General features: G+C 56.7%; 61 protein-coding genes, 2 tRNA genes and 1 pseudogene (2 of these 64 running past the window's edge). 37 read left to right on the forward strand and 27 right to left on the reverse strand.

What is annotated here, in order from left to right; genetic code table 11:
* Positions 1–713, forward strand: partial view of a monofunctional biosynthetic peptidoglycan transglycosylase gene (gene mtgA / locus K5R89_RS00260; protein ID WP_023291131.1) — the 3' portion only. It extends 13 nt beyond the left edge of the window; 713 of the gene's 726 nt are visible here — the last part of the coding sequence; the start codon falls outside the window, past its left edge; it ends in the stop codon at positions 711–713.
* A gap of 63 nt (positions 714–776) precedes the next feature.
* Here mtgA and npr read toward each other — a convergent pair whose 3' ends face one another.
* The 11 genes from npr to K5R89_RS00315 form a co-directional block, all read right to left on the reverse strand.
* Positions 777–1,049 (reverse strand): PTS phosphocarrier protein NPr, encoded by a 273-nt coding sequence (gene npr / locus K5R89_RS00265; protein ID WP_002918431.1) that lies wholly within the window; start codon positions 1,047–1,049, stop codon positions 777–779.
* Positions 1,046–1,900, reverse strand: coding sequence for an RNase adapter RapZ (gene rapZ / locus K5R89_RS00270; RefSeq protein ID WP_004206208.1), 855 nt, complete (start codon positions 1,898–1,900; stop codon positions 1,046–1,048). Before rapZ ends, npr begins: the two co-directional genes overlap by 4 nt.
* A gap of 45 nt (positions 1,901–1,945) precedes the next feature.
* Positions 1,946–2,434, reverse strand: coding sequence for a PTS IIA-like nitrogen regulatory protein PtsN (ptsN, locus tag K5R89_RS00275; RefSeq protein ID WP_004144926.1), 489 nt, complete (start codon positions 2,432–2,434; stop codon positions 1,946–1,948).
* Positions 2,435–2,505: 71 nt separating this feature from the next.
* On the reverse strand, positions 2,506–2,793 hold the full coding sequence (gene hpf / locus K5R89_RS00280; RefSeq protein WP_004206206.1) for a ribosome hibernation promoting factor: 288 nt from the start codon (positions 2,791–2,793) through the stop codon (positions 2,506–2,508).
* Between the two features lie 22 nt (positions 2,794–2,815).
* On the reverse strand, positions 2,816–4,249 hold the full coding sequence (gene rpoN / locus K5R89_RS00285; RefSeq protein WP_087826734.1) for an RNA polymerase factor sigma-54: 1,434 nt from the start codon (positions 4,247–4,249) through the stop codon (positions 2,816–2,818).
* Between the two features lie 47 nt (positions 4,250–4,296).
* Entirely contained in the window at positions 4,297–5,022 is a 726-nt protein-coding gene (gene lptB, locus K5R89_RS00290) for an LPS export ABC transporter ATP-binding protein (RefSeq protein WP_004206203.1), read from the reverse strand.
* Between the two features lie 6 nt (positions 5,023–5,028).
* Positions 5,029–5,574 (reverse strand): lipopolysaccharide ABC transporter substrate-binding protein LptA, encoded by a 546-nt coding sequence (gene lptA / locus K5R89_RS00295; RefSeq protein ID WP_002918415.1) that lies wholly within the window; start codon positions 5,572–5,574, stop codon positions 5,029–5,031.
* A complete protein-coding gene (gene lptC, locus K5R89_RS00300) occupies positions 5,543–6,118 on the reverse strand; it encodes an LPS export ABC transporter periplasmic protein LptC (protein ID WP_002918413.1) in 576 nt (191 codons plus the stop codon). Before lptC ends, lptA begins: the two co-directional genes overlap by 32 nt.
* Positions 6,115–6,681 carry a 3-deoxy-manno-octulosonate-8-phosphatase KdsC gene (gene kdsC / locus K5R89_RS00305; protein ID WP_023319211.1) on the reverse strand — a complete coding sequence of 189 codons (567 nt, stop codon included), beginning with the start codon at positions 6,679–6,681 and terminating at the stop codon, positions 6,115–6,117. Before kdsC ends, lptC begins: the two co-directional genes overlap by 4 nt.
* A gap of 14 nt (positions 6,682–6,695) precedes the next feature.
* Entirely contained in the window at positions 6,696–7,682 is a 987-nt protein-coding gene (gene kdsD / locus K5R89_RS00310; RefSeq protein ID WP_023291128.1) for an arabinose-5-phosphate isomerase KdsD, read from the reverse strand.
* Positions 7,683–7,696: 14 nt separating this feature from the next.
* Positions 7,697–8,674: a calcium/sodium antiporter gene (locus tag K5R89_RS00315; protein WP_023291127.1), complete on the reverse strand. Its 978-nt coding sequence runs from the start codon at positions 8,672–8,674 to the stop codon at positions 7,697–7,699.
* Between the two features lie 209 nt (positions 8,675–8,883).
* On the opposite strand from K5R89_RS00315, the gene mlaF reads away from it, so the two are divergent.
* The 7 genes from mlaF (at position 8,884) to murA (ending at position 13,690) form a co-directional block, all read left to right on the forward strand.
* A complete protein-coding gene (gene mlaF / locus K5R89_RS00320) occupies positions 8,884–9,696 on the forward strand; it encodes a phospholipid ABC transporter ATP-binding protein MlaF (RefSeq protein WP_004206196.1) in 813 nt (270 codons plus the stop codon).
* A 7-nt stretch (positions 9,697–9,703) separates the two neighbouring features.
* Positions 9,704–10,486 (forward strand): lipid asymmetry maintenance ABC transporter permease subunit MlaE, encoded by a 783-nt coding sequence (gene mlaE, locus K5R89_RS00325; RefSeq protein ID WP_004150949.1) that lies wholly within the window; start codon positions 9,704–9,706, stop codon positions 10,484–10,486.
* 4 nt (positions 10,487–10,490) lie between these two features.
* Positions 10,491–11,042: an outer membrane lipid asymmetry maintenance protein MlaD gene (gene mlaD / locus K5R89_RS00330; RefSeq protein WP_004206195.1), complete on the forward strand. Its 552-nt coding sequence runs from the start codon at positions 10,491–10,493 to the stop codon at positions 11,040–11,042.
* Between the two features lie 18 nt (positions 11,043–11,060).
* Positions 11,061–11,696 (forward strand): phospholipid-binding protein MlaC, encoded by a 636-nt coding sequence (mlaC, locus tag K5R89_RS00335; protein WP_023291126.1) that lies wholly within the window; start codon positions 11,061–11,063, stop codon positions 11,694–11,696.
* Complete coding sequence (mlaB, locus tag K5R89_RS00340) at positions 11,696–11,986, forward strand: lipid asymmetry maintenance protein MlaB (RefSeq protein ID WP_023291125.1); 291 nt, start codon at positions 11,696–11,698, stop codon at positions 11,984–11,986. The genes mlaC and mlaB overlap by 1 nt, the downstream gene beginning before the upstream one ends.
* Positions 11,987–12,122: 136 nt before the next feature.
* A complete protein-coding gene (gene ibaG, locus K5R89_RS00345) occupies positions 12,123–12,377 on the forward strand; it encodes a BolA family iron metabolism protein IbaG (RefSeq protein WP_004144910.1) in 255 nt (84 codons plus the stop codon).
* Between the two features lie 53 nt (positions 12,378–12,430).
* Positions 12,431–13,690: a UDP-N-acetylglucosamine 1-carboxyvinyltransferase gene (gene murA / locus K5R89_RS00350; protein ID WP_023291124.1), complete on the forward strand. Its 1,260-nt coding sequence runs from the start codon at positions 12,431–12,433 to the stop codon at positions 13,688–13,690.
* Positions 13,691–13,744: 54 nt separating this feature from the next.
* On the opposite strand, the gene sfsB is transcribed toward murA, so the two are convergent.
* A complete protein-coding gene (gene sfsB / locus K5R89_RS00355; protein WP_004206189.1) occupies positions 13,745–14,017 on the reverse strand; it encodes a DNA-binding transcriptional regulator SfsB in 273 nt (90 codons plus the stop codon).
* A 197-nt stretch (positions 14,018–14,214) separates the two neighbouring features.
* Complete coding sequence (gene ispB, locus K5R89_RS00360) at positions 14,215–15,186, reverse strand: octaprenyl diphosphate synthase (protein WP_023291123.1); 972 nt, start codon at positions 15,184–15,186, stop codon at positions 14,215–14,217.
* Positions 15,187–15,446: 260 nt separating this feature from the next.
* On the opposite strand from ispB, the gene rplU reads away from it, so the two are divergent.
* The 4 genes from rplU (at position 15,447) to cgtA (ending at position 18,289) form a co-directional block, all read left to right on the forward strand.
* A complete protein-coding gene (gene rplU, locus K5R89_RS00365) occupies positions 15,447–15,758 on the forward strand; it encodes a 50S ribosomal protein L21 (protein ID WP_002918379.1) in 312 nt (103 codons plus the stop codon).
* Positions 15,759–15,778: 20 nt separating this feature from the next.
* Positions 15,779–16,036: a 50S ribosomal protein L27 gene (rpmA, locus tag K5R89_RS00370; RefSeq protein WP_002434222.1), complete on the forward strand. Its 258-nt coding sequence runs from the start codon at positions 15,779–15,781 to the stop codon at positions 16,034–16,036.
* A 93-nt stretch (positions 16,037–16,129) separates the two neighbouring features.
* Positions 16,130–17,095, forward strand: coding sequence for a DMT family transporter (locus tag K5R89_RS00375; protein WP_004206187.1), 966 nt, complete (start codon positions 16,130–16,132; stop codon positions 17,093–17,095).
* Between the two features lie 15 nt (positions 17,096–17,110).
* Positions 17,111–18,289, forward strand: a complete 1,179-nt coding sequence (gene cgtA / locus K5R89_RS00380; protein ID WP_004206186.1) for an Obg family GTPase CgtA — start codon at positions 17,111–17,113, stop codon at positions 18,287–18,289.
* A 52-nt stretch (positions 18,290–18,341) separates the two neighbouring features.
* Here cgtA and dacB read toward each other — a convergent pair whose 3' ends face one another.
* Positions 18,342–19,775 carry a serine-type D-Ala-D-Ala carboxypeptidase gene (dacB, locus tag K5R89_RS00385; RefSeq protein WP_023291122.1) on the reverse strand — a complete coding sequence of 478 codons (1,434 nt, stop codon included), beginning with the start codon at positions 19,773–19,775 and terminating at the stop codon, positions 18,342–18,344.
* Positions 19,776–20,010: 235 nt separating this feature from the next.
* On the opposite strand from dacB, the gene greA reads away from it, so the two are divergent.
* Positions 20,011–20,487: a transcription elongation factor GreA gene (gene greA, locus K5R89_RS00390; protein ID WP_002918375.1), complete on the forward strand. Its 477-nt coding sequence runs from the start codon at positions 20,011–20,013 to the stop codon at positions 20,485–20,487.
* A 152-nt stretch (positions 20,488–20,639) separates the two neighbouring features.
* Here greA and yhbY read toward each other — a convergent pair whose 3' ends face one another.
* Positions 20,640–20,933, reverse strand: a complete 294-nt coding sequence (gene yhbY, locus K5R89_RS00395; protein WP_002918374.1) for a ribosome assembly RNA-binding protein YhbY — start codon at positions 20,931–20,933, stop codon at positions 20,640–20,642.
* A 123-nt stretch (positions 20,934–21,056) separates the two neighbouring features.
* Here yhbY and rlmE point away from each other — a divergent pair, with 123 nt between their 5' ends.
* The 7 genes from rlmE (at position 21,057) to K5R89_RS00430 (ending at position 27,196) form a co-directional block, all read left to right on the forward strand.
* Positions 21,057–21,686 (forward strand): 23S rRNA (uridine(2552)-2'-O)-methyltransferase RlmE, encoded by a 630-nt coding sequence (gene rlmE, locus K5R89_RS00400; protein WP_008806638.1) that lies wholly within the window; start codon positions 21,057–21,059, stop codon positions 21,684–21,686.
* Between the two features lie 99 nt (positions 21,687–21,785).
* The gene (ftsH, locus tag K5R89_RS00405; RefSeq protein ID WP_004206183.1) at positions 21,786–23,720 is read left to right on the forward strand and encodes an ATP-dependent zinc metalloprotease FtsH; all 1,935 of its coding nucleotides are present in this window, start codon (positions 21,786–21,788) and stop codon (positions 23,718–23,720) included.
* 96 nt (positions 23,721–23,816) lie between these two features.
* Positions 23,817–24,665 (forward strand): dihydropteroate synthase, encoded by an 849-nt coding sequence (gene folP, locus K5R89_RS00410; RefSeq protein WP_050533700.1) that lies wholly within the window; start codon positions 23,817–23,819, stop codon positions 24,663–24,665.
* Positions 24,658–25,995: a phosphoglucosamine mutase gene (glmM, locus tag K5R89_RS00415; protein WP_004206179.1), complete on the forward strand. Its 1,338-nt coding sequence runs from the start codon at positions 24,658–24,660 to the stop codon at positions 25,993–25,995. The genes folP and glmM overlap by 8 nt, the downstream gene beginning before the upstream one ends.
* 229 nt (positions 25,996–26,224) lie before the next feature.
* Positions 26,225–26,554, forward strand: a complete 330-nt coding sequence (gene secG, locus K5R89_RS00420; RefSeq protein WP_002918369.1) for a preprotein translocase subunit SecG — start codon at positions 26,225–26,227, stop codon at positions 26,552–26,554.
* 9 nt (positions 26,555–26,563) lie between these two features.
* Positions 26,564–26,650, forward strand: a tRNA-Leu gene (locus K5R89_RS00425).
* A 297-nt stretch (positions 26,651–26,947) separates the two neighbouring features.
* Complete coding sequence (locus tag K5R89_RS00430; protein ID WP_072420646.1) at positions 26,948–27,196, forward strand: hypothetical protein; 249 nt, start codon at positions 26,948–26,950, stop codon at positions 27,194–27,196.
* A gap of 42 nt (positions 27,197–27,238) precedes the next feature.
* On the opposite strand, the gene K5R89_RS00435 is transcribed toward K5R89_RS00430, so the two are convergent.
* From K5R89_RS00435 to argG, 3 genes are all read right to left on the reverse strand, one after another.
* Complete coding sequence (locus K5R89_RS00435; RefSeq protein WP_032454172.1) at positions 27,239–27,790, reverse strand: YfaZ family outer membrane protein; 552 nt, start codon at positions 27,788–27,790, stop codon at positions 27,239–27,241.
* Between the two features lie 348 nt (positions 27,791–28,138).
* The gene (locus K5R89_RS00440) at positions 28,139–28,768 is read right to left on the reverse strand and encodes a winged helix-turn-helix transcriptional regulator (protein WP_023291118.1); all 630 of its coding nucleotides are present in this window, start codon (positions 28,766–28,768) and stop codon (positions 28,139–28,141) included.
* A gap of 172 nt (positions 28,769–28,940) precedes the next feature.
* Entirely contained in the window at positions 28,941–30,284 is a 1,344-nt protein-coding gene (gene argG, locus K5R89_RS00445) for an argininosuccinate synthase (protein ID WP_004144895.1), read from the reverse strand.
* Between the two features lie 307 nt (positions 30,285–30,591).
* On the opposite strand from argG, the gene K5R89_RS00450 reads away from it, so the two are divergent.
* The 12 genes and pseudogenes from K5R89_RS00450 to mtr all read left to right on the forward strand — a co-directional run bounded on the left by K5R89_RS00450 (position 30,592) and on the right by mtr (position 44,292).
* Positions 30,592–30,668: transfer RNA gene (locus K5R89_RS00450), tRNA-Met, on the forward strand.
* A 208-nt stretch (positions 30,669–30,876) separates the two neighbouring features.
* On the forward strand, positions 30,877–31,329 hold the full coding sequence (gene rimP, locus K5R89_RS00455; protein ID WP_002918364.1) for a ribosome maturation factor RimP: 453 nt from the start codon (positions 30,877–30,879) through the stop codon (positions 31,327–31,329).
* Between the two features lie 27 nt (positions 31,330–31,356).
* Positions 31,357–32,844: a transcription termination factor NusA gene (gene nusA / locus K5R89_RS00460; RefSeq protein WP_002918252.1), complete on the forward strand. Its 1,488-nt coding sequence runs from the start codon at positions 31,357–31,359 to the stop codon at positions 32,842–32,844.
* Positions 32,845–32,868: 24 nt separating this feature from the next.
* Positions 32,869–35,559: a translation initiation factor IF-2 gene (infB, locus tag K5R89_RS00465; protein ID WP_004206173.1), complete on the forward strand. Its 2,691-nt coding sequence runs from the start codon at positions 32,869–32,871 to the stop codon at positions 35,557–35,559.
* A 102-nt stretch (positions 35,560–35,661) separates the two neighbouring features.
* Positions 35,662–36,063 (forward strand): 30S ribosome-binding factor RbfA, encoded by a 402-nt coding sequence (gene rbfA, locus K5R89_RS00470; RefSeq protein ID WP_002918248.1) that lies wholly within the window; start codon positions 35,662–35,664, stop codon positions 36,061–36,063.
* Positions 36,063–37,007 (forward strand): tRNA pseudouridine(55) synthase TruB, encoded by a 945-nt coding sequence (gene truB / locus K5R89_RS00475; RefSeq protein ID WP_023291116.1) that lies wholly within the window; start codon positions 36,063–36,065, stop codon positions 37,005–37,007. The genes rbfA and truB overlap by 1 nt, the downstream gene beginning before the upstream one ends.
* 147 nt (positions 37,008–37,154) lie before the next feature.
* Positions 37,155–37,424 (forward strand): 30S ribosomal protein S15, encoded by a 270-nt coding sequence (gene rpsO, locus K5R89_RS00480; RefSeq protein ID WP_002918244.1) that lies wholly within the window; start codon positions 37,155–37,157, stop codon positions 37,422–37,424.
* A 242-nt stretch (positions 37,425–37,666) separates the two neighbouring features.
* Positions 37,667–39,914, forward strand: a pseudogene (gene pnp / locus K5R89_RS00485) (polyribonucleotide nucleotidyltransferase).
* Entirely contained in the window at positions 39,911–40,795 is an 885-nt protein-coding gene (nlpI, locus tag K5R89_RS00490; protein ID WP_004206169.1) for a lipoprotein NlpI, read from the forward strand. Before pnp ends, nlpI begins: the two are co-directional and overlap by 4 nt.
* A gap of 104 nt (positions 40,796–40,899) precedes the next feature.
* Positions 40,900–40,980, forward strand: coding sequence for a protein YrbN (gene yrbN / locus K5R89_RS00495; RefSeq protein ID WP_085903200.1), 81 nt, complete (start codon positions 40,900–40,902; stop codon positions 40,978–40,980).
* Positions 40,973–42,904 carry an ATP-dependent RNA helicase DeaD gene (gene deaD, locus K5R89_RS00500; RefSeq protein ID WP_023291114.1) on the forward strand — a complete coding sequence of 644 codons (1,932 nt, stop codon included), beginning with the start codon at positions 40,973–40,975 and terminating at the stop codon, positions 42,902–42,904. Before yrbN ends, deaD begins: the two co-directional genes overlap by 8 nt.
* A 143-nt stretch (positions 42,905–43,047) precedes the next feature.
* The gene (gene mtr / locus K5R89_RS00505; protein ID WP_032454170.1) at positions 43,048–44,292 is read left to right on the forward strand and encodes a tryptophan permease; all 1,245 of its coding nucleotides are present in this window, start codon (positions 43,048–43,050) and stop codon (positions 44,290–44,292) included.
* A gap of 44 nt (positions 44,293–44,336) precedes the next feature.
* Here mtr and K5R89_RS00510 read toward each other — a convergent pair whose 3' ends face one another.
* The 3 genes from K5R89_RS00510 to K5R89_RS00520 form a co-directional block, all read right to left on the reverse strand.
* Positions 44,337–45,344, reverse strand: coding sequence for an LLM class flavin-dependent oxidoreductase (locus tag K5R89_RS00510; protein WP_017899898.1), 1,008 nt, complete (start codon positions 45,342–45,344; stop codon positions 44,337–44,339).
* A gap of 143 nt (positions 45,345–45,487) precedes the next feature.
* Positions 45,488–46,366 carry a U32 family peptidase gene (locus K5R89_RS00515; protein WP_023291112.1) on the reverse strand — a complete coding sequence of 293 codons (879 nt, stop codon included), beginning with the start codon at positions 46,364–46,366 and terminating at the stop codon, positions 45,488–45,490.
* A gap of 5 nt (positions 46,367–46,371) precedes the next feature.
* Positions 46,372–47,367, reverse strand: a complete 996-nt coding sequence (locus tag K5R89_RS00520; RefSeq protein ID WP_004206164.1) for a peptidase U32 family protein — start codon at positions 47,365–47,367, stop codon at positions 46,372–46,374.
* A 221-nt stretch (positions 47,368–47,588) separates the two neighbouring features.
* Between K5R89_RS00520 and K5R89_RS00525 the strand changes: the two genes are divergently transcribed.
* Positions 47,589–48,113 (forward strand): SCP2 domain-containing protein, encoded by a 525-nt coding sequence (locus K5R89_RS00525; RefSeq protein ID WP_002918231.1) that lies wholly within the window; start codon positions 47,589–47,591, stop codon positions 48,111–48,113.
* Positions 48,107–48,610 carry a GNAT family N-acetyltransferase gene (locus tag K5R89_RS00530; protein WP_023291110.1) on the forward strand — a complete coding sequence of 168 codons (504 nt, stop codon included), beginning with the start codon at positions 48,107–48,109 and terminating at the stop codon, positions 48,608–48,610. The genes K5R89_RS00525 and K5R89_RS00530 overlap by 7 nt, the downstream gene beginning before the upstream one ends.
* On the opposite strand, the gene K5R89_RS00535 is transcribed toward K5R89_RS00530, so the two are convergent.
* Positions 48,597–48,887: a GIY-YIG nuclease family protein gene (locus K5R89_RS00535; RefSeq protein WP_032429219.1), complete on the reverse strand. Its 291-nt coding sequence runs from the start codon at positions 48,885–48,887 to the stop codon at positions 48,597–48,599. The genes K5R89_RS00530 and K5R89_RS00535 overlap by 14 nt on opposite strands.
* Positions 48,888–48,936: 49 nt before the next feature.
* Here K5R89_RS00535 and K5R89_RS00540 point away from each other — a divergent pair, with 49 nt between their 5' ends.
* Positions 48,937–49,380, forward strand: coding sequence for a YhbP family protein (locus K5R89_RS00540; RefSeq protein ID WP_087826729.1), 444 nt, complete (start codon positions 48,937–48,939; stop codon positions 49,378–49,380).
* On the opposite strand, the gene K5R89_RS00545 is transcribed toward K5R89_RS00540, so the two are convergent.
* Complete coding sequence (locus tag K5R89_RS00545; protein WP_004206160.1) at positions 49,342–49,878, reverse strand: type 1 glutamine amidotransferase domain-containing protein; 537 nt, start codon at positions 49,876–49,878, stop codon at positions 49,342–49,344. The two genes, K5R89_RS00540 and K5R89_RS00545, sit on opposite strands and share 39 nt — an antisense overlap.
* A gap of 128 nt (positions 49,879–50,006) precedes the next feature.
* Here K5R89_RS00545 and K5R89_RS00550 point away from each other — a divergent pair, with 128 nt between their 5' ends.
* On the forward strand, positions 50,007–50,654 hold the full coding sequence (locus K5R89_RS00550) for an NAD(P)H-binding protein (protein WP_023291107.1): 648 nt from the start codon (positions 50,007–50,009) through the stop codon (positions 50,652–50,654).
* Between the two features lie 75 nt (positions 50,655–50,729).
* The gene (locus K5R89_RS00555; protein WP_023291106.1) at positions 50,730–51,770 is read left to right on the forward strand and encodes a permease; all 1,041 of its coding nucleotides are present in this window, start codon (positions 50,730–50,732) and stop codon (positions 51,768–51,770) included.
* Positions 51,771–51,891: 121 nt separating this feature from the next.
* On the opposite strand, the gene dolP is transcribed toward K5R89_RS00555, so the two are convergent.
* The 4 genes in view from dolP to K5R89_RS00575 are tightly spaced (at most 25 nt apart) and all read right to left on the reverse strand, a layout consistent with a single transcriptional unit that may run on beyond the window.
* Positions 51,892–52,467: a division/outer membrane stress-associated lipid-binding lipoprotein gene (gene dolP, locus K5R89_RS00560; RefSeq protein ID WP_023291105.1), complete on the reverse strand. Its 576-nt coding sequence runs from the start codon at positions 52,465–52,467 to the stop codon at positions 51,892–51,894.
* 9 nt (positions 52,468–52,476) lie between these two features.
* Positions 52,477–53,067, reverse strand: a complete 591-nt coding sequence (diaA, locus tag K5R89_RS00565; protein ID WP_002918211.1) for a DnaA initiator-associating protein DiaA — start codon at positions 53,065–53,067, stop codon at positions 52,477–52,479.
* Positions 53,068–53,092: 25 nt separating this feature from the next.
* The gene (locus tag K5R89_RS00570) at positions 53,093–53,479 is read right to left on the reverse strand and encodes a YraN family protein (RefSeq protein ID WP_044524830.1); all 387 of its coding nucleotides are present in this window, start codon (positions 53,477–53,479) and stop codon (positions 53,093–53,095) included.
* Positions 53,437–54,798: the 3' portion of a penicillin-binding protein activator gene (locus K5R89_RS00575; RefSeq protein ID WP_049014791.1), read on the reverse strand. The gene runs 747 nt beyond the window's last position; the window shows 1,362 of its 2,109 coding nt (coding positions 748–2,109); the start codon falls outside the window, past its right edge — the gene reads right to left on this strand; it ends in the stop codon at positions 53,437–53,439. Before K5R89_RS00575 ends, K5R89_RS00570 begins: the two co-directional genes overlap by 43 nt.

The following is a 54,798-nucleotide window of genomic DNA, read 5'->3' on the forward strand; positions in this document are numbered from 1 at the left end:
TTGCGCCCTTCGCGCTGCTTAAACGACTGGCGCTGCGTCTGCTGCTGATCGCCGCCGTCTTCTGGGGCGGGGGGATCGCGCTGTTTAGCGTGCTGCCGGTGCCCTTTTCGGCGGTCATGCTTGAGCGGCAGGTTAGCGCCTGGCTGTCCGGAGATGTCCACTATCTGGCGCACTCCGACTGGGTCGCCATGGATAACATCTCCCCGTGGATGGGGCTGGCGGTGATTGCCGCCGAAGATCAGAAGTTCCCGGAACACTGGGGGTTTGACGTCCCGGCGATAGAAAAGGCGCTGGCGCACAATGAGCGTCACGATACCCGCATTCGCGGCGCATCAACGCTGTCGCAGCAGACGGCGAAAAACCTGTTTCTGTGGGATGGACGTAGCTGGCTGCGCAAGGGGCTGGAAGCCGGGTTGACCGTCGGCATGGAAACCGTGTGGAGTAAAAAGCGGATCCTGACCGTCTACCTGAATATTGCCGAGTTTGGCGATGGGATTTTTGGCGTGGAAGCGGCCGCCCAGCGCTATTTTCATAAGCCCGCCAGCCAGTTGACGCCGGGGGAAGCGGCTCTGCTGGCCGCGGTGCTGCCAAACCCGATCCGCTATCGCGCCGACGCGCCTTCGGGCTATGTGCGCAACCGCCAGGCCTGGATCTTACGTCAGATGCGACAGCTGGGTGGGGAAGGGTTCATGCGTGAGCATAAGCTCTATTAGCGGGTTAATCCGGCGCCGGGGCTGGTACAGTCGCCAGTCGTCCGTCGCCGGGAAGCGTCACGTTTAATCTTCGTCAAATCCGGCATTAAACAGGGCAATCACCGCGGCGAGGGCTTCCACTTCCTGCGGACCGCTGGCCTCCACCTCTATCTGCCGTCCTTTCGCCGAGTCCAGCATCAGCAGGGCAATGACGCTGTTGGCTTCCGCCTCCGTGCCTTCATCATTGCGTAGCAACACCTCGGCATCGAAATTCTGCATTAGTTCGAACAGCTTCATCGCCGGGCGGGCGTGCATGCCCAGCTTATTGGTGATTTCAACGGTCTGCTTTACGGTCATGATTTACGTTTTTCCAGCGTCCGATGACGAGACTGTACGTTTTTGCCGCGCGAGCGGAAGTAGTCAGCCAGTTGTTCAGCAATATAAACCGAACGATGTTTACCGCCGGTACAGCCAATGGCCACCGTCAGATAGCTGCGATTGTTGGTCTCCAGCATCGGTAACCATAGCTCAAGATAGCTCCGGGTCTGGTAAATAAAGTTGTGCACTTCGGTGTGCCGATCGAGGAAGGCGGCCACCGGTTTATCCAGACCGGTCATAGGACGCAGCTTCGGATCCCAGTGCGGGTTTGGCAGAAAGCGCACGTCAAAGACGTAATCGGCATCGATCGGGATACCGTGCTTAAAGCCGAAGGATTCGAAGACCATGGTCAGTTCGCGTTCACGTTTACCCAGCAGCCGGGTGCGCAACATTTCCGCCAGCTCGTGAACCGACATCTCCGAGGTATCGACAATCAGGTCGGCACGCGAGCGCAGGGGCTCCAGCAGATCGCTCTCTTCGTCGATGGCGCTTTCCAGCGACAAATTCTTGCTCGACAGCGGATGCAGGCGACGGGTGTCGCTGTATCGACGGATCAGCGTGTTGCGATCGGCATCGAGAAACAGCAGCTGCGGCGAAAAGCACTCCGGCAGGTTTTTCATGGCCTGCTCGAAGATCTCCGGTGATTCCGGCATGTTCCGCACGTCGATGCTGACGGCCGCCGAAATATTGCGGTCAGCCAGCGACCGTGCCAGATCGGGCAGCAGCACGACCGGCAGGTTATCCACGCAGTAAAAGCCCATATCTTCCAGCGCTCGCAGAGCGACGGATTTACCCGAGCCCGAGCGGCCGCTGACGATCATCAGTACCATGTACCGTTTCTCCTCAGTACGATAAAGGATAAGGTGCGACTGCCGTTATGCGTCATCGCTGCTTCCTGCTTCGGTGATGATCTCATACAACTCTTCATCGCTCTGCGCCGCGCGCAGGCGACGACAAATCGCTTTGTCGGCCAGTCGTTTGGCCACCAGGGAGAGCGTATGCAGGTGGGTTTTTGTCTGATCGGCCGGCACCAGCAGCGCGAACAGCAGGTCGACAGGCTGATTGTCGATCGCGTCGAAGGCGATGGGGGTTTCCAGCTGGACAAAAACGCCGACAGCACGCAGCGTATCCTCTTCCAGTTTTCCGTGGGGAATGGCGATACCATTGCCAATCCCGGTACTGCCCATTTTTTCGCGGGTGAGGATCGCTTCGAACACCACCTGCGGCGGCAAACTTAACTGTTTGGCGGCCAGTTCGCTAATGATTTCCAGAGCACGCTTCTTGCTCTGGCAGTGAACCTGGCTACGGGTACATTCCTGGTTCAGGACGTTGCTCAGTTGTAGAGCCGAATCGTTGTTCATCATAATTTCACCTGAGCGCCCCCCGCGCCCGTCGCCGATGTTAACTGACGGCGGACGCAGGGGGGCCCGGACAATTAGTGTTGTTTTAGTTTATCTTTATGCTTCGTTAACTGCCTTGCCAGCTTGTCGATAAGACCATCGACAGCCGCATACATATCCTGCCCTTCCGCACTGGCATGGATTTCGCCACCGTTGACATGCAGATTCGCGTCCGCAATTTGCGTCACTTTCTCTACTTTTAACACAATATAGACCTGATTGATCCGGTCGAAAAATTGTTCCAGCTTGCTGAACTTCGCCGTGACGAAGTCGCGCATCGCGGGAGTGATCTCGACGTTGTGTCCTGTAATGTTGAGCTGCATAGTGTCTTCCTTATCGGTTGTGTCAGACCAGTTGTTTACGCTGGTTTGACGGCGGGATGGATAAAGACTCTCTGTACTTCGCGACAGTGCGGCGCGCGACCATGATACCCTGCTCGGACAACATGGAGGTGAGCTTACTGTCGCTCAACGGCTTCGCGGGGTTTTCCGCGGCGATGAGTTTCTTCACCAGCGCGCGAATCGCCGTCGACGAGGCTTCGCCGCCGCCTTGGGTATTAACATGGCTGGAGAAGAAATACTTCAGTTCAAAAATACCGCGTGGACTGTGCAGATATTTTTGCGTGGTGACACGGGAAATCGTCGATTCATGCATCTCGACGGCCTGGGCGATATCGGCCAGCACCATCGGCTTCATATACTCTTCACCCTGTTCGAAAAAAGCCTGCTGCTGTTCGACGATGCAGCGGCTGACGCGAAGCAGGGTATCGTTGCGGCTTTCAAGACTTTTGATCAGCCAGCGGGCTTCCTGAAGATTGCTGCGAATGAACTGGCCGTCGGCGTCATTGCGGGCGCTGTTGCCCATTGCCGCATACTGCTGATTAATTTTCAGCCGTGGAATGCTGTCGGCGTTGAGCTCCACGGTCCAGCGGCCGCTGACCTTGCGCACCAGCACGTCGGGAATGACATATTCCGGTTCGCTGGTTTGAATGGACTGGCCAGGACGGGGATCCAGGGACTGGATCAGATTTACCGCCTCTTTCAGCACCTCTTCTTTCAGGCGGGTCACCCGCATCAGGGTGCGGAAATCATGGTTGGCCAGAAGATCGAGATGATCGCTGATAATCAGCCGGGCCTCTTCCAGCCATGGCGTCTCTTTGGCGAACTGCGAGAGCTGGATCAGCAGGCAGTCGCGCAGATCTTTCGCCGCGACGCCAACCGGATCGAAACGCTGGATGCGCTTCAGGACGGCTTCCACTTCTTCGAGGCCGATCTCCTCATCGCCGATGCTGTCGACGATATCTTCAATCTGAACGGTGAGGTAGCCCGTATCGTCGACGGCGTCGACAATGGAGGTGGCGATGGCGCGGTCGGTATCGGTGAAGGGCGTCAGCTCGACCTGCCACATCAGGTAATCCTGCAGCGTCTGGGTGGTCTCGCCTTGATAAACGGGGAGTTCGTCGTCCTGGTAGTCCACGCCGTTGCCTGACGGCGTACCGGCGGTATAGATTTCATCCCAGCTGGCATCGAGAGGAAGCTCGTCGGGCATCTCTTTTTGCTCAAGCGCGTCGACGGTATCGAGAGACTCGCGGTCCTCCACCTCTTTCGCCTCTACCTCGTCGTGAAGATCGGTTTGCTCAAGCAACGGGTTACTTTCCAGCGCTTGCTGGAGCTCTTGCTGGAGTTCTAACGTGGACAACTGCAGCAAACGAATCGCCTGCTGCAGCTGCGGCGTCATGGCAAGCTGTTGGCTAAGCCTTAATTGCAAACCTTGCTTCATGTTCAGGGTAAATATCTCCGGCTAAAACGTCTGTAACCTCTACCCTATCAGAGTCTGAAGTCTTCCCCAAGATACACGCGCTTAACCTGCTCATCTTCGAGGATCTGCTGCGGTGTACCATGAGCGATAAGGTGTCCCTGACTGACAATATACGCGCGTTCGCAGACGGCGAGCGTCTCTCTGACGTTATGATCGGTAATCAGTACGCCGAGGCCGCTGTCGCGCAAATGCTCAATGATGCGTTTGATATCGATAACCGAGATCGGATCCACGCCGGCAAAGGGTTCATCCAGAAGAATAAATTTCGGGTTTGCCGCCAGCGCGCGAGCGATTTCGACGCGGCGGCGTTCGCCACCGGAGAGCGCCTGACCGAGGCTGTCGCGCAGGTGCTCAATATGAAACTCTTCCATCAGCTCTTTGGCGCGATCTTCCCGCTGTTCGCTGCTCAAATCGTCACGGATCTGCAGAACCGCCATCAGGTTGTCATAGACGCTCAGGCGACGGAAAATCGAGGCTTCCTGCGGCAGATAGCCGATCCCCCGGCGCGCGCGCGCGTGCAGCGGCAGCAGGCTGATGTCTTCGTCATCAATGATGATATTGCCCGCGTCGCGCGGCACAATCCCGACCACCATGTAGAAGGTGGTGGTTTTACCAGCGCCGTTGGGGCCGAGCAAGCCGACAATCTCCCCCGAGTTAACGGTGAGACTGACATCTTCCACCACGCGGCGGCCTTTATACGCTTTAGCGAGATTCTTCGCAGTTAAGGTTGCCATAACGGATTAGTTACTCTTCTTTTGCTGGTTGCCGCTTTTGTCCTGCAGCTCGGACGGCACCAGAACGGTGGTGACGCGTCGACCTTTGTCGCTGAAGGCCTGCATTTTTTGCTCTTTCACCAGATAGGTGATCTTGTCGCCCTTGATGTTGCTGTCGAGCTGTTCAAGGTACGCGTTGCCGGTCAGCACGACGTAATCGTTCTGCAGCTCATAGCGCATTTTCGACGCCCGGCCTTTTACCGGTTTGCCGTTATCCTGCATCTGGTAGAAGGTGGCCGGGTTACCGAAACCTTCGATCACCTCTTTGCCTTTTTCATTGCCCGGACGGGTGACTACCACTTTATCAGCGTTAATCTTGATCGTCCCCTGAGTCACGACCACGTTACCGGTGAAGGTGACGACGTTGCCCTGCATATCCAGCGACTGCTGATCGGATTCGATATGGATCGGCTGATCGGTATCGCCCGTCTTGGCGAGGGCCGGCAGGCTGGCGGCCAGTAACGCGCCGGCGAGCGCAATCTTAAGGCTGAGTTTGTTTGTTCTGAATTTCATAAGAGGTTCTCACCTTTTCAATCAGCTCGGCATTTTTGCTGCGAAGGTTTCCACGCATTTTCAGGCCGCTGGAATTAAATGTGGTGCCGTATAACGTCACCATGTCATCGGAGGTAACGTCCTGCGTTACCAGATTTATCTGGGCGTTATCCGTCGTAATTTTGCGCAGTTGAGAGTCTGGCGCGAGCGCATTCACCTCAACGTGCCCGTAAAGATAGAGCATCCGGTCATTTGTCAGCTTCGCTTTATCAGCCCTGACTGACCAGGTCGGCACCTTATTGGTATCAAAGGTGGTCATCACCGGTTTGGTAAACCAGGAGACCTCCTGATCGGAAAAATACTCCACGTGCTCGGCGATCAGCCGATAGCTCAGGGCGCCTTCCGGACTGTACACCACGGTGTCAGTGTGTTCGCTTTTATACGTCGGGTCGTTGGGATTGACCTCCGGTTGGGCCGTGTCGTCCGTATTCGCCAGATTCAGGCCGATGAGGATCAGCGCAAGCAGCGACAGTAAAATGATAACCCAACGTCTGGTTTTACTCATATTGATTGCCCTTTGGCCTCATCCAGCTTGCCCTGCGCCAATAGTAACAAATCGCAGACTTCGCGTACCGCGCCGCGTCCGCCATTAATCCGGGTGATGTAATCGGCGCGCGGCAGCAGCAGCGGATGCGCATCCGCGACGGCGACGCTGAGGCCCACTTCGGCCATCACCGGCCAGTCAATCAGATCGTCGCCGATGTAGGCGACTTCCTCTGGCCGCACGCCCAGTTTGTCAGTGAGATCGCGGAACGCCAGCAGCTTGTCCGACTGCCCCTGATACAAATGCGTAATGCCCAGCGTCTGACAGCGATCTTCTACCAGTTTAGCTTTTCGTCCGGTAATAATCGCCACTTCAATGCCAGAGGTCAGCGCGCAGCGGATACCATAGCCATCGCGGACGTTGAACGCTTTCAGCTCCTCGCCGTGATTACCCATATAGATAAGCCCGTCGGATAATACACCGTCGACATCGAGGATCAGTAGACGGATCTTAGCCGCGCGATCGAGAAACGTCTGGCTTACCGGCCCATAGCAGGTCGCTAACTGAGCATCAGCATTATTCATTATTTTTTCCTTACTTACACTACGCCCGCGCGCAGGAGATCGTGCATATGTACCACACCCAGCAGATGGTCGCCATCGGCAACCAGCACGCAGGTGATATGACGGGATTGCATCAGGTTTAGCGCATCCACCGCCAGGGTGCCGGGACGGATGCGGATCCCTCCCCGGGTCATGACGTCGGCAATGCTGGCATCGCGCATATCGACGCCGGTGTCGAAGACCCGGCGCAGGTCACCGTCGGTAAAGATACCGATGATGTTCATGTCGTCATCGCAGATAGCGGTCATACCTAAATTTTTACGAGTGATTTCCAGCAGCGCATCGCGCAGGGTGGCCTGCAGGCCGACGTGCGGGATCTCATCACCGGTATGCATAATATCATTGACGCGCAGCAACAGCTTACGACCGAGTGCGCCGCCCGGATGCGAGAGAGCGAAATCCTCAGCGGTAAAGCCGCGGGCCTCCAGCAGGGCGACGGCGAGGGCATCGCCCATCACCAGCGCGGCGGTGGTGCTGGAGGTGGGGGCCAGCCCTAATGGACAAGCCTCTTTCGGCACTTTCACGCACAGATGGATATCCGCCGCGCGCGCCATGCTGCTTTCTGGCCGGCTGGTGATGCAGATAAGCTTCACCTGCTGGCGTTTCAGGACCGGGATCAGCGCGAGGATTTCGTTCGATTCGCCGGAGTTCGACAGCGCAATCACCACGTCCTGCGGCGTAACCATGCCCAAATCGCCGTGCGCGGCTTCGCCTGGGTGGACAAAAAATGCCGACGTGCCGGTACTGGCGAAGGTTGCCGCCATTTTGCGGCCGATATGGCCGGATTTGCCCATCCCCATCACCACGACTTTCCCGCCGCAGCGGAAAATCGTTTCGCAGGCGCGGGTGAAATCTTCATTTATATATTGATCGAGCTGGGCCAGACCTTCACGTTCAATTTCCAGCACCTGACGGCCGGCCTGTTGAAAGTCAAAATCCGTGGGCAAATCTATTTGCGACATGATGTTATCCCGAGTCATTCAACGAAGAGCGGCGCTGTCCAGAACAGCATCGCCAACCAAACCACAAAACCACCGACCAGCAGCGCGCCAACCAGTCGTCCCGGCTGCTGCCTACGGCGCCAGCACAGCACCGCGAAGATCAGGCTGACCAGCAACATCACGCCATAGTCGCGGGTAAAGGCTTCCGCCGCAAAGGCTCCCGGCGCGATCAGCGCCGGCAAACCCAGCACCAGCGCAATATTGAGGATATTCGCGCCGATGATATTGCCGATGGCAATGTCATCTTCCCCTTTGCGCGCCCCGGCGATGGCGGTGGCCAGCTCCGGCAGGCTGGTGCCTATCGCCACTACCGTCAGGCCGACGGTCAGTTCGCTGATGGCAAAATAGTTTGCCAGCACCGTGCTGTTATCCACCACCATGCGGGTGGCCATCGGCATGACGATCATCGCCACCCCTAACCACAGCAGAGCGACCGGCAGCGACCCTTCACGCGGCAGTTCCGCCAGCTGTTCGCGGGTCAGGCTATCGCTTCCCTGGCGTTCCGCCAGACGGGCAATCTTGATGGTGAACAGCAGCCATAGCAGCGCCAGCGCCAGTAAAAACAGGCCGTCGAGACGGGACAGTTGACCATCATAGAGCACCAGCCCCGCCAGCACGCTGACCAGCAACATTAGCGGTAATTCGCGGCGCAGAATATCAGAATGCACGGTAAATGGCCTGAGTAAGGCAGCCAGACCGAGGATCAGGAGAATATTGGTGATATTGGAGCCGAGCGCGGTGCCCACCGCCAGATCGGTCTGCCCATGCAGCGAGGCCGCGGTGGAAACCATGATCTCTGGCAGGCTGGTGCCAATACTCACCACCGTCATACCAATGATCAGCGGCGGGATCCCCAACATGCGACAAAGGATGGAGGCGGCATAGACCAGACGATCGGCGCTGTAGACAACCAGCAATAAACCAATAATTAACAGAGCCGTCGCTAAGAGCATCTAAAGTCCTTTCTTCAGGTATAATCGTCGCCTCGCTGGGTTATCCCTACGCAGCGTAACGAATTCTTAATTTTGACTTTATGCGTGCCAAAAGTAAAACAAATGCCAGCTTTCGCTAACCTGTGCAGGTAAGATTCTGTAAAAATGTTGTGATTGTGGCGTAAGAAAGGGCGATGCTTGCCCATCAGGTGCTTAGTAAGGATGATTTTATGAGCCAAACTCAGGCGAATTTAGTTGAAGTGCGCGGTATCCGCTTTTCTCGCGGCGATCGCGTGATCTTCGACGACATCTCGCTGTCGGTGCCGCGCGGTAAAATTACTGCGATTATGGGACCTTCGGGGATCGGCAAGACTACCCTGTTACGCCTGATCGGCGGACAGATCCCGCCGGACAGGGGAGAGATCCTGTTCGATGGCGAGAACGTGCCGCAGATGACCCGTTCACGTCTGTACACGGTGCGTAAGCGGATGAGCATGCTGTTCCAGTCCGGGGCGCTGTTTACCGACCTCAATGTTTTTGACAACGTCGCCTACCCGCTGCGCGAACATACGCATCTGCCGCCTGCGCTGCTGCATACGACGGTGATGATGAAGCTGGAGGCGGTGGGGCTGCGCGGTGCGGCGAAGTTAATGCCCTCCGAGCTTTCCGGCGGCATGGCGCGCCGCGCCGCCCTGGCGAGGGCCATCGCCCTGGAGCCGGATCTCATTATGTTCGACGAACCGTTCGTCGGGCAGGATCCCATCACCATGGGCGTGCTGGTGAAGCTGATTTCTGAACTCAACAGCACGCTGGGCGTCACCTGCATCGTGGTTTCGCACGATGTGCCTGAGGTGCTGAGCATCGCGGACTATGCGTATATCGTGGCGGATAAAAAGATTGTCGCCCACGGCAGCGCCCAGTCGCTACGGGAGAATGCCGACCCTCGGGTTCGTCAGTTCATTGATGGTATTGCCGACGGCCCGGTGCCGTTCCGTTATCCGGCTGGCGACTATCACCATGATTTATTAGGCATAGGGAGTTGAGCGACTGATGCTGTTTAATGCGCTGGCCGCGCTAGGCCATCGCGGTATTAAAACCACCGCGACCTTTGGACGCGCCGGATTAATGCTGTTTAACGCCGTTGTCGGCAAACCAGAGTTTCGCAAGCACGCGCCGCTGCTGGTTCGTCAACTCTACAACGTCGGCGTTCTGTCGATGCTGATTATCATTGTATCGGGCCTGTTTATCGGTATGGTGCTCGGGCTGCAGGGTTATCTGGTCTTAACTACCTACAGCGCTGAGACCAGTCTTGGCATGCTGGTGGCGCTGTCGCTGCTGCGCGAGCTGGGGCCGGTGGTCGCCGCGCTGCTGTTTGCCGGTCGCGCCGGGTCGGCGCTGACCGCCGAGATTGGCCTGATGCGGGCCACGGAACAGCTCTCCAGTATGGAGATGATGGCGGTGGATCCGCTGCGCCGCGTCATTTCTCCCCGTTTCTGGGCCGGCGTCATTTCGCTGCCGCTGCTGACGATTATCTTCGTCGCGGTGGGGATCTGGGGTGGCGCGCTGGTGGGCGTGAGCTGGAAGGGCATTGACGGTGGTTTTTTCTGGACCGCGATGCAAAATGCCGTCGACTGGCGAATGGATCTGGTGAACTGCCTGATTAAGAGCCTGGTATTCGCCATTACGGTAACCTGGATTGCGTTATTCAATGGTTATGACGCTATCCCCACTTCCGCCGGGATTAGCCGGGCGACTACACGCACCGTGGTGCATGCGTCGCTGGCGGTTCTGGGGCTGGATTTTGTGCTGACTGCGCTGATGTTTGGGAATTGAGTTCATGCAAACGAAAAAAAATGAAATCTGGGTAGGGGTGTTCTTACTGGTGGCGCTGCTGGCGGCGCTGTTTGTCTGCCTGAAGGCGGCAAACGTCACCTCGTTACGTACCGAGCCGACTTACCGTCTTTACGCGACCTTCGATAATATCGGCGGCCTGAAAGCGCGCTCGCCGGTGCGCATCGGCGGTGTGGTTGTTGGCCGCGTGGCGGACATCACCCTCGACCCGAAAACCTATCTGCCGCGCGTGGAGCTCGATATTGATGAGCGCTACAACCATATCCCCGATACCAGTTCGCTGGCGATCCGCACCTCTGGCCTGCTGGGCGAGCAGTATCTGGCGCTGAACGTCGGTTTTGAAGACCCGGACCTCGGGACGACTATCCTTAAAGACGGCGGTACTATCCAGGACACCAAGTCCGCCATGGTGCTGGAAGATCTGATTGGTCAGTTCCTTTATAACAGCAAGGGCGGCGACAATCAGAATTCTGGCAATGATAAGGCCGAGGCAGAAGGTCATACTGACGCGACGCCGGCAGCCGGCACGACGCATTAATTTCAGGAGAAATACGATATGTTTAAACGCTTACTCATGGTCGCCATGCTGGTGATTGCCCCGCTGACCGCGGTCCAGGCGGCAGACCAGTCCAATCCGTATAAGCTGATGAATGAAGCGGCGCAGAAAACCTTCGATCGCCTGAAGAATGAACAGCCGAAGATCAAGGCCAACCCTAACTATCTGCGCGACATCGTCGACCAGGAGCTTCTGCCGTATGTGCAGGTGAAGTATGCCGGCGCGCTGGTGCTGGGCCGCTATTACAAAGAAGCCACCCCGGCGCAGCGTGAAGCCTATTTTGCCGCCTTCCGTGAATACCTGAAGCAGGCCTATGGCCAGGCGCTGGCCATGTACCATGGTCAGACCTACCAGATTGCCCCGGAACAGCCGCTGGGCAGCGCGACCATCATTCCGATCCGCGTCACCATCCTCGACCCGAATGGCCGTCCGCCGGTACGTCTCGACTTCCAGTGGCGTAAAAACACCCAGACCGGCAACTGGCAGGCCTACGATATGATCGCGGAAGGGGTCAGCATGATCACCACCAAACAAAACGAGTGGAGCGATCTGCTGCGTACCAAGGGCGTTGATGGCCTGACCGCGCAGCTGAAAGCGATCTCCGCTCAGCCGATCACCCTGGAACAGAAAAAATAATGAGCGGGCAGCTGAGCTGGACTCGTGATGGCGAGACGCTGGCGCTGCACGGAGAGCTGGATCAGGATCTGCTGGTCCCGCTCTGGGAGGCACGCGCCCAGGCGACGGCGGGGACAGCGATCATCGATCTCAGCCAGACCACGCGCGTGGACACGGCGGGCCTGGCGCTGTTAGTGCATTTTGTCGCGCTGATTCGCCGCCAGGGCCGGGAAGCGCAGCTGATCGGCAAGAGCGAAAATCTGCAAACGCTGGTCGGTCTTTACAACCTGCCTGCCGATATGATCCCATAATCTTTTCAGTGCCTTAGCGCTGAAGCTATTCCGAAAGCCCCGGCAATCTTTTCGCCGGGGCTTTTTGCTTGTTTAAGACCGCGCCACTTTCCTCTAAGATGTTGGGCTGTTTTCACTATCAGATAAATTTGAGCCCATGGAAAATCATGAAATTCAGACCGTGCTGATGAACGCACTCCCCCTCCAGGAAGTCCACGTCTCTGGCGATGGCAGCCACTTTCAGGTTATTGCTGTGGGTGAGATGTTCGATGGCATGAGTCGGGTTAAAAAGCAGCAGAGCGTCTACGCGCCGCTGATGGAATATATTGCTGACAACCGCATCCATGCGCTGTCGATCAAGGCCTTTACTCCGCAGGAGTGGGCGCGAGACCGCAAACTAAATGGCTTCTAAGCTGTGGGGGATCCCCTGCAGCGTATGTGAATTTTTAATAGAGAACAGAATCAATGGATAAATTCCGTGTTCAGGGGCCGACTCGCCTTCAGGGCGAAGTCACCATCTCCGGTGCAAAAAACGCCGCCCTGCCAATCCTCTTTTCCGCGCTGCTTGCCGAAGAGCCGGTAGAGATCCAGAACGTACCTAAGCTGAAAGACATCGATACCACCATGAAGCTGCTGAGTCAGCTGGGCGCGAAGGTAGAGCGCAATGGTTCGGTGTGGATTGACGCCGGCCCGGTCGATGTATTCTGTGCTCCGTACGATCTGGTGAAAACCATGCGCGCCTCCATCTGGGCGCTGGGCCCGCTGGTGGCGCGTTTCGGTCAGGGACAAGTCTCTCTGCCTGGCGGCTGCGCCATCGGCGCGCGTCCGGTCGATCTGCATATTAGCGGGCTGGAACAGCTGGGCGCCGAGATCAAACTGGAAGAAGGTTATGTTAAAGCCTCGGTCAATGGTCGTCTGAAAGGCGCGCATATCGTGATGGATAAAGTGAGCGTCGGCGCCACCGTCACTATCATGAGCGCAGCGACCCTCGCCGAGGGGACGACGATTATCGAAAACGCCGCTCGCGAGCCGGAGATCGTCGATACCGCGAACTTCCTTAACGCGCTGGGCGCAAAAATCAGCGGCCAGGGCACCGATCGCATCACCATCGAAGGCGTGCAGCGTCTGGGCGGCGGCGTTTACCGCGTGCTGCCGGACCGTATTGAAACCGGGACCTTCCTGGTTGCCGCAGCCATTTCCGGCGGCAAGATCCTCTGCCGTCACGCGCAACCAGATACCCTGGACGCCGTACTGGCGAAGCTGCGCGACGCCGGAGCGGACATCGAAACGGGCGAAGACTGGATCAGCCTTGATATGCACGGCAACCGTCCGAAAGCGGTTAACGTGCGTACCGCGCCGCATCCGGGCTTCCCGACCGATATGCAGGCCCAGTTCACGCTGCTCAACCTGGTCGCGGAAGGGACCGGCGTGATCACCGAAACGATCTTTGAAAACCGCTTTATGCACATTCCGGAACTGATCCGTATGGGCGCCCACGCGGAGATCGAGAGCAATACCGCGATCTGTCACGGCGTGGAGCAGCTTTCGGGCGCGCAGGTGATGGCGACCGATTTGCGTGCCTCGGCGAGCCTCGTGCTGGCAGGTTGTATCGCTGAGGGAACCACCATCGTCGATCGCATCTATCATATCGATCGTGGCTATGAGCGTATCGAAGATAAACTGCAGGCGCTGGGTGCCAATATTCAGCGCGTGAAAGGCGAGTAACCGCATCCTGTCAGGGCCCGGGCGTCTATCCCGGGTCCTTGTCGAACAATCACATCACTTGTCCATCTTCTTTTGACGCATCATCTGCGTTCTGTCGATAAACTCATGCGTTACCGGGTCATGGTAGCGTGACGGCCAGATGACCCACGGCTGTGTATCCAGCGCCGTGGCGATGATTAATTCGCCTTTCGGCCAGGGGCGGGTCAGGGCGTTCGCCAGCGTTGAAGAACTCAGACCGTGCCGTCGCGACTCTGCCGCCAGCGATGTTCCCCGTTTACGTAATCCCGCAACAATATCTGCGGGATGCCAGTCGATGAACTTATCCATAAATTCTCCTGGTGATAAAGATCCTGATCGGCCCATATGGGCGACGGGGACACTATACCCGCGCACCAGGTAAGGTTCTAACAAGTTCTGTTAAAGCGCCGGAATATTCAGAATGTATCAAGGTATCCGGAAATTTACGGTAAGAAATGGGTTTTTACTGGAACTTTCCCGCGCATTGCGCGGGAAGGGGGAGGAGATTAATGATCGCGCTGAACCGCGATATGCGCCAGCCCGATCAAGGCTTCACGCCAGGGGGTGTCAGGGAGAACCTGCAGCGCGGCAATCGCTTTGTCAGCTTCTTCTTCGGCACGTTTCTGCGTCCACTCCAGCGAACCGCAGGCAGCCATCGTTTCCAGGACGGCATCCAGCAGATGGCGGCCGTTGCCCTGCTCGATTGCCCCGCGAATCATCGCCGATTGATCGGCGGTACCATGGTGCATGGCGTGCAGCAGCGGTAGCGTCGGTTTGCCTTCGTTGAGGTCGTCACCGACGTTTTTACCAAGCCGCTCTCCGTCGGAGCTGTAATCGAGTAAATCGTCGATCAGCTGGAAAGCGGTGCCGAGATAGCGGCCATAATCCTGCAACGCGCGCTCTTCTTCCGCAGTGCAGTCGGCCAGTAATCCCGCACACTGCGAGGCAGCCTCAAACAGACGCGCCGTCTTGCTGTAGATGACGCGCATGTAGTTCTCTTCCGTGATATCCGGGTCATTGACGTTCATCAGCTGCAGCACTTCGCCTTCGGCAATGACGTTCACCGCTTCCGACATGACCTCGAGGATCTTCAGCGAGCCCAACTGGGTCATCATCTGAAAGGCGCGGGTATAGATAAAATCGCCGACCAGCACGCTGGCGGCATTGCCAAACGCCGCATTTGCCGTGGCTTTGCCGCGACGCATATCAGACTCATCGACGACGTCGTCATGCAGCAGGGTGGCGGTATGAATAAATTCAATCAGCGCAGCAATGGTGACATGCGCGCTCCCCTGATAGCCCACCGCGCGGGCGGCGAGCACAGCAATCATCGGGCGAATGCGTTTGCCGCCGCCGCTGACGATGTAATAGCCTAACTGATTGATAAGCTGAACATCGGAGTTGAGTTGCTCAAGAATCGTCGCATTGACACCCGCCATATCTTGCGCGGTTAACTCATTGATTTTTTCTAAATTCATCGCAAAAGCCGGGCCAAATGTCCTGTTACCATGAATCCAGGTGGGATCACAGAAGGATTAAGACAGAATTAAAAGAAGTTATGATTGTACTGAAAAATTGCCGTAGATAAACGTTGTCGTGAAAGTTGTGTTTTTTTTCTGCATTGATCGCTAATCGCTCTTGTCAAAGGCTCGCGTTTTGCGTAATATTCGCGCCCTATTGTGAATATTTATAGCGCACTCTGAATCACACGAAGAGGTGCGCGGAAGCGGAGTTTTATATGTACGCGGTTTTCCAAAGTGGTGGTAAACAACACCGAGTAAGCGAAGGTCAGACCGTTCGCCTGGAAAAGCTGGACATCGCAACTGGCGAAGCTGTTGAGTTCGCTGAAGTGCTGATGATCGCAAACGGTGAAGAAATCAAGATCGGCGTTCCTTTCGTTGAGGGCGGCGTAATCAAAGCTGAAGTTGTTGCTCACGGTCGTGGCGAGAAAGTTAAAATCGTTAAGTTTCGTCGTCGTAAACACTATCGTAAGCAGCAGGGCCATCGTCAGTGGTTCACTGATGTGAAAATCACTGGCATCAGCGCCTAAGACCTGAGGAGTAGATTTAAATGGCACATAAAAAGGCTGGCGGCTCGACTCGTAACGGTCGCGATTCAGAAGCTAAACGTCTGGGCGTAAAACGTTTCGGCGGTGAAGCAGTTCTGGCAGGTAGCATCATCGTTCGTCAACGTGGTACCAAATTCCACGCTGGCACCAACGTTGGTTGCGGCCGTGACCACACTCTGTTCGCTTTGACTGACGGTAAAGTCAAGTTCGAAGTTAAAGGCCCGAAAAACCGTAAATTCATCAGCATCGTTGCTGAATAAGTTTTTCGCGTCCCGGTAACGGATGAAAGCCCCGCAACACGTTGCGGGGCTTTTTACATTCGTCTACCGGAAAATTTTTGCAGGGAAACAGGCATGAAGCAGCAGGCTGGGATTGGCATTATTCTGGCGCTTACCACCGCGATGTGTTGGGGAGCGTTGCCGATTGCAATGAAGCAGGTTCTTGAGGTGATGGCGCCGCCAACGGTGGTGTTTTATCGCTTCCTGATGGCCAGTATTGGCCTTGGCGCGATCCTCGCGATCAAAGGCAAACTGCCGCCGCTGCGAATTTTTCGCAAGCCGCGCTGGCTGGTCTTATTAGCGATTGCCACCGGCGGCCTGTTCGGTAATTTCATCCTGTTCAGTTCTTCCCTGCAGTATCTCAGCCCCACGGCTTCTCAGGTCATCGGCCAGCTATCGCCGGTAGGCATGATGGTGGCTAGCGTCGTGATTCTGAAAGAGCGCATGCGCGGCACCCAGGTGGTGGGCGCGTTGATGCTGCTCAGCGGGTTGGTGATGTTCTTCAACACCAGCCTGATTGAAATCTTTACCCGCCTGACGGACTACACGTGGGGGGTAATTTTCGGCGTTGCTGCCGCCACGGTGTGGGTAAGCTACGGCGTCGCGCAAAAGGTGTTATTGCGCCGTCTGGCATCACAGCAGATACTATTTTTGCTGTACACTTTATGTACGATTGCATTACTGCCGCTCGCTGAGCCTGGGGTGATATCCCGGTTAAGCAGCTGGCAACTGGCATGCCTGATTTTTTGCGGGCTGAATACCCTGGTCGGCTACGGGGCGCTGGCGGAAGCCATGGCGCGCTGGCAGGCGGCGCAGGTCAGCGCGTTAATCACCTTGACGCCACTGTTTACGCTACTGTTTTCTGATTTATTATCAATGGCCTGGCCCGATGTTTTCGCCAGACCGATGTTAAACCTGATTGGTTATCTCGGTGCGTTTGTCGTGGTTGCGGGCGCGATGTATTCCGCCATCGGTCATCGTCTTTGGGGACGTTGGCGTAAGCGAGAGGCGGTAGTACCGCTGCCCCGCTCAGGCGAATGATTTACGGAGAGTAAAATGAAGTTTGTAGATGAAGCAACGATCCTGGTCGTAGCAGGTGACGGCGGCAATGGTTGCGTAAGCTTCCGCCGCGAAAAATATATTCCGAAAGGCGGCCCGGACGGCGGCGATGGCGGTGACGGCGGCGATGTCTGGCTGGAAGCGGACGAGAACCTGAATACCCTGATCGACTACCGTTTTGAAAAATCTTTCCGCGCCGAACGCGGGCAGAATGGCCAGAGCCGCGACTGTACCGGTAAGCGTGGTAAAGACGTGACGGTAAAAGTGCCGGTCGGGACCCGGGTTATCGACCAGGGCACCGGCGAGACCATGGGCGATATGACCAAACACGGTCAGCGTCTGATGGTGGCGAAGGGCGGCTGGCACGGTCTGGGCAACACCCGTTTTAAATCATCCGTTAACCGTACGCCGCGTCAGAAGACCATGGGTACGCCGGGTGATAAGCGCGACCTGCAGCTGGAGCTGATGCTGCTGGCGGACGTCGGAATGCTGGGGATGCCGAACGCCGGTAAATCCACCTTTATCCGTGCGGTCTCCGCCGCCAAGCCGAAAGTGGCTGACTATCCGTTTACCACCCTGGTGCCAAGCCTGGGCGTGGTGCGTATGGACAATGAGAAGAGCTTTGTGGTCGCCGATATCCCGGGGCTGATTGAAGGCGCAGCGGAAGGCGCAGGCCTCGGCATCCGCTTCCTCAAGCACCTTGAGCGCTGCCGCGTATTGCTGCACCTGATCGACATCGAGCCTATCGACGGTTCCGATCCGGTTGAGAACGCGCGCATCATCATCGGCGAGCTGGAGAAATACAGCGAGAAGCTGGCCTCCAAACCGCGCTGGTTAGTCTTTAACAAGATTGACCTGATGGACAAAGCGGAAGCCGAAGCTAAAGCGAAGGCGATTGCTGAAGCGCTGGGTTGGGAAGAGAAATTCTACCTGATCTCCGCCGCCAGCCAGCAGGGCGTAAAAGATCTGTGCTGGGACGTGATGACCTTCATCATCGAAAACCCCATCGTGCAGGCGGAAGAGGAGCAGAAGCCGGAGAAAGTCGAGTTTATGTGGGACGACTATCACCGTCAGCAGCTTGAAGAGGCCGAAGCCGAAGTGGAAGATGACGAAGACTGGGATGACGACTGGGACGAAGACGACGAAGAAGGCGTTGAATTCATCTACAAACGTTAATCCTGACTTCTCTGGATCAAAAAGGGCCGCATCTGATGCGGCCCTTTTGTTTTTAGTTGTTCTGGTACAAATCTTTATAAAGCCGGCTTTCAAAGCGTACCAAGGGTATGCGGCGGTTACGCTGATCGGCTGGCTCCACGGCGTAGCCGGAGAGGTATTGCACGAAGGCCACCTTTTGCCCGCTGGCGGTAGTGATGAAGCCCGCAAGGTTATAAACCCCCTGCAGCGACCCGGTTTTCGCCGAGACTTTGCCATCGACGCCCGCCTGATGGAGGCCGGCGCGATACTGCAGCGAGCCGTCATGGCCCGCCAGCGGCAGCATAGAGATGAAGTTGAGCTCGGTGTCGTGCTGGGCGATATACTGCAACACCTGCATCATGGTCGCCGGGGCGATCAGGTTGTGGCGCGACAGGCCAGAGCCGTCGGCGATGATGGTGTTGCCGAGATCAACCCCAGCCTGTTGACGCAGGATCTGACGTACGGCATCGGACCCTGCCCGCCAGGTCCCTGGTACGCCGAACCGGGCATGACCGATGGTACGAAAAACGGTATCCGCGATCATGTTGTCGGATTTCTTCAGCATGATCCGCAGCAGATCGTGCAGCGGCGCCGACTGGGTGGTGGCTAATACCGTGCCGGGCTCATTGGCCAGCGTCTGACGCAGCAGCGTGCCGCTATAGGCGATCCCCGCCTGCTTCAGCTCCGCTTTAAGGATCGCCCCGGCGTAGCTGGCGCCATCCTGTATCGCGAAGGCCAGCGGCAGCGGTTCGCTACGCTGCGGCAGGCAGCCGGTGAGGGTATAGCGATTGAGGTCGCCCGGCACCACGTCCAGTTCGCAATACTGGGCTTCCGATGAGCCACGCGCCAGGGTGCGAACCTGACTGAACATGGTGACCGGATAATAGGAGGCGACGCGAATGAAGGCGAGATCGCCCGGCTTCTGCGCGCTATACAGCGAGACCGAGAAGCAGTTGCGGTCGACAATCGCCGCCGCAGGCGGAGCGCTGAAGCATTGCGTCAGGTCGTTCCACGGCCACCCCGGCGCTTTATCATGGCTGGCGAAGACCGAGGTATCGATAAGCACATTGCCGTCGATACGCTGCACGCCAGCTTTTTTCAGCGTCGCCACCATGTTACGAATATCCTGCCGCTTCAGCGTCGGGTCGCCGCCGAAGCGGGCGATCAGATCGCCTTTCAGCACGCCGCCGTCCAGTGAGCCTTTGGTTTCCAGCGTGGTGGTGAAGCGAAAATCGGGACCCAGCTGCAGCAGGGCCGCCAGCGCGGTGATGACCTTTTGCGTACTGGCCGGAAGCGCCATTTGCTGGCTGTGATAGTCGATTTCCGGCGTCGATGCGCCGACCTTTTGCGCCATAAAGGCAAGGTTCGCACCGGCGGGAAGCTGGGTGATGTACTCGTCAATATTCGCCGCCTGAGCGCTAAGCGCTATACCGGCAGTCAATCCGATGATAAATCTGGGAAATCGCATAATCTCGCGCTAACAACCTGAAGCCAGGCCGTCATACTACGGTGCAACGCCCAGTAAAGTAAACGATGACCCATAATGAACTTCGGGGTAAAATACCTATCAAATGAAAAATTGCTGCTGACCTGGGGAGTGTTTCCCGGGTCGGTTTCTTTTTGCTCGTGTCCTGCCCGTGGACAGGACAGGTGGCGGAGCGGAGCTATCCGTTTCCTGAAGGAATGATAAAGAGGTATAACTAATGCAAGCGATTCCGATGACCTTACGTGGCGCTGAAAAACTGCGCGAAGAACTGGATTATCTGAAGTCTGTGCGTCGTCCTGAAATCATTGCCGCTATTGCTGAGGCCCGTGAACACGGCGATCTGAAAGAGAATGCCGAGTATCACGCCGCGCGTGAACAGCAGGGCTTCTGCGAAGGGCGTATCAAGGATATCGAAGCGAAGCTGTCCAATGCGCAGGTTATCGATATCACCAAAATGCCGAACAATGGCCGGGTGATTTTTGGCTCTACTGTCAGCGTGCTGAACCTCGATACTGACGAGGAACAGACCTACCGTATCGTGGGCGATGACGAAGCTGATTTTAAGCAGAATCTGATCTCCGTGAACTCGCCGATTGCCCGTGGTCTGATCGGTAAAGAGCAGGATGACGTCGTGACTATCCGTACACCGGGTGGGGAAGTGGAATACGAAATTACCAAGGTTGAATACCTGTAAGGCGTATTTCCCGCTACGATGTTTATAGATTGTAAAGAAAGGAAAAAGGCCGCATAGCGGCCTTTTATCAACGTCACGAGCATGGCATTTTGCTCGCCTGGCCACAGAAATCCCTCGTTTTACACAAAGTTGTGTCAGGATTGAGGATATTCTTAGCGTGGCAGCGAGATTTTACGCTCTGGCGTTGGGCGGTACAGAACCAGCGTTTTACCGATGACCTGTACGTTACAGGCGCCGGTTTCGCGCACGATGGCTTCCACGATCAAGGCTTTAGTTTCGCGATCTTCTGAGGCGATCTTCACCTTGATGAGTTCATGGTGCCCTAACGCTTGTTCGATCTCGGCCAGTACCCCTTCGGTCAAACCATTGTTGCCAAGCATAACTACCGGCTTGAGCGGATGTGCCAGACCTTTCAGGTGCTGTTTTTGTTTAGTACTCAGATTCATCGTATTTTTTTGCTTACGTTGGGATTGAAAACGGGTCATTCTACCGCCATCTCCCATATATCGCCAAACTACCGCGTCGATTTTTACGCAGTAAAGTACGATGAACCCGAACGGGAATGTTAAATGACAGGTAAAAAGCGTTCTGCCAGCTCAAGCCGCTGGCTTCAGGAACACTTTAGCGATAAATATGTTCAACAGGCACAGAAAAAGGGGTTACGTTCCCGTGCCTGGTTTAAACTTGATGAAATACAGCAAAGTGACAAAATTTTTAAGCCGGGGATGACGATAGTTGACCTCGGCGCTGCTCCCGGGGGCTGGTCGCAGTATGCGGTCACGCAGATCGGCAACAGCGGCCGCATCATCGCTTGCGATCTTTTACCAATGGATCCAATCGTTGGTGTGGACTTCCTTCAGGGCGACTTTCGTGATGAATTAGTCCTGAAAGCGTTACTTGAGCGAGTAGGCGACAGTAAAGTACAAGTGGTCATGTCCGATATGGCGCCGAATATGTGCGGAACACCGGCGGTGGATATTCCCCGGGCGATGTATCTGGTAGAACTGGCGCTTGAAATGTCTCGTGATGTATTAGCGCCAGGTGGTAGTTTTGTAGTGAAGGTGTTCCAGGGCGAAGGCTTCGATGAGTATCTTCGAGAAATTCGCTCCCTGTTTACGAAGGTCAAAGTTCGTAAGCCGGACTCTTCCCGCGCTCGTTCGCGTGAAGTGTATATTGTAGCGACCGGGCGTAAACCATAACCGGCAGATTTCAAATGAAAGTTTGAAAGAAACTGGATATAGCGTATCCTGACGCTGTTTTTAACACAGTTGTAATAAGAGGTTAATCCCTTGAGTGACATGGCGAAAAACCTAATACTCTGGCTGGTCATTGCCGTTGTGCTGATGTCAGTATTCCAGAGCTTTGGGCCCAGCGAGTCGAATGGCCGCAAGGTGGATTATTCTACCTTCCTGCAAGAGGTCAATCAGGACCAGGTTCGCGAAGCGCGTATCAACGGACGTGAGATCAACGTTACCAAGAAAGATAGTAACCGTTACACGACTTACATTCCGGTTAACGATCCGAAGCTGCTCGATAACCTGTTGACTAAAAACGTCAAAGTTGTTGGTGAACCACCAGAAGAGCCAAGCCTGCTGGCTTCCATCTTCATCTCCTGGTTCCCAATGCTGCTGTTGATCGGCGTCTGGATCTTTTTTATGCGGCAAATGCAGGGCGGCGGCGGAAAGGGCGCGATGTCCTTCGGCAAAAGCAAAGCCCGTATGCTGACGGAAGATCAGATCAAAACCACTTTTGCTGACGTTGCCGGGTGTGACGAAGCGAAAGAGGAAGTCGGCGAACTGGTGGAATACCTGCGTGAGCCGAGCCGCTTCCAGAAACTGGGCGGTAAGATCCCGAAAGGCGTCCTGATGGTCGGTCCTCCGGGTACCGGTAAAACGCTGCTGGCGAAAGCGATCGCTGGCGAAGCAAAAGTGCCGTTCTTTACTATTTCCGGTTCTGACTTCGTAGAAATGTTCGTCGGTGTTGGTGCATCCCGTGTGCGTGACATGTTCGAACAGGCTAAGAAAGCAGCGCCTTGCATCATCTTCATCGATGAAATCGACGCCGTCGGCCGCCAGCGTGGCGCCGGTCTTGGCGGTGGTCACGATGAACGTGAGCAGACCCTGAACCAGATGCTGGTTGAGATGGACGGCTTCGAAGGTAACGAAGGCATTATCGTTATCGCGGCGACTAACCGTCCGGACGTTCTTGACCCCGCGCTGCTGCGTCCGGGCCGTTTTGACCGCCAGGTGGTGGTTGGCCTGCCGGATGTTCGCGGTCGTGAGCAGATCCTGAAAGTGCATATGCGTCGCGTTCCGCTGGCGCCGGATATCGATGCGGCAATCATTGCTCGCGGTACCCCTGGCTTCTCCGGTGCGGACCTGGCCAACCTGGTCAACGAAGCGGCCCTGTTTGCTGCCCGCGGCAACAAACGCGTCGTATCGATGGTTGAGTTCGAAAAAGCGAAAGACAAAATCATGATGGGTGCGGAACGCCGCTCCATGGTGATGACGGAAGCGCAGAAAGAGTCCACCGCTTACCACGAAGCGGGCCACGCGATTATCGGTCGTCTGGTGCCGGAGCACGATCCGGTGCACAAAGTGACGATTATCCCGCGCGGTCGTGCGCTGGGTGTGACCTTCTTCCTGCCGGAAGGCGATGCGATCAGCGCCAGCCGTCAGAAACTGGAAAGTCAGATCTCCACCCTGTACGGCGGTCGTCTGGCGGAAGAGATTATCTACGGTCCGGAACATGTTTCTACCGGTGCGTCTAACGACATTAAAGTGGCGACGAACCTGGCGCGTAACATGGTGACCCAGTGGGGCTTCTCCGACAAACTTGGTCCGCTGCTGTACGCGGAAGAAGAGGGTGAAGTGTTCCTCGGCCGCAGCGTCGCGAAAGCGAAGCATATGTCCGATGAAACCGCGCGTATCATCGACCAGGAAGTGAAATCGCTGATTGAGCGTAACTACGGTCGTGCTCGCCAGCTGCTGAACGACAATATGGACATTCTGCACGCGATGAAAGATGCGCTCATGAAGTATGAGACCATCGATGCGCCGCAGATTGACGACCTGATGGCTCGTCGCGATGTTCGTCCGCCAGCGGGTTGGGAAGAACCCGGTTCTTCTAACAACTCTGACAACAATGGCACGCCTCGTGCGCCGCGTCCGGTCGATGAACCGCGTACGCCGAACCCGGGCAACACCATGTCAGAGCAGCTGGGCGACAAATAAGCTGCCGCTGTTGATGTCTTGTTTTAACCTTAAAACCCCGGGGCGCCCGCTCCGGGGTTTTTCTTTTTTAACCTCTTCAGTCTCAGGGATTTTGTGATGAAACTTGTAGCCCAGGGCTCAACCCTCGATCTCTCTCACCCCCACGTGATGGGTATTCTTAATGTGACGCCTGACTCCTTCTCCGATGGCGGCGCCCATAATTCGCTGATTGAGGCGGTGAAGCATGCCAATCTGATGATCAACGCCGGGGCGACCATCATTGATATCGGCGGTGAATCGACGCGGCCAGGGGCGGCTGAGGTTAGCGTGGAAGAGGAGCTTGCGCGGGTGATCCCGGTGGTGGAGGCTATCGCCCAGCGCTTTGAGGTGTGGATCTCCGTGGATACCTCCAAAGCGGAGGTTATCCGCGAATCCGCCCGGGCAGGGGCGCATATCATTAACGATATTCGTTCGCTGACCGAACCCGGCGCGTTGCAGGCTGCGGCGGAAACCGGGCTGCCGGTGTGTCTGATGCATATGCAGGGACAGCCGAAAACCATGCAGGAGGCGCCGAAGTATGAGGATGTCTTCGCCGATGTGGAGTGCTTTTTTAATGAACACATCGTGCGCTGCGAACAGGCAGGGATCGCAAAAGAAAAATTGCTGCTCGACCCGGGATTCGGTTTCGGTAAAAATCTCACCCACAATTATCAACTGCTGGCCAGGCTGGGAGAGTTTCATCACTTTGGTCTGCCGCTGCTGGTCGGTATGTCGCGTAAGTCGATGGTAGGTCAGTTGCTGAACGTCGGGCCGTCGGAACGGCTGAACGGCAGCCTGGCGTGTGCCGTCATTGCAGCAATGCAGGGCGCGCAGATTATCCGCGTCCATGATGTCAAAGAAACGGTAGAAGCGCTGCGCGTGGTGGAAGCCACTCTCGCCGCTAAGGGAAAAAAACGTTATGAGTAACCGCAAGTATTTTGGCACCGATGGTATTCGTGGCCGCGTCGGCGATGCGCCGATCACTCCGGAATTTGTGCTTAAGCTCGGCTGGGCGGCGGGCAAAGTGTTAGCGCGTCACGGCTCGCGTAAAATTATCATCGGCAAGGATACCCGTATTTCGGGCTATATGCTGGAATCGGCGCTGGAAGCCGGGCTGGCGGCAGCGGGGCTCTCTGCGTCGTTCACCGGGCCAATGCCAACGCCGGCGATCGCCTACCTGACGCGCGCCTTTCGCGCCGAGGCGGGGATCGTCATTTCCGCTTCACATAACCCTTTCTACGACAACGGCATCAAGTTCTTCTCCATTGAGGGCACCAAGCTGCCGGATGATGTGGAAGAGGCGATTGAAGCCGAAATGGAGAAAGAACTCACCTGTGTGGACTCGGCTGAGCTGGGTAAAGCCAGCCGCATCGTCGATGCCGCGGGCCGCTACATTGAGTTTTGTAAAGGCACCTTTCCTAACGAGCTGAGCCTCTCCACGCTGAAAGTGGTGGTGGACTGTGCGCACGGCGCAACCTACCACATCGCGCCCAATGTTTTCCGCGAACTGGGCGCCCAGGTTATCGCGATGGGCTGCGAGCCTGACGGCCTCAACATCAACGAAGAGGTCGGGGCCACCGACGTGCGGGCGCTGCAGGCGCGCGTGCTGGCGGAAAAAGCCGATCTGGGCATTGCCTACGATGGCGATGGCGATCGGGTGATCATGGTTGACCACGAAGGCAATAAAGTCGATGGTGACCAGATCCTCTACATCATCGCCCGGGAAGGGCTGCGTCAGGGACAGCTGCGCGGCGGCGCCGTCGGTACGCTGATGAGCAATATGGGCCTGGAGCTGGCGCTCAAGCAGCTGGGCATCCCGTTTGCCCGCGCTAAGGTGGGTGACCGCTATGTGCTGGAGATGCTCCAGGAAAAAGGCTGGCGCATCGGTGCGGAAAACTCCGGCCATGTGATTCTGCTGGATAAAACCACCACCGGCGATGGCATCGTCGCCAGTTTGCAGGTGGTCGCGGCGATGGTACGCAACCACATGAGCCTGCATGACCTGTGCAGCGGCATGAAGATGTTCCCTCAGCTGCTGGTGAATGTGCGCTTTACCGAGGGCAGCGGTAACCCTCTGGAGAATGAGCATGTCAAAGCGGTGACCGCAGAAGTGGAAGCGGCGTTAGGTAAGCGTGGCCGCGTCCTGCTGCGTAAATCGGGTACGGAACCGCTGATCCGCGTTATGGTGGAAGGCGAGCATGAAGATCAGGTGCACGAGTTTGCGCATCGCATCGCCGAAGCGGTAAAAAGCGTCTAAGCTTGTCGGCTAAGTGGTTAAAAAGGCGGCGCTTGCCGCCTTTTTTATGATCGAACACCGGCTTTTTGCTGTTTTTTTCTGCAGTTGATACAATGTGTCGAAATTGCCCTTGCGAAGGTCATTCGCTTTGGTTAGTATTCACACCCGCTTCAGTGGGAAACGTTAAAACGTCCCGCTTTATTGGTCGAAGCACTTGGTATGCGGCGAATCCGCAAGGAACAGGTTGATTATGTACGAAGCTCTTTTGGTTGTTTTCCTTATTGTAGCGATTGGCCTCGTAGGTCTGGTTATGCTGCAGCAAGGTAAAGGCGCTGATATGGGAGCCTCCTTCGGTGCAGGCGCTTCCGGCACATTGTTTGGGTCCAGCGGTTCTGGTAACTTCATGACCCGTATGACCGGCATCCTGGCTGCGCTGTTCTTCATCATCAGTCTGGCGCTGGGTAACATCAACAGCAACAAGACCAGTAAAGGAAGTGAGTGGGATAACCTGAGCGCGCCGAAAACAGAGCAAACTCAGCCAACTGCGCCGGCTCAGCCGACCAGCGATATCCCGCACTAAGTATTCTGTACCGAGGTGGTGGAATTGGTAGACACGCTACCTTGAGGTGGTAGTGCCCTAACGGGCTTGTGGGTTCGAGTCCCATCCTCGGTACCAATATTCCAGAAAAAAGACGCTGAAAAGCGTCTTTTTTTGTTTTTATCCCCACTGGTCATTTATTAATAAACATCTCTTCACTGGCTCCCGCCTTTTACTGTCGTTAAAGTCGCCACGTCTAATCAACAGAGGTGAAGTGACACAATGAACAAGATCGGGTTGCTTATCGTCGCCGGCGCGCTCGGTTTAGCGGGATGCAGTTCAACATCGCCATCCAAAACGGTGGAGACGATTAATGCGCTAACCGTACCGGTATCATACAGTGAGCCTGGCGTTGCAGCGAACAATGCCCAGGCGGTGACGCGCTATTTCCAGGACAATACGGCACTGATTGGCCGCCTTAACCATTCGTTGAAAAGTCATTATCTGCAGGATGTTGAGCGCCGCGATGTGTTCGACAGACACAGCGAGGCATATCAGGTGTATGGCGCTCTGACCCGCCTGGAGCAGATGGCGTCTATGAATGAGGTTTACCGCAAAGAGAATAATGTTGCTGGCCTGCAGGAGATTAACCGCGTACTGAAAAGCGTGCCGCAGGCCAGTTAAGAATGAAGCAGGGACTGCCGGATGGCAATCCCTGTGCATGGATTAAAAGCGGAAGTTAACCCCGGCATAGGCCCCGTCGGCGAGGGTGTTGTCGCGATGGCCGTCTTTCCCCGCCATATCGATATATCGATAGCCTGCTTCGATATTCAGCGACGGCAGCACGTTAAGGCGTACCCCGGCATTGGCCTCCACATAATCATCGACGCCGCTGGACATCGAGTCCGGCGAGTAATAGCCCTCACCGAAGAGCGTGAAGTACTGGCCGAGAGGAAGCTCTGCTCCGCCACCCGCGGCGATGGCGTAGCCTTCATCCCCATCTTTAGGGTTCAGATAGATGCCTTTACCGCCCAGCGTCATCAGGAAAGGCCCGAGGTTGAAGTTATAACCCATACCCAGTCCAATGGTGTCGCCGTCATTGTCACTATGCGCCCACTGGGTATTGAACGTCATTCCAGGTTCCCCGGCGCCAAAGCTGGCAGACAGATTGGTAAACTCGCTACCGGCTTCACCATGCAGATTAACGGATGCGCAGGCGGCGCCGCTGGCCCCCACGGCGATCATCAGGGCTACCATTTTTGGAGCAATAGACTTCATTGTTGAATTCCTTCAGATAAAAAAAAGCCCGATACGGGTGTTCGGGCAAAATTAACGGGTTTTTGGATCTCATCGTTATGGTCGAGCAGGCGGTAGGAGAGGGGATCAACTCCCGCTACCGCTGCTCACGCCTGGCCGATTGCCGGCGGCATATCCTGCACCTGCGCAGGCCCGGCGATGCACGCCTTGTATGGCTGTCTGCTGGTCGTGCCCGGCACAGGATGTCCTCCGGTAACTCAGGTATTTAGCTTAAAATTATTTTTTTGTTACCGTTAGCGTTTATTGGTTTAAATTTAAACAACTTCAGCTGTGAGATGAATAGCCACAAATGACAGAGGTTGGCGCGAGTCAGAATTTTTCAGGAAGTGAGGCAATGCTTTGTAAATAACCCCCCCGGGCAAAGGCAATATAACCGCCTTTCTTTAAGGCTGACAAGACATTAAGAATACTGCTGCGTGAGAGATGAGTCCGGTCCTGAATATATTCAAGAATAGATACGCGCTGTCGTGTCTCTTCGGTTAAGAGCATCATTTCCAGCAGATGGTTACGGATCACCGAATAGGTTCGCTGTTGCAAGACCAGATCGTCACGATACACCATATACGAGGTATGATAGGCCAGCAGGATTGTCACTTCTTCCCACAGATTATGCTGACGAAATAGCGCCGACGCCAGATCGTAGTCGATACGCAGCAGCTCGGATGAGACCTCTGCACGCAGGCTATGACTGCGGCTGGGCTGCAGCATTTCCGCCACGCCGAAAAGGTGGGGTTCATAGACGGTCACCATCAAGAGCCTGTCGGAATTACGAATAATCGACAACTCGCCTTTTTTAAAAATAAAGAGCTGGGTTTTGCCTTTATATTCCCACGTAAGTCTTTTTCTGGCGATCGCGTTAACGGGCGTCGCGTGTGGCTCAAGCACATCGATCAATCGGTCAATGGCCTTTTGCGGCCTGATAGGCGGTTTAATATTCATGATGTTTATCACCAGATACGAATTAATCAATTGAGGATATTATAGTCAACAATTTTGCTGACCAGGCGATAAGGAAATAATGCCTCTTTTCGAATTTTCTGGTGCAGACTGGTAACAAAAAATAAAAAAGCCGGCGGAGAGCCGCCGGCAGAGAGCAAACATCGTCAGGCGATTATTTGCCTTTGTTTTCCAGATTTTCAACCTGCGGTAAACCCGTCGCTGAGGAGGCGCTCAGCAGGCCAGACTGCGCGTAGCCGAACAGCTTCTCGCGGGTATCGGTGATATCCAGATTACGCATGGTCAGCTGGCCGATACGGTCTTCAGCGGTAAACATGGAATCGCCTTTTTCCATGGTCAGACGCTCTGCTTTATAGGTCAGGTTGTCTGATACCGTATTGAGGATCGAGTAGTCGTTGCCGCGACGCAGCTCAAGGGTGACTTCGCCGGTGATCTGGCTGGCGACCCAGCGCTGCAGCGAATCACGCAGCATCAGCGCCTGGGAATCGAACCAGCGGCCCTGATACAGCAGACGGCCCAGCTGGCGACCGTGAGCGTGATATTGCTCGATAGTATCTTCGTTATGAATACCGGTCAGCAGACGCTCGTAAGCGATATGCAGCAGCGCCATCCCCGGGGCTTCATAAATGCCGCGGCTTTTCGCTTCGATAATCCGGTTTTCGATCTGGTCGCTCATGCCCAGGCCGTGACGACCGCCGATGCGGTTGGCTTCCAGCATCATCTCGACGTCATCGGCGAAGGTTTTGCCATTAAGCGCTACCGGGTGACCCTGCTCAAAGCGTACGGTGACCTCTTCCGCAGGGATCTTCACGTTTTCGTCCCAGAACTTCACGCCCATAATCGGGTTGACGATCTTGACGCTGGAATTCAGAAACTCCAGATCTTTCGCTTCGTGGGTAGCGCCGAGCATGTTGGAGTCGGTGGAATAGGCTTTCTCGACCGACATCTTGTAGTCAAAGCCGCAGGCGATCATAAATTCGGACATTTCGTGACGGCCGCCGAGTTCATTGATGAAATCGCTGTCCAGCCACGGTTTGTAGATCTGCAGTTCAGCGTTGGTCAGCAGGCCGTAGCGATAGAAACGTTCGATATCGTTGCCTTTATAGGTGCTGCCATCGCCCCAGATGTTGACGCCGTCTTCTTTCATTGCCGCTACCAGCATGGTGCCGGTGACCGCGCGGCCCAGCGGCGTGGTGTTGAAGTAGGTCAACCCGCCGGTGGTGTTATGGAAAGCGCCACACTGAATCGCGGCGATCCCTTCTGCGACCAGCTGTTTGCGGCAGTCGATCAGACGGGCGCCTTCGGCGCCGTACTCTTTCGCGCGGCGCGGAATAGCATCGTAGTCGTCTTCGTCCGGTTGACCCAGGTTAGCGGTATATGCATAAGGCACGGCGCCTTTTTTGCGCATCCATAACAGCGCGGCGCTGGTATCCAGTCCACCAGAGAAAGCGATACCAATACGTTGACCAACCGGGAGATGCTTGAGAATCGTCGTCATAAAATAAAACCCTGCTCGATAGACTGTGGTGAGTTCGACTCAACAACCTTAACTGCATTTTTATGCATTAATTGTGAGTATTCATTTAACCATCTTTTACTGGTGACAGGAAGGGCTTCATCATCTTTTTGCTAAAAAAGCCTGAAATACCAGCACAAACGGCAATCGGGGGCGATAAAATGCATGTTGACAAAATATACTAATTGTCGTTACAATTCATCCCGATTTTATGTCCCGTCTTCGGTACCAAATCCCAGCAGTATTTGCGTCTTTTGCTCAAAAAGAGTAAAATATGCCACGTTTCAGGCGCGGGGTGGAGCAGCCTGGTAGCTCGTCGGGCTCATAACCCGAAGGTCGTCGGTTCAAATCCGGCCCCCGCAACCACTTTCCCATTAAGTACTTTTTCAAATATACTGTGAGGACTAGGTGTCCTTCGTAGCCGAATTTGAAAGAATTCTTGCGGAAGGTGTTCCAGATCGCCATGGCGATCTCAGGGTTCAGTTATCTAAAGCCCCGATTTATCGGGGTTTTTTGTTATCTGACTTCAGAATAACTGGGCTATACGCCCTTTTTTTATGTCTTGGGGGTGGGTTTGTCCACATTAGAGCAAAAATTGACAGAGATGCTCACTGCGCCGGTTGAAGCGCTTGGCTTTGAGCTGGTCGGCATCGAATTTATTCGCGGTCGCACATCCACACTGCGCATCTATATTGATAGTGAAGATGGCATCAACGTTGATGATTGTGCTGATGTGAGCCACCAGGTAAGCGCCGTCATGGATGTCGAAGACCCGATCACTGTCGCTTACAACCTGGAAGTCTCTTCGCCTGGTCTCGACCGTCCGATGTTCACCGCCGAACACTATCAACGTTTCACTGGCGAAGAAGTTGCGCTGGTGCTGCGCATGGCGGTTCAGAACCGTCGCAAATGGCAGGGCATTATCAAAGCGGTAGACGGTGAAATGATCACGGTAACCGTCGAAGGCAAAGATGAAGTGTTCGCGCTGAGTAACATCCAGAAGGCGAACCTGGTTCCCCACTTTTAACAGTCTGGATTGAGGTGAAAGGCCCCGATGAACAAAGAAATTTTGGCTGTTGTTGAAGCCGTTTCCAACGAAAAAGCGCTGCCGCGTGAGAAAATTTTCGAAGCGCTGGAAAGCGCGCTGGCAACGGCCACCAAGAAAAAATACGAACAAGAGATCGACGTTCGCGTTGAAATCGACCGCAAGAGCGGCGATTTCGACACTTTCCGTCGCTGGCTGGTTGTAGAAGAAGTCACCCAGCCGACGCGCGAGATCACGCTGGAAGCCGCGCGTTTCGAAGATGAAAGCATGAACGTAGGCGACTACGTCGAAGATCAGATTGAATCTGTCACCTTCGACCGCATCACCACCCAGACCGCTAAACAGGTTATCGTGCAGAAAGTTCGCGAAGCCGAGCGCGCGATGGTGGTCGATCAGTTCCGCGAGCACGAAGGTGAGATCATCACCGGCGTGGTGAAAAAAGTGAACCGCGACAACATCACTCTGGATCTGGGCAACAACGCTGAAGCCGTGATCCTGCGTGAAGATATGCTGCCGCGTGAAAACTTCCGTCCGGGCGACCGCATTCGCGGCGTACTGTACGCCGTCCGTCCGGAAGCGCGTGGCGCCCAGCTGTTCGTGACCCGTTCCAAACCTGAGATGCTGATCGAACTGTTCCGCATCGAAGTGCCGGAAATCGGTGAAGAAGTGCTGGAGATCAAAGCGGCAGCTCGCGATCCGGGCTCTCGTGCCAAAATCGCGGTGAAAACCAACGACAAGCGTATCGACCCGGTTGGCGCTTGCGTCGGTATGCGCGGCGCGCGCGTGCAGGCGGTATCCACCGAGCTGGGCGGCGAGCGTATCGATATCGTCCTCTGGGATGATAACCCGGCGCAGTTCGTGATTAACGCTATGGCGCCGGCAGACGTCGCGTCCATCGTGGTGGATGAAGATAAACACACCATGGATATCGCGGTAGAAGCGGGCAACCTGGCGCAGGCGATTGGCCGTAACGGTCAGAACGTCCGCCTGGCCTCGCAGCTTAGCGGCTGGGAACTCAACGTGATGACCGTTGACGATCTGCAGGCTAAGCACCAGGCGGAAGCGCATGCCGCTATCGATACCTTCACCAAATATCTCGATATTGATGAAGATTTCGCGACAGTGCTGGTTGAAGAAGGCTTCTCCTCACTGGAAGAGCTGGCCTATGTGCCGATGAAAGAACTGCTGGAAATCGACGGTCTGGATGAAGCCACCGTTGAAGCACTTCGTGAGCGTGCGAAAAACGCACTGACTACGCTGGCGCTGGCTCAGGAAGAAAGCCTGGGAGATAACAAACCTGCCGATGATCTGTTGAATCTCGAAGGTCTGGATCGTGCCCTGGCATTCAAACTGGCTGCCCGTGGTGTTTGTACGCTGGAAGATCTCGCCGAGCAGGGCGTTGATGACCTGGCTGATATCGAAGGGATGACCGACGAGAAAGCTGGCGAGCTCATCATGGCCGCTCGCAACATTTGTTGGTTCGGCGACGAAGCGTAATAAACTGTAGCAGGAAGGAACAGCATGACAGATGTGACTATTAAAGCGCTGGCCTCAGAGATTCAGACCTCTGTGGATCGCCTGATACAGCAATTTGCTGACGCAGGCATCCGCAAAACGGCTGATGATTCTGTGACCTCGCAAGAGAAACAAACTTTGTTGACGCACCTGAACCGTGAGCACGGTTCGGCGCCAGACAAGCTGACGTTACAGCGTAAGACGCGCAGTACGTTGAATATTCCAGGTACCGGTGGAAAGAGTAAATCGGTACAAATCGAAGTCCGCAAGAAACGCACCTTTGTGAAACGCGATCCGCAAGAGGCTGAACGCCTGGCCGCGGAAGAGCAGGCGCAGCGTGAAGCGGAAGAGCAGGCCCGTCGTGAAGCTGAAGAAGCAGCGAAACGCGAGGCGCAATTAAAAGCTGAACGTGAGGCCGCAGAACAAGCTAAACGTGAAGTCGCTGATAAAGCGAAACGTGAAGCTGCGGAAAAAGACAAAGTGAGCAATCAACATACCGACGAAATGACCAAAACCGCCCAGGCTGAAAAGATCCGTCGCGAGAACGAAGCCGCGGAACTGAAGCGCAAATCGGAAGAAGAAGCACGCCGCAAACTTGAAGAAGAAGCGCGCCGTGTAGCGGAAGAAGCACGCCGTATGGCAGAAGAAAACGAAAAAAATTGGTCTGAAACTTCAGACAGCCCGGAAGACACCAGCGACTATCACGTCACCACGTCACAGCATGCTCGTCAGGCTGAAGATGATAACGATCGTGAAGTCGAAGGCGGCCGCGGCCGCAGCCGTAGCAGCAAAGCGGCGCGTCCGGCGAAGAAAGGCAACAAACACGCTGAATCTAAAGCCGATCGTGAAGAAGCCCGTGCGGCCGTTCGCGGCGGCAAAGGCGGTAAGCACCGTAAAGGTTCCGCTCTGCAGCAGGGCTTCCAGAAGCCGGCGCAGGCCGTTAACCGTGACGTCGTGATCGGCGAAACCATCACCGTTGGCGAACTGGCTAACAAGATGGCGGTGAAAGGTTCGCAGGTCATCAAAGCGATGATGAAGCTGGGCGCCATGGCGACCATCAACCAGGTCATCGACCAGGAAACCGCACAGCTGGTTGCCGAAGAGATGGGCCACAAAGTTATCCTGCGTCGTGAAAACGAGCTGGAAGAAGCGGTAATGAGCGATCGTGACACCGGCGCGGCGGCTGAACCGCGCGCACCGGTTGTGACCATCATGGGTCACGTTGACCACGGTAAAACCTCGCTGCTGGACTACATCCGTTCCACTAAGGTTGCTTCCGGCGAAGCGGGTGGTATTACCCAGCACATCGGTGCTTACCATGTAGAAACCGACAACGGCATGATCACCTTCCTGGATACCCCGGGCCACGCCGCGTTTACCTCCATGCGTGCTCGTGGTGCGCAGGCGACGGATATCGTGGTTCTGGTGGTGGCGGCAGACGACGGCGTGATGCCGCAGACTATCGAAGCTATCCAGCACGCCAAAGCGGCGCAGGTGCCGGTGGTGGTTGCGGTGAACAAGATCGATAAGCCTGAAGCCGATCCGGACCGTGTGAAGAACGAACTGTCCCAGTACGGCATCCTGCCGGAAGAGTGGGGCGGCGAGAGCCAGTTCGTCCACGTCTCCGCGAAAGCCGGTACCGGTATCGACGACCTGCTGGACGCGATCCTGCTGCAGGCTGAAGTGCTCGAGCTGAAAGCGGTCCGTAACGGGATGGCGAGCGGCGCGGTGATCGAATCCTTCCTTGATAAAGGTCGTGGTCCGGTCGCTACCGTTCTGGTTCGCGAAGGTACTCTGCACAAGGGCGATATCGTTCTGTGCGGCTTCGAATACGGTCGTGTGCGTGCGATGCGTGACGAACTGGGTCGCGAAGTGCTGGAAGCGGGTCCGTCTATTCCGGTGGAAATCCTCGGCCTGTCCGGTGTGCCGGCTGCCGGTGATGAAGTGACCGTGGTTCGTGACGAGAAAAAAGCGCGTGAAGTGGCGCTGTATCGTCAGGGCAAATTCCGTGAAGTTAAGCTGGCGCGTCAGCAGAAATCTAAACTGGAAAACATGTTCGCTAACATGACCGAAGGCGAAGTTCACGAAGTGAACATCGTGCTGAAAGCGGACGTACAGGGTTCTGTCGAAGCGATTTCCGATTCCTTACTGAAACTGTCTACCGACGAAGTGAAAGTGAAGATCATCGGTTCCGGCGTAGGTGGTATCACCGAAACCGACGCCACCCTGGCTGCAGCATCCAACGCGATTCTGGTTGGCTTCAACGTTCGTGCCGATGCCTCTGCACGTAAAGTTATCGAAGCGGAAAGCCTGGATCTGCGTTACTACTCCGTCATCTATAACCTGATCGACGAAGTGAAAGCGGCGATGAGCGGCATGCTGTCTCCGGAACTGAAACAGCAGATCATCGGTCTGGCTGAAGTGCGTGATGTCTTTAAATCGCCGAAATTCGGCGCCATCGCGGGCTGTATGGTTACCGAAGGGACGATCAAACGTCACAACCCAATCCGCGTGCTGCGTGACAACGTGGTTATCTATGAAGGCGAGCTGGAATCCCTGCGCCGCTTCAAAGATGACGTTAACGAAGTCCGTAACGGCATGGAATGTGGTATCGGTGTGAAGAACTACAACGACGTTCGCGTTGGCGATATGATCGAAGTGTTCGAAATCATCGAAATCCAGCGTAGCATCGATTAATCATCGGATGGCTAAGCCGCCGGGGAAGCGAAGCGCCACCCGGCAATCATTTTAAAAAGGGGCTTTAGGCCCCTTTTTTGTCTTTATTCTGGAGAATTTATTATGGCGAAAGAATTTGGTCGCCCGCAGCGCGTGGCCCAGGAGATGCAAAAAGAGATTGCTATCATCCTGCAGCGTGAAATTAAAGATCCGCGTCTGGGCATGATGACCACCGTTTCCGGTGTGGAAATGTCCCGTGACCTGGCCTATGCCAAGGTGTATGTCACCTTCCTCAACGACAAAGATGAAGCCGCGGTGAAAGCGGGCATCAAAGCGCTGCAGGAAGCCTCTGGCTTTATCCGCTCTCTGCTGGGGAAAGCGATGCGCCTGCGCATCGTGCCGGAGCTGACCTTCTTCTACGACAACTCACTGGTGGAAGGGATGCGTATGTCCAACCTGGTCACCAGCGTGGTGAAACACGACGATGAGCGTCGTGTGAACCCGGACGACAGCAAGGAGGACTGATGAGTCGTCCTCGTCGTCGCGGCCGCGACGTGCACGGCGTATTGCTGCTGGATAAGCCTCAGGGCGCCTCCAGCAACGATGTGCTGCAGAAAGTAAAGCGTATATATAACGCCAACCGCGCCGGACACACCGGCGCGCTGGATCCGCTGGCGACCGGTATGCTGCCGATCTGCCTTGGCGAAGCGACCAAGTTTTCCCAATACCTGCTGGACTCCGATAAGCGCTACCGCGTGATAGCTAAACTTGGCCAGCGCACCGATACCTCCGATGCCGATGGCCAGGTGGTGGAAGAGCGCCCGCTGACCTTTAGCGACGAACAGCTGGCGGCGGCGCTGGACAGCTTCCGCGGCGAGACGCAGCAGGTGCCGTCGATGTATTCGGCGCTGAAATATCAGGGCAAGAAGCTGTACGAATATGCCCGTCAGGGGATTGAGGTCCCGCGTGAAGCTCGGCCGATTACCGTTTATGAGCTGCTGTTTATTCGCCATGAAGGCGATGAACTGGAGCTGGAGATCCACTGCTCGAAAGGCACCTACATCCGGACGATTATCGATGATTTAGGTGAGAAGCTCGGCTGCGGCGCGCACGTGATTTTCCTGCGTCGCCTGGCGGTGAGCAAATACCCGGTTGAGCGGATGGTGACCCTCGAGCAGCTGCAGGCGCTGGTCGATCAGGCGGCGGCGCAGGATATTCCTGCCGCGCAGCTGCTCGATCCGCTGCTGATGCCCATGGACAGCCCGGCGTCGGACTATCCGCTGGTGACGATCCCGGAGACCTCCGCGGTCTACTTTAAAAACGGCAACCCGGTACGTCAGTCAGGCGCGCCGCTTAACGGGCTGGTGCGGGTGATGGAAAGCGAATCCGGCAAGTTTCTCGGCATGGGCGAAATTGACGATGAAGGCCGCGTGGCGCCGCGTCGTCTGGTGGTGGAATACCCGGCGTAAGCGCTTTTCTTGCGATAAAAGCCTGCTACGAGTAGAATATCGCCGCTTAACGTCCGCTAAAGTGTTTTAACATTTTCGGGCGTTGCATCAGGGGTCGCTGAATTAGAGATCGGCACCCTTTCTTTCTTTTAATTTTGGAGTTCTAAAATGTCTCTAAGCGTTGAAGCTAAAGCAAAAATCGTTTCTGAGTTTGGTCGTGGCGAAAACGACAGCGGTTCTACCGAAGTTCAGGTTGCACTGCTGACTGCACAGATCAACCACCTGCAGGGCCACTTTGCAGAGCACAAAAAAGATCACCACAGCCGTCGTGGTCTGCTGCGCATGGTTTCTCAGCGTCGTAAACTGCTCGACTACCTGAAACGTAAAGATGTTGCACGTTACTCTGCGCTGATCGAGCGTCTGGGTCTGCGTCGCTAATTCTGCGAGTTTCAGAAAAAGGGGCCTGACGGCCCCTTTTTTCGACCGGGCGGCAGCAATTCATTCAAAACTCATGTATTGTTGCTAGTAATGATCTTCATGCAGAGGTTCGCGCGGCTAATGAGAGGCTTCATCCGCAGGGGCGGGTAAAGGTTGTCATTAGTCGCGAGGATGCAGAGGATCGGGTCAATAGACGCTATGTCGTAGATATGGCGTGATTTATAGATAAAAAGGATAGAATTTTGCTTAATCCGATCGTTCGTAAATTCCAGTACGGCCAGCATACCGTGACCCTGGAAACCGGCATGATGGCGCGCCAGGCAACGGCCGCTGTGATGGTTAGCATGGATGACACTGCGGTATTCGTGACCGTTGTGGGCCAGAAAAAAGCGAAGCCAGGCCAGGACTTTTTCCCGCTGACGGTTAACTACCAGGAGCGTACCTACGCTGCCGGTAAAATCCCGGGTGGTTTCTTCCGTCGTGAAGGCCGCCCAAGCGAAGGCGAAACCCTGATCGCGCGTCTGATTGACCGCCCGGTTCGCCCGCTGTTCCCGGAAGGCTTCGTTAACGAAGTTCAGGTTATCGCCACCGTGGTTTCCGTTAACCCGCAGGTTAACCCGGATATCGTCGCGATGATCGGCGCTTCCGCAGCGCTGTCCCTGTCTGGAATTCCGTTCAATGGCCCAATCGGCGCCGCGCGCGTGGGTTACATCAACGACCAGTACGTACTGAACCCAACCCAGGAAGAGCTGAAGTCCAGCAAACTGGATCTGGTGGTTGCCGGTACCGAAGCGGCCGTGCTGATGGTGGAATCCGAAGCGGAACTGCTGAGCGAAGACCAGATGCTGGGCGCGGTGGTCTTTGGCCACGAGCAGCAGCAGATTGTTATTCAGAACATCAACGACCTGGTGAAAGAAGCCGGTAAACCGCGTTGGGACTGGCAGCCGGAAGCCGTCAACGAAGCGCTGAACGCGCGCGTGGCTGCGCTGGCTGAATCCCGCCTGAGCGATGCTTACCGTATCACCGACAAACAAGAGCGTTACGCTCAGGTTGATGTGATCAAATCTGAAACCATCGCTACGCTGGTTGCAGAAGATGAAACCCTGGACGCTAACGAACTGGGTGAAATCCTGCACGCTATCGAGAAAAACGTGGTTCGTAGCCGCGTGCTGGCCGGTGAGCCGCGTATCGATGGCCGTGAAAAAGACATGATCCGTGGTCTGGACGTTCGTACCGGCGTTCTGCCGCGTACTCACGGTTCCGCACTGTTCACCCGTGGCGAAACGCAGGCGCTGGTTACCGCGACTCTGGGTACCGCACGCGATGCGCAGAACATCGACGAACTGATGGGCGAGCGTACCGACTCCTTCCTGTTCCACTACAACTTCCCTCCGTACTCCGTAGGCGAAACTGGCATGGTGGGATCTCCGAAGCGTCGTGAAATCGGTCACGGTCGTCTGGCTAAGCGCGGCGTTCTGGCCGTGATGCCGACTATCGAAGAATTCCCGTACACCGTTCGCGTGGTGTCTGAAATCACCGAATCCAACGGCTCTTCTTCCATGGCTTCCGTCTGTGGTGCCTCTCTGGCGCTGATGGACGCTGGTGTGCCGGTGAAAGCCGCCGTGGCGGGTATCGCCATGGGCCTGGTGAAAGAAGGCGACAACTTCGTCGTGCTGTCTGACATCCTCGGTGACGAAGACCACCTTGGCGATATGGACTTCAAAGTAGCGGGTTCCCGCGACGGTATCTCTGCGCTGCAGATGGATATCAAAATTGAAGGTATCACCAAAGAAATCATGCAGGTTGCATTGAACCAGGCTAAAGGTGCGCGTCTGCACATCCTTGGCGTGATGGAGCAGGCGATTAACGCGCCGCGCGGCGACATCTCTGAATTCGCACCGCGTATCCACACCATCAAGATCAACCCGGACAAGATCAAAGACGTTATCGGTAAAGGCGGTTCTGTTATCCGTGCCCTGACCGAAGAGACCGGCACCACCATCGAAATCGAAGATGACGGTACCGTGAAGATCGCAGCGACCGACGGCGACAAAGCACAACATGCTATCCGTCGTATCGAAGAGATCACCGCTGAGATCGAAGTTGGCCGTATCTACAATGGTAAAGTGACTCGTATCGTTGACTTTGGCGCGTTCGTTGCCATCGGCGGCGGTAAAGAAGGTCTGGTTCACATCTCGCAGATCGCCGACAAGCGCGTTGAGAAAGTGACTGACTACCTGCAGATGGGTCAGGAAGTACCGGTTAAGGTTCTGGAAGTTGACCGCCAGGGCCGTGTCCGTCTGAGCATCAAAGAAGCAACTGAACAGACTCCGTCTGCCGCAGCGCCGGAAGTTCCGGCTGCCGAGCAGGGCGAGTAAGGTTGCCGTTAGCCCTCCGCTTTTGTGGAGGGCGTTTTACGGGCAGGACGCCTCGTTTGCAGCCGGGGAACAGGACGTTCATCCAATCGTTGTCTTCGGGAGTGGGAAATGAAGCCTTTTTTGCGCTGGTGTTTCGTGGCGACAGCTCTCACGCTGGCAGGATGCAGTAGCACCGCCTGGCGTAAGGACGCCGTCCTCGCAGTACCATTGCAACCGACTTTACAGCAAGAAGTGATTCTGGCACGTATGGAACAAATTCTTGCCAGTCGGGCTTTATCCGATGACGAACGCGCACAGCTTTTATATGAGCGCGGAGTGTTGTATGATAGTCTCGGTCTGAGGGCATTAGCGCGAAATGATTTTTCACAAGCGCTGGCAATCCGACCCGATATGCCTGAAGTATTCAATTACTTAGGCATTTACTTAACGCAGGCAGGCAATTTTGATGCTGCCTATGAAGCGTTTGATTCTGTACTTGAGCTTGATCCAACTTACAACTACGCGCACTTGAACCGCGGTATCGCCCTGTATTACGGCGGCCGGGCTAAGTTAGCGCAAGATGATCTGCTGGCGTTTTATCAAGACGATCCCAATGATCCTTTCCGTAGCCTGTGGCTTTATATCGCCGAGCGTAAACTCGACGAGAAGCGGGCGCTTGAAGCACTCAGAGAGCGCTTAGACAAGTCGGACAAAGAGCAATGGGGATGGAACATTGTCGAGTTCTACCTTGGCGACATTAGCGAAAAAGAGCTGATGACTCGTCTGAAGGCAGACGCAACGGATAACACCTCGCTCGCTGAGCATCTCAGTGAAACCAACTTCTATTTAGGTAAGTACTACCTAAGTCTGGGGGACAAGGACAGCGCTACGGCACTGTTCAAACTGGCGGTCGCCAACAACGTACATAACTACGTTGAGCACCGATACGCATTGTTGGAATTATCGCTCTTGGGCCAGGAGCAAGATGACCTGGCAGAATCGGACCAGCAATAGCTGACGAACACATCAGCCCATAGTTTTTTGCTTGCCATCACCTTCGCGGGTGAGGGCGTTGTTGTTCGTTAATACACCTACTTTGAGCCGGTTCACACTTTTCAATGAAAATTACCGTAAATTTTCACGATGAGTTATGTAGACTGGCCGCCATTAATTTTGAGGCACACGTACTACATGGCTGAATTCGAAACCACTTTTGCAGATCTGGGCCTGAAGGCTCCTATCCTTGAAGCGCTTACCGATCTGGGTTACGAAAAACCATCTCCGATCCAGGCTGAGTGCATTCCGCATCTGCTGGACGGCCGCGACGTTCTGGGTATGGCCCAGACCGGTAGCGGTAAAACCGCAGCGTTCTCTTTACCGCTGCTGAACAACATCGATCCTGAGCTGAGAGCACCACAGATCCTGGTGCTGGCGCCGACCCGCGAGCTGGCGGTACAGGTTGCTGAAGCAATGACGGAATTCTCTAAACATATGCGCGGCGTAAACGTGGTTGCCCTGTACGGCGGCCAGCGTTATGACGTGCAGCTGCGCGCCCTGCGTCAGGGTCCGCAGATCGTTGTCGGTACCCCGGGTCGTCTGCTGGACCACCTGAAGCGCGGCACTCTGGACCTCTCTAAACTGAGCGGCCTGGTACTGGATGAAGCAGATGAAATGCTGCGCATGGGCTTTATCGAAGACGTAGAAACCATTATGGCGCAGATCCCGGAAGGGCATCAGACCGCGCTGTTCTCCGCCACCATGCCGGAAGCGATCCGTCGCATTACCCGCCGCTTTATGAAAGAGCCGCAGGAAGTGCGTATTCAGTCCAGCGTGACGACTCGTCCGGACATCAGCCAGAGCTACTGGACTGCCTACGGCATGCGTAAAAACGAAGCGCTGGTGCGTTTCCTGGAAGCGGAAGATTTTGATGCGGCGATTATCTTCGTCCGTACCAAAAACGCGACCCTGGAAGTGGCTGAAGCGCTGGAGCGTAACGGCTACAACAGCGCGGCGCTGAACGGCGACATGAACCAGGCGCTGCGTGAGCAGACCCTGGAGCGTCTGAAAGACGGTCGTCTGGATATCCTGATTGCGACTGACGTTGCAGCCCGTGGTCTGGACGTTGAGCGTATCAGCCTGGTGGTGAACTACGACATCCCGATGGATTCCGAGTCTTACGTTCACCGTATCGGCCGTACCGGCCGTGCGGGCCGCGCGGGCCGCGCGCTGCTGTTCGTTGAGAACCGCGAGCGTCGTCTGCTGCGCAACATCGAACGTACGATGAAGCTGACCATTCCGGAAGTTGAACTGCCGAACGCAGAGCTGCTGAGCAAACGTCGTCTGGAAAAATTCGCCGCGAAAGTCCAGCAACAGCTGGAAAGCAGCGATCTGGACCAGTACCGTGCGCTGCTGGCGAAAATCCAGCCGACGGCGGAAGGCGAAGAGCTGGACGTGGAAACGCTGGCTGCTGCGCTGCTGAAAATGGCCCAGGGCGAACGCTCGCTGATCGTGCCGCCGGATGCGCCGATGCGTCCGCGTCGTGAGTTCCGTGACCGTGACGATCGCTTCGAGCGTCGTGGCGACCGCAACGACCGCGCTCCGCGTGGCGATCGCGAAGATCGTCCGAAGCGTGAGCGTCGTGACGTAGGCGATATGGAACTGTATCGCATTGAAGTGGGTCGTGATGACGGTGTTGAAGTACGTCATATCGTTGGCGCGATCGCTAACGAAGGCGATATCAGCAGCCGTTACATCGGTAACATCAAGCTGTTCGCTTCTCACTCCACCATCGAACTGCCGAAAGGGATGCCGGGCGAAGTGCTGCAGCACTTTACTCGTACCCGCATCCTGAACAAGCCGATGAACATGCAGCTGCTGGGCGATGCGCAGCCGCGCACCGAACGTCGTGGCGGCGGTGAACGTCGTGAAGGCGGTCGTAGCTTCGGCGGTGAGCGTCGTGAAGGCGGTCGTGGCTTCGGTGGCGAGCGTCGTGAAGGTGGTCGTGGTGATGGTCGTCGTTTCAGCGGCGAACGTCGTGAAGGCCGTGCGCCGCGTCGTGACGATGCATCCGCGCCGCGCCGCGATGACTCTGCCGGTCGCCGTCGCTTCGGTGGCGATGCGTAATTAACGCAGCCCGCTAGCGTAAACTAAATAATACAGCCCCGATCGTCATGATTGGGGCTTTTTTTATTTCTTTTGTACTCGTGTACTGGTACAGTGCGTCACACCCATCGTGGGAAAGTATTTTTGACTGGAGATTTCGGTAAATGGCGACACTAACCACTACGGCAACCCGTCCGTCCCTGTTTGGCGGCGTGGTGATCATCGGCGGCACGATTATCGGCGCGGGCATGTTCTCGCTGCCGGTGGTGATGTCCGGCGCGTGGTTTTTCTGGTCGCTGGCGGCGCTGGTCTTCACCTGGTTCTGCATGTTGCACTCCGGTCTGATGATCCTCGAGGCCAACCTTAACTACCGGATCGGCTCCAGCTTCGACACCATTACCAAAGATCTGCTCGGCAAGGGCTGGAACCTGGTCAACGGCGTGTCGATCGCCTTTGTGCTGTATATTCTGACCTACGCCTATATTTCAGCCAGCGGCTCGATACTGCATCATACGTTTAGCGAGATGTCGCTGAACGTACCGGCGCGGGCGGCGGGTTTTGGCTTTGCGCTGCTGGTGGCATTTATCGTCTGGATGAGCACCAAAGCGGTGAGCCGCATGACGGCTATCGTGCTTGGCGCCAAGGTGATCACTTTCTTTCTGACCTTCGGCAGTCTGCTGGGGCACGTCGAGCCGACGACGCTGTTTAACGTCGCGGAAAAGAACGCCTCCTATGCGCCATACCTGCTGATGACGCTGCCGTTCTGCCTGGCCTCGTTTGGCTACCACGGCAACGTGCCGAGCCTGATGAAATACTACGGAAAAGATCCACGTACCATCATCCGCTGCTTAACCTACGGTACGCTGCTGGCGCTGGGTCTGTACGTGGTCTGGCTGCTGGTGACGATGGGCAATATCCCGCGCCCGCAGTTTATCGACATCGCGCAGAAGGGCGGCAACATTGATGTGCTGGTGCAGGCCCTGAGCGGGGTGCTGAACAGCCGGAGCCTGGATCTGCTGCTGGTGGTGTTCTCTAACTTTGCCGTCGCCAGCTCGTTCCTTGGCGTCACGCTGGGGCTGTTCGACTACCTGGCGGATCTGTTTGGCTTTGACGACAGCGCGCTGGGGCGCTTTAAAACTGCGCTGCTGACCTTTATTCCGCCGATGATTGGCGGGTTGGTGAAACCCGATGGCTTCCTCTACGCCATCGGCTATGCTGGCCTGGCGGCGACGATCTGGGCGGCGATTGTACCGGCGCTGCTGGCTCGCGCCTCGCGTAAACGCTTCGGCAGCCCACAGTTCCGCGTATGGGGCGGAACACCGATGATTGTGCTGATCCTGCTGTTTGGCCTGGGCAATGCGGTCGTGCACATTCTGTCGAGCGTTAATCTGCTGCCGGTTTACCAGTAAGAGGCTTACCCGGTGGCGCGACGTCCACCGGGCCTGGATTTTGATTAACCCAACAATTCCTCTTTCACCTGCATCGCTAAATCGAAAGAATGCAGGCGCGCCTGGTGGTCGAAGATCTGGCCATTGACCATGATTTCGTCCGCCTCGGTTTCCCGCAAAATCGACTCTAAGCCGTGGCGGACTTTGGTTTTATCACCCACCAGCGACATGCGCAGCGCCTGCTGCACGCCATACTGCTCGGACGCTGACCACAGCTGATGCATATTTTCCACCGGCGGCGGTAGCTGTCCGGTTTCGCCGCGACGTAGCTTCACAAACGCCTGCTGCATGGAAGTGAAGAGAAACTCCGCATCGCGGTTGCTGTCGGCGGCGATGATATTAATGCACACCATGGCATACGGTTTTTCCAGCCGCGCTGAGGGCGTAAAGTTGCTGCGATACAGGTGCAGGGCCTGGAACAGCATATCCGGCGCGAAGTGCGAAGCGAATGCGAACGGCAGGCCGAGCTGCGCCGCCAGCTGGGCGCTGTAGAGGCTTGAGCCCAGCAGCCACACCGGAATTCGTTCGCCATAGCCGGGAACCGGGCGCACGTGCGGGTTCGGATCGCGGGCGTCAAACCAGTCCACCAGTTCCGCCACATCGCGCGGGAAGTTATCGACATCGCCGCTCATATGGCGACGCAGGGCGCGCATGGTGGGCTGATCGCTGCCCGGCGCGCGGCCAAGGCCGAGATCGATGCGTCCCGGGTAGAGCGTATTGAGCGTACCGAACTGCTCGGCAATCACCAGCGGAGAGTGGTTGGGCAGCATCACCCCGCCGGACCCCAGATGCAGGGTGGTGGTATTGGCTGCGAGATAGCCAATGAGCACCGAGGTCGCTGCGCTGGCAATGCCGACCATATTGTGGTGCTCCGCCAGCCAGTAGCGGTGATAGCCGCGCGATTCGGCCAGCCGGGCGAGATCCAGAGAGTGGGTAAAGGCTTCTTTAGCAGAAGATCCTTGCGGGATCGGCGCCAGATCGAGCACCGAGAACGGAACAGATTTGTCAGTCATAAAGGCTCACTTTGCTACAGCATCGTCATCAGATTGAAGGTCTTCTTCCAGCCTGGCGCATCCAGGACGCGCCAGCCAGAAAAGCTGCATCTTTAATAATGCATTAAAATCTGAGCACTGCTGTTAACAAAGTGAGCGGTTTATCAGGCCTGCAGCGCCAGCCCAGGCAGCCGTTTCCAGTAGCCGTTGCAATCGCTGTTGCCGGTGAGCGCCAGCGGCGCAGCGCCGTTTTCATTGGCGCGGAAGGCGTCGAGCATGGCGAAGGTCTCGTTGCCCATCGGCGACAGGCGCACCATATCCACCAGGCCGTGCATGGACGTCAGCTCATTGCCCAGGTTGTAGACATAGCCGCTCATGGTCTGGATACCGTTGAGCACGAACACCTGCTGGTTCTCCTGGGACAGCATGCTGCGCCCGGTTGGGTACTTGATGCAGCAGGTCTCGCACTCATCCTTTGGCCGATCTTCCGAGCGGGCGGTAAAGCAGCGGGCGGAATAAGCCAGCGGCAGATGGCCGTAGCTCAGCACTTCGACTTCAAACTGATTGCGAATACCCAGCTCTTCGCACTGGGTCAGTAAATTAGCCAGCCAGTCGCGGGAAAGCTCCACCGGCATGCACCAGCGCACCATACCTTGCTTAAGCAGCAGACGCAGAGTGACGGCGTTGTAGCAGTTCAGCGCATGCCCGGCGACGAACGGCAGCTTGCGTTCGGCGCAGAGGTTCACCACGCCCAAATCGCTGGCCTCAATCAGGAACTCACCGTTATCGACATAGCGCTTCAGCTCGCCCAGTTCAGAGGAGGCCTGCACCAGCGCGAGGGTAGACAGCACCACCTGCTTGCCGCTGCCGGCCAGCGCTTTCGCCATCTCGATCCAGTCGCCGACTTTGGTGGCGCGGCGTTTGCTGCACACCGCTTCGCCGAGATAAATGGTGTCGGCGCTGCAGTTTGCCGCCTGCTGGTAAAAATCTTCCAGCGTCTCTTTTGGCCAGTAGTAAAGCACCGGCCCTAATGAATATTTCATGTTTCTCACTGCCATTTACGGTGATAGGCGCCAAGGGTGGTTTGTGTCCCTTCGGACATGGAGCCAAGGGTTTCCATCCATGCGGATTGCGGCACGAAATTCTGCGGATCGGCTTTGCAGCGATCGATCGCCTGGCGCCAGACTTTCGCCACCTGGGTGACGTAGGCTGGGCTGCGCTGACGGCCTTCGATTTTCACTGAGGCGATATTGGCGGCCATCAGCTCCGGCAACAGTTCCAGAGTGTTGAGGCTGGTGGGCTCCTCCAGCGCGTGATAGCGCTCGCCATCGACCAGGTAGCGGCCTTTACACAACGTTGGGTAGCCCGCGTTTTCCCCATCCTGATAGCGGTCAATCAGCACCTCATTGAGACGCGATTCCAGCCCCTGCGGGGTTTGCTGCCAGCGAACGAAGCGCGCAGGCGAACAGGCGCCGACGGTGTTGGGCGATTCGCCGGTCAGGTAGGAAGAGAGATAGCAGCGGCCTTCCGCCATGATGCACAGGCTGCCGAAGGCAAAGACTTCCAGCGGCACCGGCGTGGCGCGGGCCAGCTGTTTCACCTGGTGAATAGATAACACCCGCGGCAGTACGACGCGCGCCACGTCGAAGTTGCGATGATAGAAGCGAATGGCCTCTTCATTGGTGGCGGAAGCCTGTACCGACACATGGCGTTCTATATGCGGATAGCGCTCCGCGGCGTACTCCAGCATGGCGATATCGGCCAGAATGAGCGCATCGGCGCCCAGCTGAGCCGCCATATCCACCGCGCGCTGCCAGCGGGCGTAGCCGTCGGGGTGGGCGAAGGTGTTGATGGCGATATGCAGCTTACGACGGTGCTGATGCACAAAGCTGACGGCTTCCTGCAGTTTCTTTTCGGTGAAATTAAGGCCGGCAAAGTGGCGGGCGTTGGTGTCATCTTTCAGCCCGATATAGACGGCATCGGCGCCGTTTTCGATGGCCGCCTTAAGCGCCGGAAGGTTACCGGCTGGGCAGAGCAGCTCCATAATTTTTCCTGAAAAATGCGGCCCGTCAGGGACGCTGAATGGTTAACGAGCAGGGATTTTAGTTAACCTTCTGGTGACAATTTTTGATTTGAGGCAGTTAAAAGTGTATTGGCGGCGCCAATAACTGGCTGCCGTCATCGCGTTTTTGTTGATTTACGCCGCTATGTTGTTTATGTGATATGGCACAATAGCGGCACAATTGCATTCATGGAGTAAAGCTTGTGTTGGATAAACTGCGTTCCCGGCTGGTCCACTTTGGCCCGTCTTTAATGAGCGTGCCGGTTAAGCTGGCGCCTTTTGCCCTCAAGCGCCAGGTGCTGGAGCAGGTGCTTAGCTGGCAGTTTCGCCAGGCGCTGGCGGAGGGTGAGCTGGAGTTTCTCGAGGGGCGCTGGTTAAGTATTCATGTGCGTGACATCGGTCTGCTGTGGTATACCTCGGTAGTCGATGGTCGCCTGGTGGTCAGCCAGCAGGCCGACGCCGACGTCAGCTTCAGCGCCGACGCCAGCGATCTGTTAATGATCGCCGCGCGCAAGCAGGATCCGGATACGCTATTCTTCCAGCGTCGTCTGGTTATTGAAGGCGATACGGAGCTGGGGCTGTATGTAAAAAATTTGATGGACGCCATTGAGCTCGAGCAGATGCCCAAAGCGCTGCGCGTGATGTTGCTGCAACTGGCGGATTTTGTCGAAGCTGGACTGAAGAGCCCGCAGAAACCTGAACAGACATCGGTAGGTGAGGCATGCTGATTCGAGTGGAAATTGGGATTGATGCACCGGGAATCGACGCGCTGCTGCGTCGTACCTTCGGCCGCGATGCCGAAGCGCAGCTGGTGCACGATCTGCGTGAAGATGGACTGATCACGCTGGGGGTAGTGGCAACGGATGATGAAGGCCAGGTGATCGGCTACGTTGCCTTCAGCCCGGTTGCGGTGGAAGGTGAAGAGCTGCAGTGGGTCGGCCTGGCGCCGCTGGCGGTGGATGAACGCTATCGCGGACAGGGCATTGGCCGGCAGCTGGTCTATGAAGGGCTGGATTCGCTGAATGAGTTTGGCTATGCCGCGGTGGTGACGCTGGGCGACCCGGCGTTATACCGTCGCTTTGGTTTTGAACCGGCCGCGCGCTTCGATCTCCGCTGCCGCTGGCCGGACAGCGCGGAGGCGTTCCAGGTGCATCGCCTGGCGGATGACGCCCTCGAAGGCGTCCACGGTCAGGTCGAATACAGCGACCACTTTAATCGTTTTTAAGCCTTGCCAGCAGGGTTTCAACGGTATCCTCTCCGGCAACGAGGCGCTCTTTTTCGCGCTTCGTTAGCTGCTTAATGCGGTATTCCAGCCGCAAAGCAAGTGAGTGTTCACCAACTTCATGACTAAAGGCCAGTCGCAGGTCGCCTTTGCCGCGCAACGCCTTCGCGCCTTTCCCTGCCTGATGCTGGCGAAAGCGGCGCGGCACATCGGTGGTGATGCCGGTATAGAGGCGATTATCCGCGGTTCGAATGAGATACAGAAACCAGCACACGGTCACAAAGTCACTATGGTAAGGTGTATGCACCATAGCATAACGGAGAAGAAAGATGGATACGCTTGCCGCCATTGGCCGCTGGCTGAGTAAACAGCACGTCGTCACCTGGTGCGTCTCCCGTGACGACGAGCTGTGGTGTGCGAATGCCTTTTACGTCTATGACCCGGATACCGTGGCCTTTTATCTGCTCAGCGAGGAGCACACCCGCCACGGCCAGATGACCGGCGAGCGGGCGAAGGTGGCCGGGACGGTCAACGGTCAGCCCAAGACCGTGGCCCTGATCCGCGGCGTGCAGTTCCAGGGCGAGATCCGTCGTCTGCGCGGCGACGAAGAGGCGCGAATGCGCCAGCGCTACGTCAAGCGCTTCCCGGTGGCCCACATGCTGTCGGCGCCGGTCTGGGAGATTCGTCCGGACGAAATCAAGTTTACCGACAACACGCTGGGGTTCGGGAAAAAGCTACACTGGCGGCGCGATGCCGGCGCCGAGCAGGCGTAGCGCTTCGCGATTGAAGGCCGGCAGATCGTCCGGCGTTCTGCTGGTGACCAGCTGTTCGTTATCGACCACCACCTCCTGGTCGTAAAACTCGCCCCCGGCGTTTTTCACATCCACCACGATCGGTTTTACCGCCGTGAGCTTGCGCCCGCGGATCACATCGGCGCTGATCAGCAGCTGCGGGCCGTGGCAGATGGCGAAGACCGGCTTCCCGCCGTTGACAAAATCGCGCGTAAAGGTGACAAAGCGTTCATCCCCGCGCAGCTGGTCCGGGGAATAGCCCCCTGGCAGCAACAAGGCATCAAATTCACCCGGTGTGACGTCATCAATGGCCCGATCGATGGCGACCTCTGCTTCTCCCTGTTTACCCTTCACCGTCTTGCCAGCCTGCTTTTCGATCGTCACGACCTGATGCCCGGCGAGCTTAAACGCCTCGGCGGGAGAGGTAAATTCAGAATCTTCAAAGTCGTCGGTAATGAGCACGGCTATCTTTTTACTCATGCTTCCTCCGCTGTCTGGATGGTCAATGAGGTAATTCCATGATGATGGTGGATACTTACCTTGTAAGGTATTAAGCCTGGAACATGAGCGCGAAAGTGCAAGGCAGAGAATTCCGTAAAGGAGAATCAATGAGTCAGGTATTATTGACCGGCGCGACCGGGTTAGTTGGCGGTCACTTACTCCGGCTGCTGCAGAATGAGCCCCGCATCAGCACCATCGCTGCCCCGACGCGTCGCCCACTGGCGCCGGCGGAAGGCGTGTTTAATCCGTACGATCCGCAGCTGACCGATGCCCTGGCGCAGGTGGTCGACCCGGTCGATATCGTCTTCTGCTGTCTGGGAACGACGCGCCGGGAAGCGGGAAGTAAAGAGGCCTTTGTCCATGCCGACTTTACGCTGGTTGTTGATACGGCGCTGACCGGCAAACGGCTAGGCGCTCAGCATATGCTGGTGGTCAGTGCGATGGGCGCTAACGCCCACTCGCCGTTTTTCTACAATCGGGTGAAGGGGGAAATGGAGGCGGCGCTGATCGAGCAGGGATGGCCGCGGCTGACCATTGCCCGGCCGTCGATGCTGTCAGGCGAGCGGGAAAAAAAACGGGCCAATGAGACCTTCCTCGAACCGCTGTTCCGACTCTTACCGGGGAACTGGAAATCCATTGCGGCCCGCGACGTGGCGATTGCCCTGCTGGAGGAGGCGCTGTCGCCCACTCACGAAGGGGTGCAAATTCTGTCATCGTCCGAGCTGCGGGAGCGCGCCGCGCGGCAGGCGGAATAGCGGTTTGCAAACGCAGGCTTCCGGCGTAGTATTCACGGCTTCAATTCATATCCACATTTCTTGCTGGGGAATGCTATGGCTGGTCAGTCTTCATCTCAGGCGGCGTCACCATTTCAATGGTGGAAACCCGCGCTTTTCTTTCTCGTCGTGATTGTCGGCCTGTGGTTCGTCAAATGGCAGCCGTACTACGGGAAAGCCTTCACTGCGGCGGAAACCCACAGTATCGGTAAATCCATTCTCGCCCAGGCCGACGCTAATCCGTTAAAGGCGGCGTGGGACTACGCGATGGTTTACTTCCTTGCCGTCTGGAAAGCGGCGGTGCTCGGCGTGCTGCTCGGGTCGCTGATTCAGGTGCTGATCCCGCGCGACTGGCTGCTGCGCACCCTGGGGCAATCGCGTTTTCAGGGGACGCTGCTGGGGGCGATTTTCTCGCTGCCAGGCATGATGTGCACCTGCTGCGCCGCGCCGGTCGCGGCCGGGATGCGCAAACAGCAGGTGTCGATGGGCGGGGCGCTGGCGTTCTGGATGGGCAATCCGCTGCTCAACCCGGCGACATTGGTGTTTATGGGCTTTGTTCTGGGCTGGCAGTTTGCGCTGGTTCGCCTGGTGGCGGGCCTGGCGACGGTGCTGATTGTCGCAACGCTGGTGCAAAAATGGGTAAAAGAGGCGGCGACGCAGCCTGCCGTGGTGCCTGAAGCGCAACCGGAAGCGGCCCAGGGCGGTTTCTTTAGCCGCTGGCTGCGGGCGCTGTGGACGTTGTTCTGGAACACCATCCCGGTTTATATCCTCGCGGTACTGGTGCTGGGGGCAGCGCGCGTCTGGCTGTTCCCGCACGCCGATGGCGTGGTGGATAATACCTTGTTCTGGGTCATCGCGATGGCGATCGCCGGCTGCCTGTTTGTGATCCCTACCGCGGCGGAAATTCCGATTGTCCAGACGATGATGCTGGCAGGGATGGGCGTCGCGCCGGCGCTGGCGCTGCTGATTACGTTGCCGGCGGTGAGCGTGCCGTCGCTGATTATGCTGCGCAAAGCCTTCCCGGCCAAAGCGCTGTGGCTGACCGGCGGGCTGGTGGCGCTGTGCGGCGCGATTGTCGGTGCGCTGGCGCTGGTGTAGTGTGCTGTAAACGTACGGATAGCCGGGTGGTGTGCCGGGCGGCGGCTACGCCTAACCCGGCACATAACGAACAGGGGACTGCAGCCCGGCTAAGCGTAGCGCCAGCCGGGAAACTGCAGCTTTATTTGATGTAGGTAAAGGCGGTAGTCACCCGGGACACGCCGCTCACCCGGCTGGCGATATCCGCCGCCGCGCGGCCTTCACGGTCGGTCACCAGCCCCATCAGGAAGACTTCGCTGTTTTCCGTGGTCACCTTCACGTTCGAGGATTTGACCTGATCGGTGCCCAGCAGCTGCGAACGCACCTTGGTGGTAATCCAGGTATCAGAAGAGGCGGTGCCTAAACCAATCGGCTGGCCCTGGCGCACTTCGTTAAACACTTCCGTGGTTCCTTCCACGCCCATGGCGATTTGCTTGGCGCGGGCTGAGAGGTCCGGCGTCGGCGACTGACCGGTCAGCAGGACTTTGCCCTGATAAGCGGTAACGTTGATGCGGGCCTGTTTCTTAATCTGTTCATCTTTCGACAAGGCGCTATTGACGCGCAGTTCCAGGGTGCTGTCATCGACCTGGGTTCCCACCGTACGCGGGTCCGTTGCGGCTTTAGTGCCGACTGCTGCCGTTCCGACTACCGCGGCGGCAACGCAGCCCTGCAGCAGTAGTGCAGAAAGCAGGATGGCGAGGGGCGAGAGAGCCTTCATGTGTTCTCCTTAATCGTCCTGGTGTGGAAAAAGAGTGTTATCTATCAAATCGCACAGACAGTTGACGGTCAGCATATGCATCTCCTGGATACGCGCGCTGCGGTGCGAGGGGATGCGAATTTCGACATCCTGCTGACCTAACAGGCCCGCCAGCTCACCGCCGTCATAGCCGGTCAACGCGACGATGGTCATGTCGCGGGTCACGGCGGCTTCCACTGCCTTGACGATGTCCCGGCTGTTACCGCGCGTGGAGATTGCCAGCAGCACATCGCCGGCGTGTCCCAGGGCGCGCACCTGCTTGGCGTAAATCTCGTCATGCAGGCGATCATTAGCGATGGCAGTTAAGACCACATTATCGGTGTTTAGTGCAATGGCGGGTAAACCAGGGCGTTCCGTTTCAAAACGATTAATCATGCTGGCAGCAAAATGCTGTGCGTTGGCGGCGGAAGTGCCATTACCACAACAGAGGATTTTGTTGCCGTTGAGCAGGGACTGCACGAGCGTCATCGCCGCCCGGGAGATGGCGTCCGGGAGTGCTTCTGCTGCGGCAATTTGGGTTTGAATGCTTTCGGTAAAGCAGGCTTTGATTCTGTCGAGCACGGGATCCCTTACTTCTGGTATTACGCTATTCGCCAAAGGCGTTTTTTAGCCATTGGATGTCGTTGCCGGTGAAGGCTACCACATCGAAACGGCAATCCACAGTCTCAAAGCTCCCATTCTGTCGGCAGAGCCACAAACGGGCGGCTTTAAGGAGGCGTTGCTGTTTTTGCGGGGTGACGCTGGCCGCCGCGTCACCGTACAGGGCGCTGCGGCGGTAGCGCACCTCGACAAAGACGGTGACGGCGCCGTCGCGCATGATGAGGTCAATTTCGCCGCCACGCTCGCGGGCGTTGGCGGCGATAAAACGCAGGCCCTGGCCTTCCAGCCAGCGGCGAGCACGGTTTTCCCATGCGTCGCCGGTCTGTTTGCTTAGCTGGCCGGGACGATTTGTCCCTGCTGGTACTTGAGCCATGACAGTTTCCTGTTAATCACGCAGTCCTGAGTCGCCGTCAGATCGCCGGTATTCCCGTTCAGCTCGAAGCCCGGCGTCTGGCGCATTTGCGTGAAGTGGTTTGCCAGCGACCAGGCGTCAGCGCCCATCGCATAAAGACGCGCCAGCGAGTAGTCATTGCGCACCGCAGACAGCGCCTGCTGCATCAGCGCCGGGTTGCTGCCAGCCAGCATCGGGATTTCGCTATACTGCAGGCCTTCCATCTCCAGACGGAAATCCGGACCTGCGGTGCCCTGCGCGCTGCGCGAGCTGGCGTACAGGGTGACATTGCTCTGGCTGCCGTTGCGCATCGCGATCATGGGTTTGATATAGCCAATCTGTTCCGGGGTGGCGAGGATGTAGGCCGCGTCGACGCTGCCGCCGCTGCTAACCGGCATCTCATCCGCACTGCCGAGGACGCTGTTCTGCGCTGATGGCAGGGTGGAGACCGGGGTGCCGCTCAGCGCAATGCCTCCTCCGCCGTTAACGCCGGCGCGCAGTTCCGCCGTGGAGCCAAAACGCTGCTGCAGGACGCTGGCGCCGCCCAGCTTCAGCCATTCGTCGGCAAACGCGTTGACCACACGATCGCCCAGCGCGCCGCGCGGAACCAGCAGCAACGGCGTCTGTTTGCCCTGTTGATGGATATGTCGGGCGGCGTCACGCGCTTCGTCTTCCGGCGACAGCGCGAAATAGCAGATATTAGCGCGGCCTTCGACCTTCTCCGGCTGGTTGAGCGCCAGCACGTTGAGCGGCGTATTGCTCTTGATAACATCTTCGACGTTCTCTTTCAGCAGCGGTCCGACGACGAGGGTGGCGCCGTCCTGCTGAGCCTGAGCAAGCAGCTGGCCGATCGGTTGGCTGGTGGTATCGTAAATTTTCAGTTCTGCCGAGGGGTTGGCGGCGGTGGCGACCACTGGCTGCGGCTGTGCGGCCGGGGCAGTGACCGGCTGGGTGGCCGGAGAGGCGGTGGTCTGCGGCGCGGCGACCGCTGCCGGGGCCTGAGCGGCCGGCTCCGCGGCTGGCGTTGCCTGGGTTTGCGCCGGGGCCTGCACCGGTTCAGCGCGACTTCCGGTAGCCGTAAGATCGGTAATTTCCGCCTGCGACGGGCTTACCACGTCATCATTACCGGACGCGTTCGCCGCCTGGGCGACCTGAGCGGGAACCGCGCTGCCCGTCACCGACGGCGCGCCGTTTTTGGCGGCTTCGAAGCCCTGCTGGATGGTACGGCCGAAGATCGACGCCTGGCCGTTCAGCGGCAGGAAAAGCGCAATCTTGTTGATGGAGGCGGGCTTATAGTTTTG

It is taken from the genome of Klebsiella sp. TF21-TM, from assembly GCF_019753495.1.
Taxonomy (GTDB): domain Bacteria; phylum Pseudomonadota; class Gammaproteobacteria; order Enterobacterales; family Enterobacteriaceae; genus Klebsiella; species Klebsiella quasipneumoniae.

Excerpts from the sequence above, each read along its gene's own strand:
- kdsD (WP_023291128.1), bottom strand. The coding sequence starts at position 7,682 with ATGTCGCAAATAGATTTGCCCACGGATTTTGACTTTCAACAGGCCGGC.
- greA (WP_002918375.1), top strand. The coding sequence starts at position 20,011 with ATGCAAGCGATTCCGATGACCTTACGTGGCGCTGAAAAACTGCGCGAA.
- lptA (WP_002918415.1), bottom strand. The coding sequence starts at position 5,574 with ATGAAATTCAGAACAAACAAACTCAGCCTTAAGATTGCGCTCGCCGGC.
- rapZ (WP_004206208.1), bottom strand. The coding sequence starts at position 1,900 with ATGGTACTGATGATCGTCAGCGGCCGCTCGGGCTCGGGTAAATCCGTC.
- nusA (WP_002918252.1), top strand. The coding sequence starts at position 31,357 with ATGAACAAAGAAATTTTGGCTGTTGTTGAAGCCGTTTCCAACGAAAAA.
- dolP (WP_023291105.1), bottom strand. The coding sequence starts at position 52,467 with ATGAAGGCTCTCTCGCCCCTCGCCATCCTGCTTTCTGCACTACTGCTG.
- npr (WP_002918431.1), bottom strand. The coding sequence starts at position 1,049 with ATGACCGTAAAGCAGACCGTTGAAATCACCAATAAGCTGGGCATGCAC.
- K5R89_RS00435 (WP_032454172.1), bottom strand. The coding sequence starts at position 27,790 with ATGAAGTCTATTGCTCCAAAAATGGTAGCCCTGATGATCGCCGTGGGG.
- K5R89_RS00510 (WP_017899898.1), bottom strand. The coding sequence starts at position 45,344 with ATGACTGACAAATCTGTTCCGTTCTCGGTGCTCGATCTGGCGCCGATC.
- ispB (WP_023291123.1), bottom strand. The coding sequence starts at position 15,186 with ATGAATTTAGAAAAAATCAATGAGTTAACCGCGCAAGATATGGCGGGT.
- K5R89_RS00515 (WP_023291112.1), bottom strand. The coding sequence starts at position 46,366 with ATGAAATATTCATTAGGGCCGGTGCTTTACTACTGGCCAAAAGAGACG.
- yrbN (WP_085903200.1), top strand. The coding sequence starts at position 40,900 with ATGAAAATTACCGTAAATTTTCACGATGAGTTATGTAGACTGGCCGCC.
- nlpI (WP_004206169.1), top strand. The coding sequence starts at position 39,911 with ATGAAGCCTTTTTTGCGCTGGTGTTTCGTGGCGACAGCTCTCACGCTG.
- K5R89_RS00570 (WP_044524830.1), bottom strand. The coding sequence starts at position 53,479 with ATGGCTCAAGTACCAGCAGGGACAAATCGTCCCGGCCAGCTAAGCAAA.
- deaD (WP_023291114.1), top strand. The coding sequence starts at position 40,973 with ATGGCTGAATTCGAAACCACTTTTGCAGATCTGGGCCTGAAGGCTCCT.
- murA (WP_023291124.1), top strand. The coding sequence starts at position 12,431 with ATGGATAAATTCCGTGTTCAGGGGCCGACTCGCCTTCAGGGCGAAGTC.
- ftsH (WP_004206183.1), top strand. The coding sequence starts at position 21,786 with ATGGCGAAAAACCTAATACTCTGGCTGGTCATTGCCGTTGTGCTGATG.
- K5R89_RS00545 (WP_004206160.1), bottom strand. The coding sequence starts at position 49,878 with ATGAGTAAAAAGATAGCCGTGCTCATTACCGACGACTTTGAAGATTCT.
- K5R89_RS00530 (WP_023291110.1), top strand. The coding sequence starts at position 48,107 with ATGCTGATTCGAGTGGAAATTGGGATTGATGCACCGGGAATCGACGCG.
- mtr (WP_032454170.1), top strand. The coding sequence starts at position 43,048 with ATGGCGACACTAACCACTACGGCAACCCGTCCGTCCCTGTTTGGCGGC.
- K5R89_RS00550 (WP_023291107.1), top strand. The coding sequence starts at position 50,007 with ATGAGTCAGGTATTATTGACCGGCGCGACCGGGTTAGTTGGCGGTCAC.
- K5R89_RS00440 (WP_023291118.1), bottom strand. The coding sequence starts at position 28,768 with ATGAATATTAAACCGCCTATCAGGCCGCAAAAGGCCATTGACCGATTG.
- ptsN (WP_004144926.1), bottom strand. The coding sequence starts at position 2,434 with ATGATGAACAACGATTCGGCTCTACAACTGAGCAACGTCCTGAACCAG.
- K5R89_RS00555 (WP_023291106.1), top strand. The coding sequence starts at position 50,730 with ATGGCTGGTCAGTCTTCATCTCAGGCGGCGTCACCATTTCAATGGTGG.
- K5R89_RS00375 (WP_004206187.1), top strand. The coding sequence starts at position 16,130 with ATGAAGCAGCAGGCTGGGATTGGCATTATTCTGGCGCTTACCACCGCG.
- lptC (WP_002918413.1), bottom strand. The coding sequence starts at position 6,118 with ATGAGTAAAACCAGACGTTGGGTTATCATTTTACTGTCGCTGCTTGCG.
- sfsB (WP_004206189.1), bottom strand. The coding sequence starts at position 14,017 with ATGGATAAGTTCATCGACTGGCATCCCGCAGATATTGTTGCGGGATTA.
- rpoN (WP_087826734.1), bottom strand. The coding sequence starts at position 4,249 with ATGAAGCAAGGTTTGCAATTAAGGCTTAGCCAACAGCTTGCCATGACG.
- rpmA (WP_002434222.1), top strand. The coding sequence starts at position 15,779 with ATGGCACATAAAAAGGCTGGCGGCTCGACTCGTAACGGTCGCGATTCA.
- ibaG (WP_004144910.1), top strand. The coding sequence starts at position 12,123 with ATGGAAAATCATGAAATTCAGACCGTGCTGATGAACGCACTCCCCCTC.
- cgtA (WP_004206186.1), top strand. The coding sequence starts at position 17,111 with ATGAAGTTTGTAGATGAAGCAACGATCCTGGTCGTAGCAGGTGACGGC.
- lptB (WP_004206203.1), bottom strand. The coding sequence starts at position 5,022 with ATGGCAACCTTAACTGCGAAGAATCTCGCTAAAGCGTATAAAGGCCGC.
- mlaF (WP_004206196.1), top strand. The coding sequence starts at position 8,884 with ATGAGCCAAACTCAGGCGAATTTAGTTGAAGTGCGCGGTATCCGCTTT.
- truB (WP_023291116.1), top strand. The coding sequence starts at position 36,063 with ATGAGTCGTCCTCGTCGTCGCGGCCGCGACGTGCACGGCGTATTGCTG.
- mlaB (WP_023291125.1), top strand. The coding sequence starts at position 11,696 with ATGAGCGGGCAGCTGAGCTGGACTCGTGATGGCGAGACGCTGGCGCTG.
- K5R89_RS00540 (WP_087826729.1), top strand. The coding sequence starts at position 48,937 with ATGGATACGCTTGCCGCCATTGGCCGCTGGCTGAGTAAACAGCACGTC.
- folP (WP_050533700.1), top strand. The coding sequence starts at position 23,817 with ATGAAACTTGTAGCCCAGGGCTCAACCCTCGATCTCTCTCACCCCCAC.
- kdsC (WP_023319211.1), bottom strand. The coding sequence starts at position 6,681 with ATGAATAATGCTGATGCTCAGTTAGCGACCTGCTATGGGCCGGTAAGC.
- mlaD (WP_004206195.1), top strand. The coding sequence starts at position 10,491 with ATGCAAACGAAAAAAAATGAAATCTGGGTAGGGGTGTTCTTACTGGTG.
- K5R89_RS00520 (WP_004206164.1), bottom strand. The coding sequence starts at position 47,367 with ATGGAGCTGCTCTGCCCAGCCGGTAACCTTCCGGCGCTTAAGGCGGCC.
- yhbY (WP_002918374.1), bottom strand. The coding sequence starts at position 20,933 with ATGAATCTGAGTACTAAACAAAAACAGCACCTGAAAGGTCTGGCACAT.
- rlmE (WP_008806638.1), top strand. The coding sequence starts at position 21,057 with ATGACAGGTAAAAAGCGTTCTGCCAGCTCAAGCCGCTGGCTTCAGGAA.
- hpf (WP_004206206.1), bottom strand. The coding sequence starts at position 2,793 with ATGCAGCTCAACATTACAGGACACAACGTCGAGATCACTCCCGCGATG.
- K5R89_RS00315 (WP_023291127.1), bottom strand. The coding sequence starts at position 8,674 with ATGCTCTTAGCGACGGCTCTGTTAATTATTGGTTTATTGCTGGTTGTC.
- rpsO (WP_002918244.1), top strand. The coding sequence starts at position 37,155 with ATGTCTCTAAGCGTTGAAGCTAAAGCAAAAATCGTTTCTGAGTTTGGT.
- argG (WP_004144895.1), bottom strand. The coding sequence starts at position 30,284 with ATGACGACGATTCTCAAGCATCTCCCGGTTGGTCAACGTATTGGTATC.
- mlaC (WP_023291126.1), top strand. The coding sequence starts at position 11,061 with ATGTTTAAACGCTTACTCATGGTCGCCATGCTGGTGATTGCCCCGCTG.
- glmM (WP_004206179.1), top strand. The coding sequence starts at position 24,658 with ATGAGTAACCGCAAGTATTTTGGCACCGATGGTATTCGTGGCCGCGTC.
- dacB (WP_023291122.1), bottom strand. The coding sequence starts at position 19,775 with ATGCGATTTCCCAGATTTATCATCGGATTGACTGCCGGTATAGCGCTT.
- rplU (WP_002918379.1), top strand. The coding sequence starts at position 15,447 with ATGTACGCGGTTTTCCAAAGTGGTGGTAAACAACACCGAGTAAGCGAA.
- mlaE (WP_004150949.1), top strand. The coding sequence starts at position 9,704 with ATGCTGTTTAATGCGCTGGCCGCGCTAGGCCATCGCGGTATTAAAACC.
- infB (WP_004206173.1), top strand. The coding sequence starts at position 32,869 with ATGACAGATGTGACTATTAAAGCGCTGGCCTCAGAGATTCAGACCTCT.
- rbfA (WP_002918248.1), top strand. The coding sequence starts at position 35,662 with ATGGCGAAAGAATTTGGTCGCCCGCAGCGCGTGGCCCAGGAGATGCAA.
- secG (WP_002918369.1), top strand. The coding sequence starts at position 26,225 with ATGTACGAAGCTCTTTTGGTTGTTTTCCTTATTGTAGCGATTGGCCTC.